This is a genomic window from Sphingomonas rustica (assembly GCF_039652585.1).
Classification (GTDB): domain Bacteria; phylum Pseudomonadota; class Alphaproteobacteria; order Sphingomonadales; family Sphingomonadaceae; genus Sphingomonas; species Sphingomonas rustica.
The window spans coordinates 1-55,164 of sequence record NZ_JBDIZK010000009.1; the positions used below are offsets into that span (position 1 = coordinate 1).

Sequence of the window (55,164 nt, forward strand, 5' to 3'; positions counted from 1 at the left end):
CAAAATCACAATTTCAAAGAGCGACAAAAACCGACGCACCGTCCTACCCCTTTTCTCGGGGTGTCCCGTGCGCCTTGCTTTTGGTGACCGCTGCAAAGCTCCGTGTGGCGCCCCGCTGCGGTGGAGTGGCATCTATGCGGCGAATCGGACCCCGTCAACGCCTGATTTCACTTTTTTCGCGTCGCTGTGCATTTTTCTCGAAATGGCCGGAACAAATGCGCGGCGACGCAGATATCCGGATCGACCCGGCCATTCGCGATTCCACAAAAGGCTTCGCGATCATGAGGATAGCGGTTTTGCCCTCGGGGCCTGACGGTGCGACAAGTCGTCATGCCTGATCCCCTGCCCTCCGCCCGCCTTCCCCTGATCGAGGCGCTGGCCGCGATCGTCGGCCACCGGCACGTCCTGACCTCCGCGGTCCAGATCGAACCCTATAGCAGCGGCTTTCGCTATGGCGCCGGTCGGGCGGATGCCGTGGTGCTGCCGGGATCGCTCGTCGAATATTGGCGCGTCGCCCGCGCGGTGCTGCGCGACGGTGCGGTGCTGATCTCCCAGGCGGCCAACACCGGACTGACCGGGGGCTCCACGCCTTATGGCGACGATTATGGCCGCACGGTCGTGATCGTGAGCACGCGGCGCCTGAAGGGCGTCGCCCTCCTCGGCGACGGGTGCCAGGTGCTCTGCCTCCCCGGATCGACCCTGTTCGAACTCGAGGCGCAGCTGGGCGCGATCGGGCGCGAGCCGCACTCGGTGATCGGCTCCTCCTGCATCGGGGCGTCGGTCGTCGGCGGGGTCTGCAACAATTCGGGTGGGGCCCTGGTGAAGCGCGGTCCCGCCTATACCGAGCTCGCGCTCTATGGCGCGCTGGGCTCGGATGGCGAGCTGAGGCTGGTCAACGAACTCGGCATCGCGCTCGACTCCGATCCCGAATCGGCGCTGGCGCGACTCGACCGCGGCGAGATCGCGCCCGAGGCGGTCGCCTGGCCGGCGGATCGGCGCGCGTCAGACCGCGACTATGAGGCCCATGTCCGCGATATCGACTCGCCCGGCGCCGCACGCTTCAACGCCGACCCGCGCTGCCTGCACGGCGCATCGGGCAGCGCCGGCCGGCTGGTGGTGTTCGCGGTCCGCCTCGACAGCTTCCCGCAGGAGCGCGATAGCCGCGTCTTCTATGCCGGCGCCGGCGATCCCGCCGCCTTCACGCGGCTGCGGCGCGCGATCCTGGCGAGCGGTGCCGAACTGCCGATCGCCGCGGAGTATCTCCACCGCTCGGCGTTCGACGTCGCCGCCCGCTACGGCAAGGACATGTACCTCGCGCTCGACCTGCTCGGGACGGCGCGGCTGCCGCGCCTGTTCGCCGCCAAGCGCCGGATCGACCGGATCGGCGCCAGGCTGGGCCTGCGCGGCGGCCTGAGCGACCGGATCGCGCAACGCGTGGCCGGGTGGTTTCCCGGCCATCTGCCCCGCCGGCTGCGCGAGTGGCGCGACCGGTTCGAGCATCATCTGATGATCAAGGTGTCGGGCAGCGGCGCCGCAGCACTGCGGGAGCGGCTGAATGCCCTCACCGCCGAGGGCGGCGACTGGTTCGAATGCACCGCCAGGGAAGGCGCCGCCGCGTTCCAGCATCGCTTCGCCGCGGCAGGCGCCGCGGTCCGCTACCGCGATATCCACGCGGCCGAGGTCGAGGACATCGTCGCGCTCGACATCGCCCTGCCCCGCAATGCCGAGGACTGGTTCGAGACGCTCCCGCCGGAGATCGCGACCGACATCCTCCAGCCGCTCTATTACGGCCATTTCCTCTGCCACGTGTTCCACCAGGATTATCTGGTGCGAAAGGGCGCCGATCCCGAAGCGGTGAAGACCCGGATGCTCGCCCTGCTCGATGCGCGCGGCGCGCAATATCCGGCCGAGCATAATTTCGGCCATCTCTATGCCGCGCCCGACAGCCTGGCGGCGCATTATCGCCGGCTCGATCCCGCCAACCAGCTCAATCCCGGCATCGGCAAGACGTCGAAACGCGCCGGCTGGGCCTGAAGCGACCGTCGCGGGGGTGGTTTGCCCGCGTCCGTCCCCATATTGAGCGGCGCATCTGCCCCGGCGGGCGGCATGATTTCAACCGACCTGGAGAACGACATGACGGCATATCCGGAGCTGGGGCTCTATATCGACGGCGAATGGATCGGCACGGCGGGCCGCGAGAAGATGGCGGTGCTCGACCCTGCCACCGGCGAGTCGCTGGGCGACCTGCCGCTGGCCGGGGCCGCCGATCTCGACCGCGCGCTCGAGGTTGCCGATCGCGGGTTCCGTCGCTGGCGCGACACGGCGCCCGAGGCGCGCGCGACCATCCTGCTGCGCACCGCCGCGCTGATCCGCGAACGGATCGACGCACTGGCGGAGATCGCGACTCGCGAACAGGGCAAGATCCTCGCCGAGGCCAAGGGCGAAGGCCTGGCGGCCGCGGCGATGCTCGAATTCCAGGCGGGCGAGACCGTGCGCATCTATGGCCGCATCCTGCCGCGCCCTGCGGGCATGCGCTCGCTGGTGCTGCACCAGCCGGTCGGCCCGGTCGCCGCCTTCTGCGCGTGGAACTTCCCGCTGCTGAACGTGGTGCGCAAGATCTCTCCGGCGATCGCCGCAGGCTGTTCGATCATCCTCAAGCCGAGCGAGGAAACGCCGGGCAGCGCGGTCGCGATCCTGAAATGCTTCCAGGATGCCGGCCTGCCGGGCGACGTCGCCCAGATCTTGTTCGGCGTGCCCGACATGGTGTCGCGGCACCTGCTCGCCTCGCCGGTGACCCGCAAGCTGAGCTTCACCGGATCGGTCCCGGTCGGCAAGCATCTCGCCCGCCTTGCCGCCGATTCGATGATGAAGACGACGATGGAGCTGGGCGGACACGGCCCGGTGCTGGTATTCGACGATTGCGACCTGGAGCGCACGCTCGACACGCTGGTCACGCACAAGTTCCGCAATGCCGGCCAGGTCTGCGTCGCCCCCACCCGCTTCTATGTTCAGGACGGGATCTACGAAGCCTTCGCCCAGGGCTTTGCCGAACGCACGCGCAAGGTGAAGCTGGGCAGCGGCCTCGACTCGGGCGTGCAGATGGGCCCGCTGGCCAATCCGCGCCGGCCCGAGGCGATCGGTGAGCTGATCGAGGATGCCCGCTCGGCCGGCGCCCGCGTTCTGGCGGGCGGCAGCGTGATCGAGGGCAAGGGCTTTTTCTTCGAACCCACCGTGATCGCCGACGTCCCGCTGGAGGCGCGGGCGATGAACGAGGAGCCGTTCGGCCCGCTGGCGCTGATGCGTCCCTTCGGCACGATCGAGGAAGCGATCGGCCAGGCCAACCGCCTGCCCTTCGGCCTTGCCGCCTATTGCTTCACCGAGAATGCCCGGCGCCAGAACCTGCTCGCCGACGCGATCGAGGCGGGCATGGTGTCGATCAACGCCACGCGCTTGACCTGGCCCGACGCGCCGTTCGGGGGAATGAAGGACAGCGGCTTCGGGTCGGAGGACGGTCCCGAAGGGATCGCCGCTCATCTGACGACCAAGGCGGTGCACATCGCCTGATCGCCGTCCGCTTCAGCCTGTCCTGCGCTGCCGCAGCTTGCGGTCGCACAGCGCATGACAGGCGTCGGGGCATGGGCTGCGCCGGTTCGGCGGGTCCTGCCCCGGCAGCGGAATGCGCTGGCCCAGGCAGGTGGTCATCATCAGCCCCGGCGCGTCGGCGGCGAGGGACGGCCCGGCCTGACCCAGCGTCAGCGCCGCCGCCACGACCGGGAGCAGCGCCAGCCGCATCTCAGATCGCGCTGCTGAAACGCGTCGGCGACGGCGCGCGATAAGGATCGATCGTCGCCGCAATGCTGCGCGCATAGGGCAGCGCCTCGTCGGGGATCCGCACGCGGCTGCCTTCCCAGATCACCAGTCCGCGATCCTCGAACCGCAGCATCCGGCTGCGGATGTCGAGCAGCTCGGGAAGACCCGACAGGTCGGCACTGCCGGCACACAGCAAAGCTTCGATCGCCCTGCCGCGGCGCTGATCCAGCGTCGACCGGATGATGCCGCGCGCCGTTGCGAACCGGCCATTGCCGATCTGCAGGTGATAGCGGCCGCTATTCTTCTCGTTCTGCAGCAGCGCCCCGGGAAAGGCGCTGATCGACGAGGCGCCGAGACCGATCAGGATTTCGGCCGGGTCCTCGGTAAAGCCCTGGAAATTGCGGCGCAGCCGTCCGGTCCGCGCCGCCTCGGCGATCGCGTCATGCGGCAGGGCGAAATGATCGAAGCCGATCGGCCGGTAGCCCGCGGTCTTCAGTCGGGCGTGACCCAGCCCCGCCTGGAGGAAGCGCGCCTCCGCATCGGGCAGCGCGCTGGCATCGATCTGGCGCTGGCGCGGGATCAGATGCGGCACATGGGCATAGCCGAACACCGCCAGCCGCTCGGGCCGCAGCCCGATCGCCTGAGTCAGCGTTTCGTCCAGGTCACCCGGCTGCTGCCCGGGAAGCCCGTACATCAGGTCGAAATTGAGCGAGTCGATTCCCGCCTCGCGCAACAGGCCGACGGTGGCGACGACGTCCTCCAGCGGCTGGACCCGGCCGATCGCCGCCTGGATCCGCGGCACGAAGGTCTGCACGCCCAGGCTGGCGCGGCGTACGCCCTGCCAGTTCAGCGCCTCGGCCCATTCGCGGTCGAAGCCGCGCGGGTCGAGCTCGATCGAGACGATCGGATCGGTCACCGCGAACGCCTCGCGCACTCGGCGCATCAGCGCATCGAACTGCTGCGGCGAGATCGCATTGGGGCTGCCCCCGCCCAGCGCGATCCGCTCGACCCTGGCCCGGCCATCCAGCGCGCGGGCGACCTGATCGATCTCCTCGCCGAGGCGCTGGAGATAGGCAGCAAGCCGCGCGCCGCGATTGGCGGCGCCGGTGTTGCACCCGCAATACCAGCACAGCTCGCGGCAATAGGGGATGTGGAGATAGAGCGAGATCCGCTCGCCCTCGCGCACCCCGGCCAGCGCCGCCTCGAAATCAGCCGGGCCGACCGACTCGGTGAATTCGGCCGCGGTCGGGAAGCTCGTATAGCGGGGGACCGGGGTTGCGAGCAGGTCTGGATGATAGCGCCACATGCGCATTCCATGCCGCGCGCGCGATCCGCGCCCCTTGATCGCGGTCAAATCGCGGCTTGAGCGCGCGCAAGGCAGGCGCCTTGCGACGGGCCTAGCCCGGCCTCGTCAACAAGGAGGCAGAAGCCATGAACAGATCGATCCTCTTCCTCGCGCTGGCCGCGTCCGCGGCGGGGATTACCCCGGCATGGGCGCAGGACAGCGAGGGCGTGTCCGCCGGCGACGTGCTGGTGCGCGTCCGCGCGATCGCGGTCGTGCCAAACGAGCGGTCGAGCGGCATCGCCCCGACCTTTCCGGGCGAGAAGCTGGCGATCGACGCGGCGGTCATGCCCGAGGTCGACGTGACCTGGATGGCGACCGACCATATCGGGTTCGAGCTGATCGCGGCGACGACCAGGCACACCGCGTCGGGCCGGACCGGCACGACCGGCGCGATCGGCGACCTCGCCTCGACCTGGGTGCTGCCGCCGACGCTGACGGTGCAATATCACTTCAATCCGAAGGGTAAGGTCCGCCCCTATGTCGGTGCCGGGCTGAACTACACCATCTTCCATAGCGAGAAGGCATCGAAGGGGCTGACCGATGCGGTCGGCGCGACCCGCGTTTCGATGTCGGACAGCTTCGGCTGGGCGGCGCAGGCCGGCGTCGATGTGGCGATCGGGCCGCGGACCTTCCTGAACCTCGACATCAAATATATCGACATGGACAGCGACGTGACGCTGCGCACCGCCGCGATCGGGACGCAGAAGGTGCGCGCCCATATCGACCCGCTGGTGATCGGCGCGGGCATCGGCTTCCGCTTCTGAATCAGGTTCCGCAATGAAAAGGGGGCCGGTCGCGACACCGGCCCCCTTTTTTATGCGCGGCCTCGCAGCTCAGTCCCAGCTCTCGGGCTCCTCGTCGATCAGGATGCGCAGCGCGGCGCCGTCGAGATCCTCGAACTGGCCCGACCGCGCCGCCCAGAAGAAGCTGGCGAGGCCAAGCAGCCCCAGCGCCAGCGCGATCGGGATCAGTAGCGCGACTCCATTCATCGGGCGGCGCCTCTCAGGCGCAGCGCGTTCGCGACCACGATCAGCGACGATCCCGACATCGCCAGCGCGGCGATCAGCGGGGTGACCAGCCCGGCGATCGCCAACGGCACCGCCAGGACATTATAGCCGATCGCGATCGCGAAATTCTGTCGCACCACCCGCATCGTCCGGCGGGCCGCCGACACCGCGATTGGCACGGGGGCGAGGCGGTCGCCGAAGAAGAGCAGATCCGCGGCGAGCTGGCCGACGTCGCTGGCCGAGGCCGGCGCCATCGACACATGCGCCGCCTTCAGCGCGGGGCCATCGTTCAGCCCGTCGCCGACCATCAGCACCCGGTGTCCGCCACGCTGCAACCGGTCGATCGTCTCATGCTTGGCGGCCGGCGAGGTGCGCGGCAGGCCGAGAATGCCCAGCCGCCGGCTCGCCTCGGCGACGACCACCGCGCTGTCCCCGGAAACCAGCATCGCCGGCAATCCCTGCGCCCTCAACCGGGCGACCGCTTCCACCGCATCGGGCCGCAGCCGGTCGGCGAAACCGATGCGATGGACCGCGCCGCCCTCGATCGCCAGCGTGCATCCGGCAAGCGTAGCCGCCGTGGAAACGGGTGTCGCAGATGCGATCCCCCGCGCCCAGTCGTCGCGGCCCAGCCTTACCTCTCGCCCGTCCCACCGTGCGCGGATGCCCAGCCCCGGCGTCTCCTCGACCTCATCGATCAGCGCGGGCGTCACGTTGCGCTCGCCCACGCTTCGGGCCAGCGCAACGCTCAGCGGATGACGGCTGGCCTGGGCAAGCGCGATCAGCAGCGCCGGTTCGCCAGGCAACTCCGGCATGCCCTCGACGGGGATCAGGCTGCCCAGGGTCACCGTGCCGGTCTTGTCGAGCAGCACCTCGTCGACCTCGGCGAGCCGCTCGAGCGCCGACCCGTCCTTGATCAGGATGCCCGCGCGCATCAGCGCGCGCGAGGCGACGACCTGGGCGATCGGCACCGCCAGACCCAGGGCACAGGGACAGGTGATGATCAGCACCGCGATGGCGATCATCGCCGACTGATGCACCCCGGCGCCCGCCACAAGCCAGCCGAGAAAGCTCAGCGCCGCCAGGCTGTGCACCGCGGGGGCGTACAGCCGCGAGGCGCGGTCGGCGATCCGGACATAGCGCGACCGCGACTGGCCGGCGCTTTCCATCAGCCGCGCGATATCGGCGATGACCGTGTCGGGACCCGCCGCGGTCGCGCGCAGCGTCAGCGGCGCGGTCAGGTTGATCGTTCCCGCCAGCACCCGCCCACCCGGTTCGACCGGTTCGGGCGCGCTCTCGCCGGTGACCAATGCTCGGTCGACGCTGCTGCACCCCGACTGGACGATGCCATCGACCCCGATCCGCTCGCCCGCCGCGACCAGCACGCGCATTCCGGGCTCGACCAGCGCGGCGGCATGGCTGCGCACGCTGCCGTCGGGGCCGATCAGCATCACGTCCTTCGGCACCAGCCGCAGCAATTGGGCAACCCCGTCCTGCGCCCGCGCCCGCATCACGCTGTCGAGGAAGCGCCCGGCCAACAGGAAGAACAGCAGCATGATTGCGCCGTCGAAATAGGCGTGCGGCCCGCCGGTCGCGGTCTCGTACAGGCTCATCGCGGTGGTCAGCACGACGCCGATCGCGATCGGCACGTCCATGTTCGTCCGCCCGTACTGCAGCGCGCGCCACGCACTGATGAAGAAGCTGCGGCCGGCATAGGCGATCGCGGGGATCGCGATCAACGCCGACAGCCAGTGGAACAGATCGCGGGTCGGCCCCTCCGCCCCCGACCAGACCGACACCGACAACAGCATCACGTTCATCGAGGCGAAGCCGGCCACCGCCAGTGCCAGCATCAGCGCGCGGCTTTCGCGCTTGTCCTGCGTCGCTTCGGTCCCGGCGAACAGGTGCGCCTCGAACCCGATCCGGCGCATCGCCTCGCACAAATCGGCGGCCTCCAGCTCCGCGCCGTGGCGGACCGCGACCCGCCGGGTGGTGAAGTTCACCCGCGCCCCGCGGACGCCCGGCACCGACGCCAGGCCATGTTCCAGCCTGGCGATGCAATTGGCGCAGCGCAGCCCCTCGACCGCGAATTCGGACCGCAGCGTGTCGGCGGGATCGAGCGTGGCTGCGGTCATCGCCGCACCTCCTCTTCGAATCGCGCGGTCTCGCCATGCGCTCGAACTTCGAACCGGATCTGCCAGCGGCCCGCCGGCAGGGCCGCCGCACTGCGATAGCGGCCCGGCCCCTCGTCCACGAAGGTCAGCCGCTGCGCCGGCAACCGACCAAGCGGATGGCTGGCGACTGCACTCACCTTGGCGCCGGACACCGCGTCGCTGCCGCGCTCGATCCGCGCCTCGACCCGCCCGCTGCCGTCGAGCTGCGAGGCGATGCGCCACCCCGCCGCATCCTGCGCCCGGGCTGCGGCCAGCCAGTCGTTGAACTGGCGGCTGGCGACATAGCCATTATCCGCGACCAGCCCGCCAAAGGTCCGCGACGCCTGGGTCGCCATATAGAGGTTCACCGCGATCACGACGGCGAAGAAGGCGACCATGATGCCGGCCATGTGCCAGCCGGTGAAGCGACGCGTCATTGCCGGACCTCCGGGCGTTCGAAATAGGAATCGTCGCTGTCGCCGCCGCCGTCCCGGTCCAGCCCTCGGACGGTGAAGCGCAGCGGGGATCGCGCATCGCCTGCAGCGGGCGCCGCAACGAACAGCGGGACCTTGGCCACCTGGTCGGCGCCGACCTCGACCTGCACCGACGTCGCGCCGGCCTCGCGGCTGCCGGTCTCGGTCCACACCACGCCGTCGAAGTCGGCGATGCCGATCTCGACGCGGCGCGGCCGGGCTTCCATGTTGCGGATCTTCACCGTGTAGCTGTTGCGGATCGCGCCGTCGGACAGGCGGACCCAGACCGGATTGCGCGCCTGCTGCACGCTCAGGTCCAGCCGGGTGCGCGCGCCGAGCGCGAACAGCATCGCCAGCCCGATCGCGATCCAGGCGGCGGAATAGAGCAAGGTGCGCGGCCGCATCAGCCTGCGCAGCGGCGAGATCGTCGGCCGGGCTTCGCGCGCCAACGCCTCGTCAGCGGCGGTGGTATAGCCGATCAGCCGCGGCGGGCGGTCGAGCTTGGCCATCACCTGGTCGCAGGCGTCGATGCACAGCGCGCAGGTGATGCAGCCGACCTGCGGCCCCTCGCGGATGTCGATGCCGGTCGGGCACACCGCCACGCAGGCATTGCAGTCGATGCAATCGCCAGTCGCGATCGGCGCGACCTCGCCGTCCCGGGCCAATGCGCGCTTCAATCCGCGGCTGCGAGGCTCGCCGCGCCACGCCTTGTAGGTGACGACCAGTGACTTCTCGTCGAGCATCGCCCCCTGGATGCGCGGCCAAGGGCACATATAGATGCATACCTGTTCGCGCAGGAAGCCACCGAGCACGAAGGTGGTGCAGGTGAGGACGCCGATGGTGGCATAGGCGACGAACGGCGCCTGCCCGGCCACCACGTCGCGCATCAGCGTCGGCGCATCTGCGAAGTAGAAGATCCAGGCCCCGCCCGTGGCCACCGAGATCGCCAGCCAGATCGCCCATTTGCTGCCGCGCCTGGCGATCTTCTCGAGGCTGAGCGGCGCATTCTGCAGCCGGATCTGGGCGTTGCGATCCCCGTCAATCGCGCGTTCGACGTGGAGAAACAGGTCGGTCCACACCGTCTGTGGACAGGCATAGCCGCACCAGGCCCGCCCCACCGCCGAGGTGACGAGGAACAGGCCGATGCCCGCCATGATCAGGAGGCCGGCCACATAATAGAATTCGTGCGGCCAGATCTCGATCGAGAACATGTAGAAGCGGCGATGGGCGAGATCGACCAGCACCGCCTGGTCGGGCGCCCAGGGCCCGCGGTCCCAGCGGAGCCAGGGCGTGACGTAATAGATGGCGAGCGTCACCGCCATGATCGCCCATTTCAGGCGGCGAAACGTTCCGTCGACCCGGCGCGGGAAGATCTTCTGCCGCGCCTCGAACAGGCGGAGGGGAGCGGCGTTCGCCACGTCATTTCCTCGCTGTCGCCGGAACCGTGGCGGCCGGTGCCGATGTCGGAGCGATTTCAGCGGCCGGCGTCGGATTGGCCTCACCCCCGCCCAGCGAATGGACATAGGCGGCCAGCATCTTGATCGTCACGCCGTCGAGACGGCCGGCCCAGGCGGGCATGATGCCGTAATGGGCGTTGCGTACGCTGTCGGCGATGCTGTCGCGGTCGCCGCCATACAGCCAGATCGCATCGTTCAGGCGCGGTGCGCCGACTGCGCGGCTGCCCTCGCCGCTCGCCCCGTGGCACACCGCGCAATTCGCCTCGAACAGCGCGGCGCCGCGCTGTGCCGATGCGCTCGGCTTTTCCTGGCCGGAGATGCGGCGGACATGCGACACGACATCGTCGATCTGGTTGCGGTCGAGGATGCCGTCGCGGCCGAAGGCCGGCATCTGCGACATGCGGGTGGCGTCGTCGCCGGGCTGGCGGATGCCGTGGCGGATCGTCTGTTCGATCGTGGCGATGTCGCCGCCCCACAGCCAGTCATCGTCGTTCAGATTGGGATAGCCCGGGCTGCCCGCGGCGCCCGATCCGTGGCACTGGACGCAATTCACCTTGAACGCGGCGCGCCCGCCCTCGACCGCGATTCCCATCAGCCGCGGATTGCCCGGAAGCTGGTCGATCGGGGTGCGCGCCAGCTCGGCTAGGACCGGCGCGCGGCGCGCGGCCTCGGCCGACATCTCGCGGTCGAGCTCGCCGGTGCTGCTCCAGCCGAGCACGCCCGCGGTCGCGCGGTCGATCAGCGGCCAGGCCGGATAGGCGATGCAATAGCCGATCGCGAAGACGATCGTGGCATAGAAGGTCCACAGCCACCAGCGCGGCATCGGCGTATCGAGTTCCTCAATGCCGTCCCATTCATGACCGACGAACCGGGTTCCGGTCGCGTCGTCGATCCGTTTGTCGTCAGCCATCGTGACGCTCCCCCTCTTCCAGGATGCTGTGGGCCGCACTGTGGTGGTCGCGGTGCGCGCCGGGCCGGAAGGTCCAGCCGACAAAGCCGACGAACATCGCGGTCATCGCGACCAGTCCCCAGCTGTCGGCGAAATGGCGGATCAGGTCGTAGGTCACTTCGCCTGCTCCCGTGCCCGCGTCTTGCCGAAATCGACCTGGGTGCCAAGCGACTGGAGATAGGCGACCATCGCGTCCATCTCGGTCAGGCGCGACGGATCCCCGTCGAAGTCGCGCGACTGGGCCTTGGGATAACGGCGCTCCAGATCGGCCTTGTCGCCGTCGCCCATGCCGGCCTGGGTCAGAAGGTCGGCCGACGCCTTTTCGACATCCTCGTCGCTATAGGGAACGCCGACGCCGCGCTGCGCCTTCAGATGGGCGGACATGTCGGTGGCGTTCAGGTCGCGCGCCGCCAGGAAGGCGTAGGGCGGCATGATCGATTCGGGCACCACCGCGCGCGGATCCTTCAGGTGCTGCGCATGCCATTCGTCCGAATAGCGCCCGCCCACCCGCGCCAGGTCCGGCCCGGTGCGCTTCGACCCCCATTGGAACGGGTGGTCGTACATGCTCTCTGCCGCCAGGCTGTAATGGCCATAGCGTTCGACCTCGTCGCGGAACGGGCGGATCATCTGGCTGTGGCAGCTGTAGCAGCCCTCGCGGATATAGATGTTGCGCCCGGCCAGCTCGAGCGGGGTGTAGGGCCGCACGCCCTCCACCGGCTTCACCGTCGAGTCGATCCAGAACAGCGGCGCGATCTCGACGATGCCGCCGATCATCACCGTCACCAGCGCAAGCGCGCCGAGCAGGGTGACGTTGCGCTCGATCTTCTTGTGGTTGCTGAGAAAACCCATGGCTGCCCCCTTATCGAGCGGTTGCCGGCACCAGCGGGCGGTCGCGCGCCGGGTCGAAGGTCGGGGAGGACATCGGCGCCTCGTCGCGCAGGCGGCCGCGGATGGTCATCCAGATGTTCCAGGCCATGAAGACCGCGCCGATGAAGTAGAGCAGCCCTCCCGCGGTGCGGATCAGGTAATAGGGGTGCATCGCCGCGACGACTTCGGAGAAGGCGTAGACCAGGTAGCCGTCGGCCCCGTATTCCCGCCACATCAGCCCCTGCATGATGCCGGCGACCCACATGGACGCGGCGTAGAGGACGATGCCCAGGGTCGCGCACCAGAAGTGCCAGTTGACCATGCGCAGCGAGTAGAGCCGGGTGCGGCCCCACAGCCGCGGCGCCAGGAAGTAGATCGCGCCGAAGGTGATCATCCCGTTCCAGCCCAGCGCGCCGGAATGGACATGGCCGATCGTCCAGTCGGTATAGTGGCTGAGCGAGTTGACGCTCTTGATCGACATCATCGGGCCTTCGAAGGTGCTCATCCCGTAGAAGGCGAGCGCGAAGACCATCATCCGGATGATCGGGTCGGTGCGGATCTTGTCCCAAGCCCCGTTCAGCGTCATCAGGCCGTTGATCATGCCGCCCCAGCTGGGCATCCACAGCATGACCGAGAACACCATGCCCAGCGTCTGCGCCCAGTCGGGCAGCGCGGTGTAGTGGAGGTGGTGCGGACCCGCCCAGATATAGAGGAAGATCAGCGACCAGAAGTGGATGATCGACAGCCGGTAGCTGTAGATCGGCCGCTCGGCCTGTTTCGGCACGAAGTAATACATCATGCCGAGGAAGCCGGCGGTCAGGAAGAAACCGACCGCGTTATGGCCGTACCACCACTGGGTCAGCGCATCCTGCACGCCGGCAAAGGCGGAATAGGATTTGGACCCGACCCAGGACACCGGCAGCGACAGGTTGTTCACCAGGTGCAGCATCGCCACGGTAATGATGAAGCCGAGGTAGAACCAGTTGGCGACATAGATATGCGGTTCGGACCGCTTCACGATCGTCCCGCCGAAGACGATCAGATAGGCGACCCAGACGATGGTCAGCCAGATGTCGACATACCATTCGGGCTCGGCATATTCGCGGCCCGCGGTGATCCCCATCAGATAGCCGCTGGCGGCCAGTATGATGAACAGCTGATATCCCCAGAACACGAACCGCGCGAGGCCGGGCGCGAACAGCCGGGCGCGGCAGGTGCGCTGCACGACATAGAAGCTCGTCGCGATCAGCGCGTTGCCGCCAAAGGCGAAGATCACGCCCGAGGTGTGCAGCGGCCGCAGCCGGCCGAAGGTGGTGAAGTCGAAATTCAGGTTGAGCAGCGGGAAGGCAAGCTGCGAGGCGATCACGATCCCGACCAGGAAGCCGACCAGCCCCCAAAACACGGTCGCGATCACGCCCCAGCGGATGACGTCGTCATAATATTCCGACGCCTGGACCGTGGCCGTGGGCTCGGCGCGGCCGATCTTGCCCATCACGGCGAAGGCGGCGAGCGCAGTCGCCGCCGCGCAGATCAGCATGTGCACGCTGAAGCCCCAGTCGGCCGCAGCCGCCGCCGCAAACAGGCAGGCGACCGCGATCACCGCCAGCCCCACCCCTCTTGTCCCGATGTCGTCCATCTTCCCGCCTCGTCCAGATCAGGCTCGCGGGGTGGACGCTGGCAACTCGCCTTTCTTTGATCGCGGTCAAATCGCGCAATCGGACCGGCCCGTAGGTCGGGTCTCGAGGCGGGGCCGGGGATGGCGCTCCGCAGGCGGGAGTTGATCCGATGGGATGCGAGACAGGCGGAACGATGGCAAGCGCGGCCGAGGCGATGCCCGATCGCTGCGCCGACTGCGAGATCCGGCGCGTCGCACTGTGCGGGCAGATCGATGTGAGCGCGCTGCGCAGGCTCAACACCCTGTCGCACACCGAGCGGCTACGCGCCGGCAGCACCCTGTTGTGGGAAAGCGAGTCGGCCGATGTCGTGGGCATCGTCCGCACCGGCCTGCTCAAGCTGACCGCCTCGCTCGAGGACGGGCGCGAGCAGACGCTGGGGCTGGCCTTTCCCGGCGATTTCATTGGCCGCCCCTTCGCTGCCGACATGGAGCATAGCGTCACCGCGATCGCCGACAGCACCATCTGCACCTTCAGCCGCACCCGGTTCGAGGCGCTGGCCGGCGAGGTGCCCGATCTCCAGCAGGCGCTGCTGGTGCGCACCTTCAAGGATCTCGACCGCGCACGGCGCTGGATGCTGCTGCTCGGCCGCAAGTCGGCGGGCGAACGCGTCGCCAGCCTGTTGCTGGAGACGGCCGAGGCAAATGGCGCCGATCCGGGCGAGCCGGTGCCGCTGCCGCTGTCGCGACAGCAGATCGCCGATGTGCTGGGCCTGACGATCGAGACCGTCAGCCGCAAGATGCACCTGTTCGCGCGCAGCGGCGTCATCGCCCTGCCCAGCCTGCGCAGCTTCACCGTCGAACGCCCGGGCGAACTCGCCCGACTGGCGGCCTGAGCTTGATGGCAATCAAGGCGCCCGAAGCTGCTCGCGGCAAGCTGGGCAGGAGGCGCGCTGTACGATCGTACAACAAGCCCGCGCCGCGGAGGTCGAGATGAAGAATATCCTGGTGCTGATCCATGACGATGCCGGTCAGGAGGCGCGGCTGCAGGCGGCGCTCGACCTGACGCGGGCGCTCGACGGGCATCTGCGCTGCATCGACGTCACCCCATTGCCGGTGCCGGCCGACGACCTGGTGTTTGCCGGCGGCACGGTCGCGCTGCTGGCGGACGCGCAGGCGCGCGAGGCGGACAATCGGCGACGGACCGAAGCGCGGCTGGTGGCGCAGGAAATTTCCTACGACTGGATCGACATCACCTCGACCCTCGAGTCGGCGCTGCGCGACGCCAGCGCGGTGGCGGACGTGATCGTGCTGAACTCGCGGATCGACGCGGATCCGGAGCTGCCCATGCGCGGCCTGGTTCGCGACATGATCGTCCAGACCGGCAAGCCGGTGCTGGCCGTCCCGCCCGCCTGTCGCGAGTTGGCACTGTATGGCCATGCGCTGATCGCCTGGGACGGCTCGGCCGGCGCCGAGGCGGCATTGCGCTGCGCGGTGCCGCTGCTGATCCACGCGACCCAGGTCACGCTGGTCGAGATCGGCGAGCATGGCGGAGGCGTGCCGGCGCAGGAAGCGGCCGTCTATCTGCATCGCCACGGCATCCGAGCCACGGTGCTGCCGCTGCCCGCGCCGCGCGAGCAGGTGACCGAGACGCTGCTGGCGGAAGTCGATGCGGCGCGCGCCGACTATCTGGTCATGGGCGGGTTTGGCGGCAACCGGCTGGTGGAGGCGCTGTTCGGCGGGGTGACCCGCACCATGCTCGCCGACAGCCGCGTGCCGCTGTTCCTGGCGCATTGAGGGACCCGGCGTGACCCTTGCGCGCAGGATCCTGATCGTCGACGCGCATCCCGATCCCGATCCGGCGCGGTTCGTCCATGCGCTGGCCGACGCCTATCAATCCGGCACCGCCGAAGCAGGGCGAGAGGTTCGGCGGATCGACCTCGCGCGCCTGCCCTTCGACCTGCTGTCGAGCCGCGCGGCATGGGAGGGCGAAACGCCGCCCGCGCCGATCGCGGCAGCTCAGGCCGATATCGGCTGGGCCGAGCATATCCTGTTCTTCTATCCGCTGTGGCTGGGCGACATGCCGGCGCTGTTGAAGGGATTCCTCGAGCAGGTCGCCCGCCCGGGCTTCGCCATGGGCACCGGCCCCAGCCCCAAGCCGCTGCTGAAGGGCAAGTCGGCAAGGATCGTCGTGACGATGGGCATGCCCGCGCTGTTCTACCGCTTCTTCTACCGCGCCCACAGCCTCAAGAGCTTCGAGCGCAACATCCTCAAGTTCGTGGGGATCAAGCCGGTAACCCATTCGATCGTCGGGAATGTCGAGGGCGACGCGGCGCATCGCCTTCGCTGGCTGGAGCGGATGCGGGCGCTGGGCCGCGACGAGACGCCGGACTGACCGGCCCCGACAGCGGCAGGTCGATCCTGACCCGCAGACCGCCCAGCGGCGCCTCGCCCAGCGTCAGCGTCCCGCCGAGCCCCGCGGCGGTACGCAGCGCCGATGCAAGCCCGAGCCCGGCACCGCCACCCAGCCCGTTGCCGCGCGCCGGATCGAGCCGATGGAACGGCAGCAGCGCCTCCGCGCGGTGATCGGGCGGGATGCCCGGGCCGTCGTCATCGACAAGGATCGTCGCCCGGTCCTTGTCCGCGATCAGCGACACGACGATGCGGGCGGCATGGCGTCGGGCATTGCCGATGAGGTTGTCGATCATCCGTCGCAGCGCCACCGGACGCCCCGGCAGGCCGAGCTCGTCGGGTCCGTCGAACCGGATCTGCGCGCCGGCGTCGCCGGCATCGTCCACCGCGGTGGCCAGCAGCGCCGAAAGATCGACCAGCCGGACCGCTTCCTCGTCGCCGCTCCGGACATAGGCAAGGGTCGACTCGATGAACCGCTCCATCTCGGACAGGTCCCCGGCGATGCCTGATTGAGCCTCGTCATCGTCGAGCAGCGACGCGCGCAGCTTCAGCCGCTGGATCGGCGTGCGCAGGTCGTGCGACACCGCGACCAGCGCCTGGGCATGATCCTCCATCATCCGCAACAGCCGGGTCTGCATCGCGTCGAACGCGATCGCCACCCGTCGAACCTCGTCCGGGCCTTCGGGCTCGATCCGGCCGAGCCGCCCCCTTCCGGTCGCGTCGGCGGCCTCGGCCAGCGTGCGCAGCGGACGGACCAGCGCGCGAACCATCGCCAGCGCGACGCCGAGCACCATCGCCATCAGCAGCAGATGGAAGGCCACGATCATGGCGAGCGGCAGCGGCGCGCCGAGGAACGGGGTGACGCGAAAGGTGACGAAGCTGCCGTCGGAAAGCTCGAGAGCTCCGACCAGGTCGCGCCGCCCCGGTGCTTGCGACGGCAGGAGGCTGAGCCGCAACCGGTCCCCGTCAAGCCGCGGCGCCGCGCCGGCCAACCGCGCGCGCATCGCCGCCAATGGCTCGAGCGACGGGCTGAAATCGGTGATGACCGTCGCCGGGACCCAGTTGAGCGCCAGCCCGGGCGCGGAGATCGCCCGCATCCTGGCCGCCCGCCCGGCCTGCGGAACGCTCGCCGCAACCTGCTCGGCGTGGATCAGCCGTGCGGCGATCTGCCTGCTGTCGTCACGCGACACCAGCAGGCGCATCTCGATCCGGTGCAGCACCAGGTTGCCGGCCAGTTCGAGCCCCAGCGCGCACAGCAGCACCAGGGCGATGCGCGCAACCATGCCCCGGGACCGGCGCAGGCTCACGCGCCGGCGATCGTCACGTCGGCCGCGAACATATAGCCCACACCGCGCACCGTGCGGATGATCGGCACTGCCCGCCTGCCATCGCCGATCTTGCGGCGCAGCCGGCTGATCAGGACGTCGATGCTGCGATCGCTGGGCGGGCCGACGCGCGACCGGGTGAGTTCGAGCAGCCGCTCGCGCCCGATCATCCGCTGGGGCTGGCGCAGCAGGGTGAGGAGCAGTTCGTGCTCGGCTCCGGTCAGCGACACATCCGCCCCGGCGGGGGAGATCAGTTCGCGCATCCGCGGACGATATTGCCAGCCGGCGAATTCGAGCCGCTGGTCGGGCGGCGGGACATCGAGCGGAACATGCGCCTCGCCCGTCCGGCGCAACACCGCGCGGACGCGGGCGAGCAGTTCCGACCGCCCGAACGGCTTGGCGATATAATCGTCGGCGCCCAGATCGAGCCCGGCGACGCGGTCGGCTTCCTGCCCGCGCGCACTGACCATGATTACCGGCACCCGGCTGCGCTCGCGGATGCGGCGGCACAGTTCCAGCCCGGACGGTCCCGGCAGCATGATGTCGAGCAGGACCAGGTCGACTGCACGATCGGTCATCGCCTGTTCCAGCTCGGTGCCGTCGCCGACGCCGGTGGTCTCGTAGCCCGCCTCACGCAGCAGCCGCGTCAGCAGCGTGCGCAGCGCCGCATCGTCCTCGACCACCACGACGTGGCTGGGCGCGCCGGGGCGCTGTACCGGTGCATCGGCCGGGGCCGGCCGGGCGGCGGGAGCGGGTGGTCCCCCGGCCTGAGCAAATTGTAACAAAGCATGTCTCCTGCCTCGAAAAGCCTGTCCGCCGATTGACCCGCACCCGGCCAATCGTCACTGCGCCGCCCGAGATTGCTAATGGTTCTCAATATCGGGGGAATGATGCAGGCCTATACACTAATGCGCAACCGGCCGGTGGCAACCGGCACGGCGTCGATCGCACTCGCCATGGCGCTGGCTCTGCCCGCCGCCGCCCAGACCGCGCAGACCGGCACCCCCGAAGGCGAGGCGCAGGACACGATCGTCGTGACCGCCGCCGGGTTCGAGCAGAAGATCGAGAATGCGCCGGCCAGCGTGACCGTGATCCGCCGCCAGGACCTGCAGGAAAAGCGCTTCGGCAGCCTCGCCGAGGCGCTGGGCGATGTCGAGGGAGTCGATGTCGGGCAGAGCGTCGGCAAGACTGGCGGGATGACCATCTCCATCCGCGGCATGCCGGCCGACTATACGCTGGTGCTGGTCGACGGCCGCCGCCAGAATGCCCCGGGCAACGTCACGCCGAACGGTTTCAACGAGACGTCGAGCGGCTTCCTGCCGCCCTTTTCCGCGATCGAGCGGATCGAGGTGGTGCGCGGGCCGATGTCGACGCTCTACGGTTCGGACGCGATGGGCGGCGTGGTCAACCTGATCACGCGCAAGGTCGGCGACCGCTGGATCGGCACCGGCACCGCCGAGGCGACGATCCAGAGCGACGGCGATTTCGGCAATCAATATTCGGGCAACGCCGATCTCCAGGGACCGCTGGTTCGCGACCTGGTCGGGCTGACGCTGCGCGGCAGCTATTTCAAGCGCGAGGCGTCGGACCTGAGCTACGACGATGCGGCAGGCGATCCCGTCGAGGTCAGCAAGCGCGGGCCCAGCCCGGTAGAGGCCGATATCTACACGCTGGGCGGCCGCATCTCGGCGACGCCGCACGCCGATCACGACCTGTGGGTCGAGGTCGACATCGCGCGCCAGTGGTACGACAATTCCGCCTCGCAGCTCGGCACCGGTACGGTCCAGGGCGGCTATGGCCCCGAGATGAGGTTCAACCGCGACAATTACGTGCTGGCGCACAGCTGGCGCGCGGGCTTCGCCAACATCGACACGACGCTGACGCGCAACATCACCGAGACGTTCGGCCGGACCATCCCGCCCGGCACGCCCGGCAAGACCGCGGGCGATGCGCGCCCGCTGAAGGCGACCAACACGATCCTCGACAGCCGCGCGGTGGTGCCGCTCGATCCGGTCATGCTGACGCTGGGCGGGCAATATTGGAAGGCCGAGATGATCGACGGCGTCGCGGTCGCGCCCTATGAATTCGTCCAATGGGCGCTGTTCGGCGAAGGCGAGATCCGGCTGGCCGACTCGTTCCGCCTGACACTGGGCGCGCGCTATGACGATCACGAGACGTTCGGGGGCAAGCTGTCGCCGCGCGCCTATGCGGTGTGGAACGTCACCGACGCGCTGACCGTGAAGGGCGGCGTGAGCCGCGGCTTCAAGACGCCGCGCCTCGACCAGATCACGCCGGGCATCACCGGTTTCACCGGCCAGGGCACCCGCCCGTCGATCGGCACGCCGGACCTGAAGCCCGAGATCAGCACCAGCTACGAGCTGGGCGTGTATTTCGACGCCGGCCCGGTGTCGGGCAACGTCACGCTATTCAACAACGACTTCACCAACAAGATCGCCGCCGGCGTCGGCATCGCCAATTGCAGCTTCGCCGCCGCGCCCGACCGGCCGGGCTGCGTCGATGTCGGCAACTTCCCGCTGGTCGACCTCTATGCCCAGTCGATCAACGTCGACGAGGCGGTGACCCGCGGCCTGGAGGCGTCGGCGCGGATCGAATTCGCCACCAACCTGTCGCTGGGCGTGAACTACACCTATACCGAGAGCGAGCAGAAGAGCGGCGCGCAGGCGGGCCAGCCGCTGGTCAACACGCCGAAGCACATGATCAACGGCAATCTGCGCTGGCGGCCCGTTCAGGGTCTCAGCACGTGGCTGCGAACCGAGATCCGGTCGAGCCGGTCCCGCGGGGTCGGCGTCGAGCAGACCGCGCTGGGCGACTATAAGGGCTATGCGCTGTTCCAACTCGGCGGCAGCTACGACATCACCCCGAACGTGAAGCTGAGCGCGGCGGTGTACAATCTGCTCGACACCGACTTCGTCGGCTATCTGCCCTATCAGAACGGCGCGACGACCGCCTATGCGTCCGAATATGCCAATCTGCAGGAGCCCCGCCGCCTCTGGCTGAGCGCGACGTTCGACTTCTGATCGATCGCACCTCCCGTCCGGGCGCCCTTCGCGTCAGAGCGCCCGGAAGGTGAAGTTGCGGAAGCGTGCCTGGCCTTTGCCCGCCGAATACAGGCCGGGCCGCAGCATCAGGAAGCCGCCGCGCACATTATGGTGATAACCCGACACCTCCATCCCGCGATCGAACCGCCGCCAGGTCCGGCCGCCGTCGCCGCTGGTGTCGTAGGTGACGATGTGGCGCTCGTTGGTGACGCGCATCCGCATCTGCCGGCCGTGCGGATTGGCGGGCCGGCCGCGCTCGATGCCATATTGGTGGGTGACGAAGCGCTGCGCATCGAAGCCCAGCCCGCAATAGAGCTGGCGATCGTAGAACAGCACCAGCCCGGCGACGCCGCCATCCTCGATCTCGATATCGCATTCGAAGCGATAGGCCTGGTCGCCCGCGATCAGCAGCAGCGGGGATGAATCGACCGGCGCCTTGCCCGCCGCGTCGAGGATCAGCGTGTTGCGATCGACGCGAACCCGCTTCGCCTCCTCGGGGCGCGGCTGGAAGAAATTCCATTTGCGGCCCAGCTCCAGCGTCGAGAAATCGTCGGACAGCGCCATGCCGTGGGTCACCGCGCTGCCGCCGCGCGGCTTGCGGATCGGCCGGGACAGATCGCCGCCGGTCATCCGGAACCAGCCGTCCCGGGTCCATTCGACCGGATCGAGCAACGCCTGACGCCCGAGCGTCCAATAGCCATTCTCATAGCCATGATAGACCGACCACCAGCTGCCGTCGGGGCCTTCGACCAAGGTCGCATGGCCACGCGACCACCATTTCTCGCGCAGGTCGGTCGTCCGCACGACCGGGTTGGCGGGGCAATCCTCCCACGGCCCGTGGATCGATTTCGATCGCGCGGCGATGACCATATGGCCGGTGGGCGGTCCCGCCGTGCCGCCCACCGCGGTGATCAGGTAGAAATAGTCGCCCCGGCGCAGGATTTTCGGCCCCTCGGGCGAGAATCCCTCGACGACCCAGTCGGAGGGGTAGCGCCATGGGTCATAGACATGCTCCACCTTGCCGACGGTGCTCAGCCCGTCCTCGGCCAGGCGGATGCGGTCGCCGCCCGACAGAAACAGCCAGCGTGATCCGTCCTCGCCGACGGCATGGCCGGGATCGATATGGGCGGGCAGGTGCAGGTCGATCGGCTCGCTCCACGGTCCCTCGATCCGGTCCGCCCACAGCACATAGCTGGTGTTGGGCGACGCCTTGACCGGAACGTAGAGGAAATAGCGCCCCTTGTGCTTGCACAGTTCGGGCGCCCAGACCGACCCGATATTCTTCTGCAGCGCGGCGGTGACCGGCTGCCAGTTCACCAGGTCGCGCGAGTGCCAGATGACCAGCCCAGGATAGGAATCGAAGGTCGAGAAGGTCATGTAATAGTCGGCACCATCCTTCAGGATGGTTGGATCGGGATGGTCGCCCGCCATCAGCGGGTTGAGGAAGCTGCCATTGCCGAGATCGGCGATCCGCTGATTGTCGAAACCGCGCTTCCAGTCGGGGATGGTCGCCGATGCCGCCTGCGCGTATCCGGCCTGCCCGATCCCCGGAACGCTCAGGGCGGGCGCCGCGAGTCCCGCCGCCAATGCCTCGCGTCGCGTCAGCCGTCCCACATGCCTCTCCTTTGATCGGCCATCGTTATGACACCGGTTTCTGCGATGTCAAAAGCAGGTGCGGGCGGCGGTACCGGGCGCTATGGTGGCGCCAACCGCGTGACTGGCGATCGGATGGAGTACCATCGGGGAGCGCGGGGCCGATGCCGCATCGCCTGGGCACCCCTGAACGAGGAGGACCCGCATGGCCGATTCCGCACCGCTTCACATCGCCTTCCTGCTGTTTCCCGGCGTCACCCAGCTGGACCTGACCGGTCCCGCGCAGGTGCTGTCGCGGCTGGGCGACGTGAAGATCGACCTGGTGGCGAAGACGCGCGATCCGGTCGAGACCGATGCGCAGTTCCAGCTGCTGCCGACCGCGACCTTCGCGGACGTGCCGCGCACCGACATCGTGTGCGTGCCCGGCGGGTTCGGCGTGGTGCCCGCGATGGACGATGCGGCGACGCTCGCCTGGCTGCGCCAGGTCGGCGCCGGCGCGCAGTGGGTGACCAGCGTGTGCACGGGATCGCTGCTGCTCGCCGCGGCCGGGTTGCTGACAGGGTATCGCGCGGCATGCCACTGGGCATCGCGCGAGCATCTCGCCTTCTTCGACGTCGAGCCGGTGGCGGAGCGCGTGGTGTTCGATCGCAACCGGGTGTCGGGCGGCGGGGTGACCGCGGGGATCGACTTCGCGCTGGCGCTGACCGCGGCGATCCGCGGCGAGGCACATGCGAAATTCGTCCAGCTCAGCCTGGAATATGATCCCGCCCCGCCCTTCGACTCGGGATCGCCCGAGCGGGCCGATGCCGAAACGCTGGCCCGCTACCGCGCGATGGTCGAACGCCTCGCGCCCGACCGCGCCGAGCAGGTGCGTGCGATCGCCAGGAGGTCGCGCCCGTGACCGCGTCCTTCGTCCCCGCCTATCCCGACCGACCGGCGGCGATCGCACCGGTCTGGCGCAGCCTGTTCAACGAGCATTCGCGCAACGCCATCGCCGGCTGGTCGCAGGCGGCATTCAGCGAATGGCATACCCGCCGGGTGGTCCTCGGGACGGTCGTCCATATCCCGCGCCATCCCGATGCGGTGGAGCGAGTGCTGCTGACCAACGCCGCCCATTACGAGAAGCCGCGGCTGGTGAAGCGGGTGGTCGCGCCGCTGCTGGGGCGCGGGCTGGTCAGTTCGGACGGCGAGCTGTGGCGGACGCAGCGCAAGCTGGTCGCGCCCAGTTTCGCGCCTGGCGCAATCATTCGCCTGACCGGACTGATCGCCGAGGCGGCCGAACGCAGTGGCGCGACGCTTCCACTTGCGGGTGCGGTCAACGTCGCAGCCCTGGCCACCGCGACGACGATGCGGATCATCGCCGAAGCGCTGTTCTCCGGCGATCCCCGGCTGATGACCGACGAGGCGTCTCGCCAGATCGAGGCGGCGCTGCTCGCGGCAGGCAAGGTGCGCGTCATGGCGCTGCTCGGCATGCCCCATGTTCGGCTGACCCCCTCGGCACGGGCGGGCGGGCGGGCCCAGCGATGGCTCCGCGACACGCTCGGCGCGATCGTGCGGGAGCGCGGACCCGAGGGAGGCGACGATTTTATCGGCGGGATGATCCGCGCCCTGCACGAACGCTTCCCGGCGGACGAGGCCGTCGAGCTGGCGATCGACAATGCCGCGACCTTCTATGTCGCCGGGCATGAGACCACGGCGAATGCGCTGGCGTGGAGCGCCTATCTGCTGGCCGGCGATCCGGCCGTGCAGGATCGCGCCCGCGCCGAGGCCGTCGCCGCGCTGGACGGGCCGGTGGAAAATCTGGCCGATCGCCTGCCCTATCTGCGGCAGGTCCTCGACGAGGCGATGCGGCTCTATCCGCCCGCGCCGCGGTTCGAGCGCGAGGCCATGGCGGACGACGCGTTGAACGGCGTGGCGATCCGCAGGGGCGACATCGTCTCGATCTGGCCGTGGCTGATCCATCGCCACCAGCGCCTGTGGGACAATGCCGATGCGTTCGACCCGGACCGTTTCGCCCCGGGCGCCGACGCGCAGCGACACCGGTTCCAGTACCTTCCCTTTGGCGGCGGCCCCCGCGTCTGCGTCGGCGCGCGGTTCGCCACGGTCGAGGCGCTGATCATCCTCGCCCACTGGCTGGCGGCGCGGCGGTTCGCGCTGGTCGAGGGCGCGGTCGTCGATCCGCTGGGCAGCGTGACCCTGCGCCCGCGCGGCGGACTGATGCTGGCAGTGACGCCCGCCTAGCCGGCGGCCAGCCTCGCCGCGCCTTTCAGGTCCTCGACGAACATCGCATATTCCTCCTCGGCCCGGTCGCGGTCTGGCAGGCGCAGCAGGAAGCTGGGGTGGATGGTGATCCAGCCCGTCCCGCCATCGGCCAGTTCGATCGGCCGGCCGCGCTCCCGGCCGATCGTCACCGTCTTGCCGAGCAGCGAGCGCGCTGCGGTGGCGCCCAGCGCGACGGTCACCTTCGGCTTCACCAGCAGGCTTTCCTGCTCGACCCACCAGCGGCAGGCAGTGATCTCGCCGGCGTCGGGCTTCTGGTGGATGCGGCGCTTGCCGCGCTGCTCGAACTTGAAATGCTTCACCGCGTTGGTGACGTAGACGGTCGAGCGGTCGATCCCCGCCTCGCCGATCGCCTTGTCGAAGACCTGGCCGGCGGGACCGACGAACGGCTTGCCCGCCAGATCCTCCTGGTCGCCGGGCTGCTCACCGACGAACATCATCCGCGCGTCGAGAGGGCCTTCGCCGAACACCGTCTGCGTCGCGGGGCGGAACAGATCGCAGCGCGTACAGGCCATCGCCTCGTCGCGCAGTGCCGCCCAGGCGGCCTCGATATTGCCGCCGGTCGCGGCACGTGACGTATTCACCATCGCCACCTCACGCTCGCGGGCGCCCGCGATCAGCTCGGAGACCAGCGTGGTCTCGGGCATGTTCTTCCAGTATTTGCGCGGCATTTCGCGCAGCATCATGCCGACCTTCAGCCGGGCCGGATTGAAGATCGAGCTGTAATAGGTCTTCCACACCGCCTCGACCGGATCGTCCGCCGGCGCATCCTCGCGGGTGGCGCCCGGTCCCTCGCACAGCGTCTCGCCATCCCAGTGGATCGACGTTTCGGGCGTGAGGATCGACCAGCGCATCGATGCGAAGCGGTTCACGAAGAACTGGGCATTGGCACGCACGATATGATGATCGGGCTCGAACCAGGCGACGAAGCGGCTGCCCTCCGGCTCTGCCAGTTCGCGGAAGCGCACGAAGGCGCGCATCTTGTGGATGTCGCGGCGAACCGAGCGGGCGAGATCCTCGAGCCGGCGTACGAGCGGATCGGCGCGATCGTCGATCCGGCGCGGTTCGGTGGCCAGCCCGGCGAGCAGGGCATAGAGCAGCGCGAACCGCTCGGGCTCGCTGTGCAGCACCACGGTCTTCGCCAGGTCCAGAAAGGCGCGCGGGACTCGCAGGCCGGCGGACGCAGCCGGCGCCAGGACCGCTTCGTCGCCGAACAGGTCCACCGGCTGGTCGCCGACCTGCCACACCACTTCCGACGGCGCAACGCGCGCGGCGACGAGCGCGCGTGCTGCGTCGCGCCATCCGTCGAAATCATCTTCCGCTTCCAAACTGACGACGCGCATCCGACCTCTTCATGCCCTGTCCGCCGCCGGCGCATGTCCGGCGGGCCCGCGTCAACGCGTCGCGGGCGATTTCGTCCCGTCGGCGCGGACAGGCGGTCCATCGGGCGGCATCGCATCGATCCACTGCCGCAGCAGTGCCGCACCCTCGGCATGGACCGACGAGCGGCCGAGTTCGGGCATCGCGATGCCGGGATCGGTGCTTTCGAGGCGATAGATCAGGAACGACCGGTCCGCATCGCCCGGCTGGATCGCGAATTCGCGCCCGCCGCTGCCGCGACCCGCCGCGACCGGCCGTTTCAGGATCCCGATCGCATTGGGATCGTCGCGCGACAGTTCGAGGAACAGGCCCGAGTTCGACGCGGCCCCCTTCGGATTATGGCAATGCGCGCAGTTGATCTCGAGATAGGCACGCGCGCGCGCATCGAGCGGCGCCTTCGCATCGTTCCAGCGTGCGACGCGCGGCGCATCGGCGGGTGCGCGGTCGAGCAGTCCGCCCGCCACCAGCGCCTGAAGCTGTCCGTCGTGATTGAGATAGCGCGCCTTGACCCCGATCGGCCGGATCTGCCCGGCAAGCGCGTGGCAGTCCTTGCACTGGTTCTGGTTGGGCACGGCATAGCTGATGCTGCGCGCCTGCCCCGCGGGATCTGTGAAGGTCACGGGGATGCGCATGCCCGCGCGCTTCAGATCGGCATCGCTGCCATCGGCGTTCCAGACATAGGGGATGGCGACCCAGCCGCTCGCCCGGCGCAGCAGCAGCCGGGTCTCGATCGGGCGAAATGCGCCGGCATGGCGATAGCCGAAGGTCTTGATCAGCGCCGATCCGACCGGGAAGTCGAATGCCGCCGCATCGTCATAGCGCGCCTTCGCCCCCGCCGGCACATAGATGAACCGCTGTTTCTCGGCATAGTCGGAGAAGAGCGCGGTCTCGAGGTCGTAACCGATCACGCGGGGTGCGGGCGCCCGCGTCTTCAGGTCGGCGAAGAAACCATAGTCCGACAGATGGGCGGGATAGCCGTCGCCGGTGATCGCCGCATCGTCGACCTGCCACGCCGGTCGGCCAAGCAGCGCGCCCGCGAACAACAGCGTCGCGAGGACGAGCGACTTCATCGCCCCGGCCTCACCGCGCCGCGGCTTCCATCGCCGGCGGCAAGGTGACCGCGGCGCGCTGCGGTACGTCGGGACCGTCGAGCGTGACGGGGGCCGGTTTCGCCGTCTCGGGCGCAGCGCCCAGCGCCATGTTCATGCTGAGCACCGGCACCGCGTCGGTCACACGCAGGCCAAGGTCCTTGCCCGTGCCGTCCCACAGGATCGGCGGGATGCTGCCGCCGAATGCCGCCTTCAACTGCTCGCCCCCCGGCAGCTGCGGCGCGAAGCCGGCGCGGCCGTGGCGATTGCCGGAGATGACGATCCTGCGCGGATAGGGGTCGTAGTTCGCGTCGGTGAAGGCGTCGCGATAGGCGATGACCATCACGTTGCTCGTCGCGTTGCCGGACAGATCGTTGTCGAACACATGGACGGTGTCGTTCGCCATGATCAGGACCCCCGTGCCGGTGCGCACGGTCGCGACGATATTGCCCGGCGGGGCGAAATTCGGCGTGTCATTATCGATGACCCGGTTGCGATAGACGCGCACGTCGCCGCCATTGCCCCGGGGCAGGCTGGGCAGGTCGAACACCAGGATGCCGCCGGTATTGTGGGTGGCGAGGTTGCCGTACACATCGGCGTTTCGGCTGTTCTCGATCTCGATGCCCGCGACATTGTGCGTCGCAGTCGAATTGCGGACGATGATCATGTCCGACTGGCCGACATAGATGCCCGCGTCGGACGCCCCCTTGACCGTGACGCCGTCGATGAGGATCTGGCTGCTCTCGACCGGATAGACGCCATAGGCGCCGTTGGTCGCCTTGGGCCCGCCGGTCCATTCGACGCGCAGATCCTTGTAGACGATCCGGTTCGCGCCCTTCGACTTGATGCCGTCGCCCTTGGTATCCTCGACCGCGAAGCCGCGCAGCACCACGTCGTCCGAGGAGACGAGCAGCCCCTCGCCCGCGCCAAGCTGGCCCTTGAAGCTCAGAACGGTCCGGTCGGGACCGGCGCCGAGCACGGTCACGCGATCGACATCGAGGCTGAGACCGTCGGTGAGTTCGAACCGGCCGGCGCCGATCCGCACGACATCGCCCGGGGCCGCTTCGATCAGCGCCGCCTGGAGCCGCTCCTGAGCGTTTGCACCGGCATCGACGACAATATCGCGCGCCAGTGCCGGCATGCCCGCCAGTATCGCGACAGCAACTACGGCCTGTCTCAGCATCCCTCTCTCCCGACTCTGTTTTGCCTGAGCTTAACGAGTCGGGAATGAATTGACAGTGGCGCAAGCACCCGTTTCGAGCGGGTCTCTCGACGATCAGTCGCGATCGTCGCCGGGATCTTCCTCTTCGGCGCGTACCAGCTCCTTGGGCTTGCGCTTCTCGAAGATGTCGGCAAGCTTCTCTTCGGTTTCGGCCGACAGTTCCTTCGCCGCGGCGGGGAACATCTCTTCCTCTTCCTCGTCGATATGATGCTCGTAGCGATGCCGCATCTTGCCGAAGGTCTCTTCCCATTCGGCGCTACCGAAGGTCATCTCGGCCAGGTCGCCGAAGAAATCATCGACTTCCTTGTGCTCGGACACCGAATGGCGCGCCTCGTCGCGCAGGTCCGGATTGGCGAGCATGGTCGCGTAGAGCGACTCCTCCTCCGCCGCGGCATGCGCGGTGATCTCGATGCGCAGTTTCTCGAACAGCGCCTCGCGGTCGTCGGTGGTCCTGTCGGCAAGCCGGGCGAGCATCTCGCGATGCTGGTCGTGATCGGCTTTCAGATCCTCGAAAATGCGTGCATCGGCCATGAGTATCTCCTCTTGCCCGCACAACTTGCCGGACCCCGCGAGGTTGCCGATGCGAACGACTCTCACTGCGTTCGGAGTGACGCCTCCAATGTTTCGACGATCTCCGCCACCGATATGGTGAAGACGCCACCCTTGGCCTCGCGCCACGTCGCAATGCCCTCGCTACCGTCAGGGAATGTCGCGGTCCGTGTCGCCAATCGAATGACGCTGGCATCCAATGTCTTTCGCGACACCGGAAGGTGCGGCAGCTCCTCGATCGCCCGATCGTCAGCGTGCACCTTCAATCCGATGATCGCGATGTGATAGATTGGCTCGCCGCGCGGATCCTTCTCCGCATGCCGGATCGAAAGCAACGAGCCTTCCTCACCGGGACGCGTGCGATATTCCCAAACCTGCCCGACGGCGTAGTCGGCACGCTCCGGTGCTGATTGAAACGGCGCCAGGAGGAGGGCGAGCAGAACCATCAGTTTCATGCCGCTGACCCTAACGCCCGCTTCAGGCGGCGAACAGCTCCAGTTGCTCGCGCTTCGGTGCGACCAGCGGGCGAAGATCGGCGCGGTCGGCCAGCGCGACCGGGCGCCAGTCCTCGGCGACCAGGAAGGGCCGGACCTTGGCGATCGATGCGGTCAGCCGTGCGACGTCGGCGAGGCGGAGCCGGCGCCAGCGGCGGGTTGCCAAGATCGCATCGACCGCCTTGATCCCCAGCCCCGGCACCCGCAACAGCGCCTCACGCGGGGCGCGGTTGACGTCCACCGGAAACCGGTCGCGAAAACGCAGCGCCCAGGCGAGCTTGGGATCGATGTCGAGCGGCAGCATCCCGGTGGCGGGATCGGCGGCGTCGGCGACTTCGCTTGCCCGATAGTCGTAGAAGCGCATCAGCCAGTCCGACTGGTACAGGCGGTGTTCGCGCATCAGCGGCGGGCGACGCAGCGGCAGCACCGCGCTTGCGTCGGGGATCGGGCTGAACGCCGAATAATAGACGCGGCGCAGGTTGAATCGTCCGTACAGGCCCGACGCCCGCTGGATGATGTCACCGTCGGTGGCCGCATCGGCCCCCACGATCATCTGGGTCGACTGTCCGGCCGGCGCGAATTTGGGCGCCGCCTTGTAGCGTTTGCGTGCGTCGCCGAGATCCTCGATCGCGGTGCGGACATCGCGCATCGCCCCCTCGATCCGCGGCACCGACTTTTCCGGCGCGAGCCGGGTCAGGCCTGCGACGGTGGGAAGCTCGACATTGATCGACACGCGATCGGCGAACAGCCCCGCCTGATGGACCAGTTCCGGATCGGCGTCGGGGATCGTCTTGAGATGGATATAGCCGCGGAAATCATGCTCCTCGCGCAGGCTCTGCGCGACGCGGACGATCTGTTCCATGGTGTAGTTCGGCGAGCGGATAATGCCGGACGAGAGAAACAGGCCCTCGATATAATTGCGGCGATAGAAATCGAGCGTCAGCGTGACGACCTCGTCCGGCGTGAACCGCGCGCGACGCACGTTCGAGCTCTTGCGGTTGATGCAGTAATGGCAATCGAACACGCAGCTGTTGGTCAGCAGGATCTTGAGCAGGCTGATGCAGCGCCCGTCGGGTGCATAGGCATGGCAGATGCCCATGCCCTCGGTCGATCCGATCCCCTTGCCGCCGGCGGAATTCCGCCTGGTCGTGCCCGACGACGAGCATGACGCGTCATATTTCGCCGCATCGGCGAGAATCGCTAGCTTCTGCCGGAGATCGAGTTGCGCCATATGTTCCTTCTATGTTCTTGAAATCGCGATGTCCAGTCGCGGTGGACGCGGCGGGCCGCAGCGGCTAACCGGACGCCATGGGGTGGGATCGAACGATGAAGCGGCTGATGCTGGGACTGGCGCTCACCTGCGCGGCGGGCTGGCTGTTCAAGAGCCATTGCACACCGGGCGGCTGGTCGATGTCCGAACAATATTCGACCGGCTGCTACAGCGATGCAGTTCCCTTCTGGGACGGGCGCGGCGTGTCGGCGGGGGCGCTGCCCTATTTTGATGCGCGGATGGAATATCCGGTGCTGACCGGAGGGCTGATCTGGGTCGAGGGCAGCATCACCCGGCTCCTGTTCGGCGCGCGCGCCAATGCCGCGCATTTCCTGTTCGTCGTCACGCTGGTTAATGCGCTGATTGCGGCGCTTCTGCTGTTCTGGTTCCGGCGCGAGGGCATGGACGGCCGGCGCCTCTGGGCCTGGGCGCTGGCGCCGCCGCTGTTCCTGTATGTTGGGCATAACTGGGACCTGCTGGCGATCGGGTTCGCCGTCGGCGCGATGCTGCTCGCCCGGCGCAAGGCGATGCCCGAGGCAGCGGCCGTCGCGGGGCTGGGACTGGCGGCGAAGCTGTATCCGGTCCTGATGCTGCCGCTGATCGGACTGGGCGCCTTGTTCCGGTCGAATACGGGCTGGGCCCGCCGGCTGCGCGATGCGGTGCTGGTGACGATCGCCGCGGTCGGTGCCTGGGCTGCGGTCAACCTGCCGGTGATCGCGGGCGCGTTCGACAACTGGACCGAATTCTACCTCTTTTCGCAGCAGCGCTCGGGCACCGCCGCCTCGATCTGGGAGATCATGGGCGTCCAGGGATGGTGGGCGACGACGATTCCCGAACGCAACCTCTATGCCGCGCTGGCATTCCTGATCGGTGCGGCGGCGATCATCGGCTTCGGCTGGCAGCGGCACCGCGACCGGCTCTGGATCCTGTTCACGCCGCTGCTCGCCTGGTTCATGCTGACCAACAAGGTCTATTCGCCGCAGTTCGACCTGTGGCTCTATCCGATGCTGCTGATGACCGCGCCGCGCCTGCGGGCAGTATGGCTCTTCGTTGCGGCGGGGATCGCAGCCTATTTCGCCGAATTCTGGTGGTTCGCCTCGACCGAGCAGGCCTGGCCCTATGTCGTGGTGCCCGGCCATATCGCGATCGCCGCGGGTGTCCGGGCGGTGGCGATGATCTGGTTGATCGTCGAGATGGTCAGGCTGCCGCCGCCGGCCTGGATCGTCCTGAAGCCCTCGGCCGAAGCCGCGCGCTGATCAGGGCAACGGCAGGACGTTTGCCGCTTCCTCGCGCTGGCGCGCCTCGCGTCGGGCCTGGGTCGCCTGGCGCACGAAGCATCCGGTCGCGCCGCTGGCGCCCACCGAACTGCAGCTGCCGGTCCCGGTGTCGCCCGCGGTCAGCGCATCCTGCTGGCGCACCGCCCAGCTTTCTCGCGCCTGGGGACGCACCTCGGCATCGCGCAGGTTGGACGGGATGCGAAACCGCTCCGCCTCGTCCAGCCGCTGGCACACGACGATTTCCTCGCCGCTGCTGTTGGTCGGGCATTTGTCGTTGCCGTAGATCACCAGCACGCCGTTGGTCGATGCGTTCTGCGCCAGCGCCGGCGCTGCCCACAGCAGCGGCGCCCCGATCAGGGCGGCAAGGGTGATCTTCTTCAGCATCGCTCTTCCTCTCTGTCGCTCCATCGGGACGATCTTATGTCTCCCTAGCTGAACGACTGCAGATCAAATTCGTTTCGACAGCCCGATCGCGACGCGGCAGCCGAGCCGGATCGCCCCGGTGAGCAGTGCATAGGCGGGTGCCTGTTCGGCGCCGCCGGCGATCGCTGCGTCGAGATGCTCGAGTTCCTCGTCGCGAAACTCGGCGACTGCGCCGCGAAGCTCGGGGTCGCTGTCGCCCATCGTGTCGAGCTGCTGCTGATAATGCCGGTCGATCTCGGTCTCGACCGCGGCGGTGCAGGCCATCGCCGCCTCCGGTCCGATCGCGGCCGTCACCGCCCCCAGCGCGAACCCGGCGACGTTCCAGAAGGGCTGGAGCGCGGTCGGACGGACGCCGCGCTGCGCGATCATCGCATCGAAGAACGCACGATGCCGCTCCTCCTGCGCCGCCATGCCCGCGATCGCTCTTGCGGACGGGGTGCGGTCTCCCATGATCGCAAGCTGGCCGCCATAGATGCGGGTCGCACCGAACTCGCCCGCCTGATCGACGCGGATCATCGTGTCGATGCTCTCGCGCCGGTCGCCGGGCTTCCAGCCGCTCATGCCGCGATCCTGGGCCGGCGCACCGCAAGCAGGAAGATCGCGACGGCGCCGCCGATCGAGAGGATGGCGTTATACCCCGCCATCGAGATGCCGAACAACGTCCACTGGGCGGCGTCGCAGCGGACCATCGGGCCCTTGCGGATCTGGTCGATGATCGATTCGGCGCTCATGCCCCTGGTCAACGACGAGGTGCAGCCGGTGATCCCCTCCCACCAATGATATTCGACGCCGGCGTGGAAGACGCCGATGCCGCCGCTGACCGCGATCAGCACTGCGGCGAAGAGCACCAGCGTCATCAGCAGCGGGCGATTGCGCGTCACCAGGAACGAGGCGGCCGCGACGATCACCGCCGCATAATGCGGCCAGCGCTGCCAGTGGCACATCTCGCACGGGTGCAGCCCGCCGATATATTGCGAGCCCAGCGCCCCGCCGAGCAGCGCCAGCGGGAGAAGCAGCGCGACGCCGCGCGCGAGGATGAGTCCGTCCCGGCGCATCGCTTACTTCTTCGCCATGCGGCCGGCGCCGCCGGTGCGGGCGATCGTGTCGATCGCGTAGTTCAGCTGGAAGTCCTCGATCCCCTTCTTCTTCAGCTCCTCGGCGGTGGCGGTGAAGCGCGGATCATCCTTGCTGTCCTCTTCCAGCAACTTGTCGTCGGCCTTGGCGGTGTTGATGAGGTGACGCCGCAGATCGGCCTCGCGCAGCACCGGGCGGCTCTTGTAATCCGGGTCGGACAGCTGCGGCACGGCCAGGTCGGGCTTGATCCCGCCTTCCTGAACCGAATGACCCGACGGGGTGTAATAGCGCGCGGTGGTCAGGCGCAGCGCGCTGCGCGGCCCCATCTGCAGGATCGACTGGACCGATCCCTTGCCGAAGCTGCGCTCGCCCATCACGACCGCGCGGTGGTGATCCTGCAGCGCGCCGGCGACGATTTCGGAGGCCGACGCGGTACCGGCATCGACCAGCACGATCACGGGCAAGCCCTTGGCCAGGTCGCCCGGCACCATCGATTCGGCATAATAGCGCTCGATATCGCTCTTCTCGCGGCCGCGCTGCGACACGATCTCGCCGCGATCGAGGAAGATGTCGGACACGCCGATCGCCTCGCTCAGCAGGCCGCCGCCATTGGCGCGCAGATCGACGACATAGCCGAGCGGCTTGTGGCCCAGCTTCTTCTCGATCTCGGCGATCGCATTGCGCGTGTCGGTCGTCGTGGTCGCGGTGAAGGTATTGATGTTGATATAGCCGACGCCCTGACGGACTTCCCACTTCACCGGCTTGGTGACGATCACCTCGCGCACCAGTCCGAAGGTCAGCGGCTTGTCCGCGCCGGGGCGCACGACCGTCAGCGTGATCTTGGTCCCCGGCTTGCCGCGCATCTGCTGGATCGCCTCGTCCAGCGTACCGCCCACGATGAACTTGCCGTCGATATGGGTGATGAAGTCGCCCGACTTGATCCCGGCGCGCGCCGCCGGCGTATCCTCGGTCGGGGCGATGACCTTCACCGCGCCGTCCTGTTCGGTCACGACGAGGCCCAGGCCGCCATATTCGCCCTCGGTCTGGATCTTGAGATTGTCGAAATCCAGCCCGTCGGCGAACGAGCTGTGCGGATCGAGCGCGGACAACATGCCCTGGATCGCACCGTCGACCAGCTTCTTGTCGTCGACCTTGTCGACATATTCGGCCTTCACCCGATTGAAGACCTCCATGAAGATATCGAGCTCACGGTAGGTCGAGGAATCGACGCCGGCCATCGCGCTCGTCGCGATCGGAGCGAGGGCCAGGGCGCTGACGGCGGCGGTGACCTGAAGAAACGAACGGATCATGTACGCACTTTCGGTGAAAACGCTGAACGGTGTCTTAGCCGGATATAGTGGCTTTTGGTGGGCGCGGCAAAGGCGGGAATGTCCCGACTCGCACGGCGGGGGCGTGGTCAGTCCAGCATGCGGGCAATGTCCATCGGGCGCCCGCGCCGACGCAGCTCGACGGTCAGCCTGGGCGAGTCCGCGCCGACCCGGCCGATCGGCGCGCCGGCGGCGATCACCTGGCCCGGCTTCACCGCGATCTGCGCCAGCCCGGTGACCAGTGACGTCCATCCCTGGCCATGATCGATGATGACGATCCCGCCATAACCGCGGAACCCCTGCGCATAGGCCACCCGTCCCCCGGCGGGGGCGACGGCCCGGGCATTCGCCGCCGGGAGCAGCGTCAACCCGCGTGCGCGAACGCCGGTGGGTGCCAGTTCGCCGAAGCCGGTCTCGATCCGGCCGGCGATCGGCAGGCGGTAAGGCGCGGCCCCTGCCAGCACCGAAGGGGCTGCGCCCTCCCCCACGCGCGCCGGCCGCGGCAGCGGCCCGGGCAGCACCGCCAGTTCCTGTTCGAGCGCCTGGGCATCGGTGCCGGTCTCGATCTGGTCGACCAGGTCGCGCGCCTGTTCGCCCAGCGCGATCGCGCGGTCGGATTCGACCAGCGCGGTCCTACCGAGCTGTCCGGCACGCAGCCGATGATCGGCCTCCAGCCGGACCAGCGCGATCCGCTCCTTCTCCACCCGCACCCGCCCCTCGCGCAGGCCGGCGATCGCGGCAACGGCCTCGCCACGCAGCGTTCGGGCGCGGGCAAGATCGGCCCGGGCGTCCGCGGTCCGCCGCTCGACCACCGGCATCACCGTGCCGAGCACGGCGCGGACATGGACCATGTCCTCGGTCGATCCGGGCTGGACCAGCGCGAGCACCGCCGGCCGGCGCGCCATCGACTGGAGCGCGGCGATCAGGCGCACGACGCTGCCCTGGCGCTCGCCCAGCCGCACCCGCTGCGCCGCCAGTTCGCGGTCGACGATCGCGAGTCGCGCCTGCGCGGCCGCGATATCCGCCTGGGCTGCCCTGATCCGCTCGGCCGCCGCCGCCTCGCGCGAGCGCGCCTGCGCCGCGGCGTCGCGTTCGCCCGCCGCCTGTCGCTCGAGTCGGTCGGATCGCTGCTGGGCGGCGCGCGATTCGGCGTCGGCCGCGGCCAGCCGCTGCTTCTGTTCCGCCAGCGTCGGGACCTGGGCACTGACTGCCGCGCCCAGCGCAAGCATCGCCACCAGCGAAACCGTCAGCACGACGCTGCGCAGCGGACCCATGGATCAGCCCTCGCGATGATAGGGGTGGTTGGCGAGGATCGAGACCGATCGCCACAATTGCTCGGCCAGCATCGCCCGCGCCATCATGTGCGGCCAGGTCGCCCGGCCAAAGGACAGCAGCAACTGCGCCTGGCTGCGCTCCTCGTCCCCGAAGCCGTCCGCCGCGCCGATCATGAATCGCGTCTCGCGAATCCCGTCGTCGCGCCAGCCGCCGATCCGGGCCGCAAGCGCCCTGGACGGCAGATTTTCCCCCAGCTCGTCGAGCAGCACCAGGCGCGCCGCGCCGTCGAGCGGCGGGACCTTGCCGCCGGTATCGGGCAACTCGGTCACGCGCGTCGGCCAGTTGATCCGCTTGAGATAACGGTCGACGAGCTCGGCCTCAGGGCTGCGTCCGATCCGGCCGCGCGCGACGATATGCAACAGCATCGGCGGACCCGCCCCTTTTCGGGATCAGGCCTGGCCCGCGTCGCCGAACGCCCACATGCGCTCGAGATTGTAGAAGCTGCGCACTTCGGGACGGAACAGATGGACGATGACGTCTCCGGCGTCGATCAATACCCAGTCCGCCGTCGGCAGCCCTTCGACCCGCGCGGAGCGGCCGAACTCGGCCTTGATCTTCTCGGCGAGCTTGGCGGCCATCGACGCGACCTGCCGCGTCGAGCGACCGCTGGCGATCACCATGTAATCGGCGATGCTGCTCTTTCCCGCGAGCGGGATCGAGACCGTTTCGACGGCCTGATCGTCGTCGAGCGACGAGAGCACGAGCTGATGCAGCGCCTCGACGCTGCCATCGGCATCGGGACCGTTCGTCGCATGGGGGTGTGTGGCCAAGAGGACTCCTAGGGGTTCGACGGGTATGTGCCTGATGATGGTGGAGACGGCGAAACGAAACGCCGATGCCAGGCGGGATCGGCAGCCCGAAGGCCTGTTGCCGAAGTCGGATCAGGGCGGAAGCGCAACAGCACGAGTGCCGGCAATCTCCAACGCGTCCAGCTCTTTGCCTGGCCTGCGGGCCGCACAGCGCGCCGCAGCCAACTCATCGCAACACTTGCGTGAGCGTCGCTATCATAACCCGGGCGGGCGATTACCGCAATCGGAACCTGCCGGGCGATATCGCGCCAGTCCCGCCACTTGTGGAACTGTGCCAGATTGTCCGCGCCCATCAGCCAGATGAAGCGATGCTTGGGATAGACGCGCGGCAATTTGCGCAGGGTATCGGCAGTGTATCGCGTCTTCAGCCGCTTCTCGACCGCAGTCGCGCGAATCGGCGCGTGCCGCGCCATGCGCCTCGCCGATGCCATGCGCGCCTCGAACGGTGCCATGCCCGATTCGGACTTCAGAGGATTGCCGGGCGACACCATCCACCACACCTCGTCCAGGCCCAGCGCGCGCAGGGCGTGGATCGAGATCGCGCGGTGCCCCTTGTGCGCGGGATTGAACGACCCGCCGAGCAGACCGATGCGCTTCAAGGGCGGGTCTGGCCCGTTCCCCGCACCACCCATTTATAGGTGGTGAGCCCCTCCAGCGCGACCGGGCCGCGGGCGTGCAGGCGCCCCGTCGAGATTCCGATCTCCGCACCCAGGCCGAATTCGCCCCCATCGGCGAACTGGGTCGATGCGTTCCACATCACGATCGCGCTATCGACGCCTGCCAGGAATCGCTCGGCCCGGGCAGCGTCTTCGGTGACGATCGCGTCGGTATGATGCGAGCCATGCGCGGCGATATGCGCCATCGCCTCGTCCAGCCCGTCGACCAGCTTCACCGCCAGGATCGAATCGAGATATTCGGTGTCCCAGTCCGCCTCGTCCGCTGCGACCGCACGCGGTTCGATCGCGCGGATTTCCGCACTGCCGCGCAGCTCGCAACCGGCGTCGGCAAGCGCTGCGAGCACCGGCGCCGGATCGGCGAAGGCGCGATCGATCAGCAGCGTCTCAGTCGCGCCGCAGATGCCGGTGCGGCGCATCTTGGCGTTCAGTGCGATGTCGCGCGCCATCGCGGGGTCCGCCGCGCCGTCGATATAGCTGTGGTTGATGCCGTCGAGATGCGCGAGCACGGGCACGCGCGCCTCCGCCTGGACCCGCGCCACCAGGCTCTTGCCGCCGCGCGGGACGACCAGGTCGATCAGCCCCTCCGACTGGAGCATCGCGCCGACTGCGGCGCGGTCGGTAATGCCGACAAGCTGGATCGCATGCGCGGGCGCACCGGCCTCGTCCAGTCCGCGGGCCAGCGCGGCGTGGATCGCGCGATTGCTGTGGATCGCCTCCGATCCGCCGCGAAGGATCGCGGCATTGCCCGACATGAAGGCAAGCGCCCCGGCATCCGCGGTCACGTTCGGGCGGCTTTCATAGATGATGCCGATCACGCCGATCGGTACCCGGACGCGCGTCAGCACCATCCCGTTGGGACGCTCGGCACGATCGATCACCTGTCCGACCGGATCCGCGAGAGCGGCCACCGACTCGATGCCCGACGCCATCGCCTCGACGCGTCCGGCGTCCAGGCGCAGGCGATCGAGCAACGCGGCCGTCAGGCCGTTCTCCCGACCGGACGCCATGTCGGTCGCATTGGCCTCGAGGATTGCGGCGCTGTCGGCGCGGATGGCGGCTGCGGCGGCACGCAGCGCTTCCGCCTTCTTCGCGCTGGCCATGCCGGCGAGGCGGATTGCGGCGAGACGCGCGCGCGACGCGAGCTCGTTCATCAACGACTGCGGATCGATCCCGGACATGGGCTGGCCGCTAGCACGTCGCCGTCGAAGCTGGTAGCAAAAGCGCATGGGGGACTTCGAAGCTGCTGGCGAACTCGTCACCGGAGCCATGGCTGGCCGTGCGGTGGAACCGCACGCCGGCGAAGGTCATGGCCATGATCCGCTCTGCCTGAATTGCGGCACCGCGCTGATCGGCAATCACTGCCATCGCTGCGGCCAGCCGGGGCATGTCCACCGATCGCTCGGCGCGATCGGGCACGAGATCCTGCACGGTGTCGCCCATTTCGAAGGCAAGCTGTGGCGTACCCTGCCGCTGCTCGCCTGGCGACCGGGCGAGCTGACGCGGCGCTATGTCGCCGGCGAACGGGCGCGATTCGTGTCGCCGATGGCGCTGTTCCTCTTCTCGATCTTCACGATGTTCGCGGTATTCCAGATCGCCGGTATCCAGGCGCCGACCGATCTCAACACCGTCACTGCGGGTACGATGATCTCGGAGCTGCGCGCCGACGCGGTCGAGAACCGAGCGAAGGCGATCGCAGCCCGCGACAAGCGCGCGGCCGACGACCCCAGGCGTGCCAGATACGACACGCGAATCGCCGAGGCCGAGGCGACGATCCGCCAGCTCGACGCGATCCCGCGCGGCGCCCGACCGGAGCCGCCCGAGGTCCACACCAATATCAAGACCTTCGACAAGGGTATCAGCAAGTGGCAGCAGAACCCGTCACTGATGCTCTACAAGCTTCAGACCAACGTCTATAAATTCTCCTGGTTGCTGATCCCGCTGTCGCTGCCGTTCGTGTGGATCCTGTTCTTCTGGAAACGCGAATACCGGCTGTACGACCATACGGTGTTCATCACCTATTCGATCGCATTCATGTCGCTGCTGTTCATCGTGCTGACGATCGCCAACGCGGTCGGGGTGACCGGCCCCTGGCTCATGGCGGCCGGGATCCTCGTACCGCCGCTCCACATCCTCCGTCAGATGAAGCAGGCCTATCGGCTCGGCTGGGTGTCCGCCGTGATCCGCACCGTCGTCCTGTGCTTCGGCATCACGCTGATCGTCGGCATTTTCCTGACGATCCTGGTGACATTGGGTCTGTTCGGCTGAACGATCGCCACCGGAAGACAAGGCCCTGAAATGAAAAGCCCCTCCGCGACACATGTCGCGGAGGGGCTTTTCATTTCAGCACGGATTACGCTTCGATCAGGCGCCCTGCGGCGCCGGATTGCCGAACGGACCCGGACCCTTGGGCCGGCGGATCTTCGGCACCGAAGTGCCGCCCGCAGCCACCGGGGCGGCGGTCGCGCCCGGATCGTTGCGGCCGATTTCCTCGCCCGCGACCAGCCGCTTGATCTCGTCGCCGGTCAGCGTCTCATATTCGAGCAGCGCATTGGCGAGCGTGTGGAGCTGGTCGATATGGTCGGTCAGCACCGTCTTGGCGCGGTCCAGACCACCCTCGACCAGGCGCTTGATCTCGGCATCGATCAGTTGCGCCGTCTCGTTCGACATATTGGCCGGACGCGACATCTGGTACCCCAGATAGCTCTCGTCCGAACCGCCATATTCGAGCGGGCCGACCGCGTCGGACATGCCCCAGCGCGTCACCATCGAACGCGCGAGGCGGGTCGCCGACTGGATGTCGCCCGATGCGCCCGAACTGACCCGGTCATAGCCGAAGATCAGTTCCTCGGCGACGCGGCCGCCCATCGCGATCGACAGGTGCGCATACATCTGGTCGCGGTGGAGCGAGTGGCTGTCGCGTTCGGGCAGGCGCATCACCATGCCCAGCGCGCGGCCGCGCGGGATGATCGTCGCCTTGTGGATCGGATCCGATGCCGGCTCGTGGATCGCGACGATCGCGTGGCCCGCCTCGTGATAGGCGGTCATGCGCTTCTCGTCCTCGGTCATGAGCATCGACTTGCGCTCGGCGCCCATCATGACCTTGTCCTTGGCCTCCTCGAACTCGCTCATCGCGACGAGCCGCTTGCCCCGGCGCGCGGCGAGCAGCGCGGCCTCGTTGACGAGGTTGGCCAGATCGGCGCCCGAGAAGCCCGGCGTACCGCGGGCGATGACCCGGGGATCGACGTCGGGCGCCAGCGGCACCTTCTTCATATGGACCTGAAGAATCTTCACCCGGCCCTCGATGTCCGGCGTCGGCACCACGACCTGGCGGTCGAAGCGGCCCGGACGCAGCAGCGCGGGGTCGAGCACGTCGGGACGGTTGGTCGCGGCGATGATGATGATGCCTTCGTTCGCCTCGAAGCCGTCCATCTCGACCAGCAGCTGGTTCAGCGTCTGTTCGCGCTCGTCATTCTGGTTGCCGATACCGCCGCCGCGGGACCGGCCGACCGCATCGATCTCGTCGATGAAGACGATACAGGGCGCCGACTTCTTGGCCTGTTCGAACATGTCGCGCACGCGGCTGGCGCCGACGCCGACGAACATCTCGACAAAGTCCGAGCCGGAGATGGTGAAGAAAGGCACGCCCGCCTCGCCCGCGATCGCACGGGCGAGCAGCGTCTTGCCGGTACCGGGCGAGCCGACCAGCAGCGCACCCTTCGGGATCTTGCCGCCCAGCCGGGCGAACTTGGTCGGGTCCTTCAGGAACTCGACGATCTCCTGCAGTTCCTCGCGCGCCTCGTCGATGCCGGCGACGTCGTCGAAGGTGACCTTGCCTTCCTTCTGCGTCAGCAGGCGGGCACGCGACTTGCCGAAGCCCATCGCGCCGGAGCCCGAATTCTTCTGCATCTGGCGCAGCACGAAGAAGGCGATGCCCAGGAACAGCAGGAACGGCAGCGACTGATAGAGCAGGATCATCCAGAAGCTGGGCGTCTCTTCGGGACGCGCCGTGATCTGGACATTCTTCTTCAGCAGGCGGTCGACCAGTTGCGGGTCACCGGGGTTGATCGTCCGGAACTTGGTGTCGTCGCTCAGCGTGCCGCTGATCGACCGCTCCGCGATACTGACATCCTTGACCTGGCCGCCATCGACCTTCTGGACGAAGGCTGAATAGCTGATGCCGGTGCCGGCGGGCTGCGCCGCACGGTCGCCGAACAGGTTCACGAACAGCGCGAGCGCCGCGAGGATGCCCACCCAGATCAGCAGGCTCTTCATCCACGGGCTGCCGCCCGGGGTCTCGCCGCCGCCGCCGCCATTCTGCTTGTCGTTGTCGTTCATTCGGGTCTGATACCTTCTGCGTCGACTTCAAGATAGGCACGAGGCGGTCAATGGCAATGCAACAACGTCGATCAGTGTGATCGATGCGGCGGGGCCGGCCGGAAATGCCAGAGTCCGCGCAGCGCACGCGCCTGTACGCCCGCAATCGTCGCGACGCCGCCTGAACCTAGCATGGCGATCAGCCGATCCAGTCCCTGATCGCGCCACGGCGCATCGGCACCGCGCGCACAGCGGACATGATCGATCGCACGGTGCGCCAGTCGTCGGCGCAGCTCGCGCGGAAGGTCGGCGGGGTCGAGCCACGCCTCGCCCCCCTCCAACCGCAGCCGCAGCGCCGCCTCGCGGTCGGTTGCCCAGCCAAGCGCCTCCTCCGCGTCGCGCAGTGTCGTCGCCGAATGGGCCAGGCGCTGCGCCAGCAGATCGGGTGTCGCCGCGATCAGCGCGCGCATCCGGCTGCGGTCGAACCGGGGATCGCCGTTCGACGGGTCATGGGCCGCGGTCAGACCGGCCTCGCGGACCAGCCGTTCCAGCTCGCAGCGCGCCCAGCCGAGCAGTGGCCGGATCAGGCTCACCCCTTCGCCCAGCGACCGGACGGGCCGCATGGCGGCCAGGCCTGCGACGCCGGCGCCGCGGCGCGCGCGCATGAGGAAGGTCTCGGCGACGTCATCGCGCTGATGCGCGACCGCAACCCAGCGCGCACCGATGCCGTTCGCCCAGCTCGCGAGCGCGCCATAGCGCGCCTCGCGCGCCTGTTCCTGGAGATTGCCCTGGGTGTTCCAGCCGGGCGGAAGCGACAGGGTCGCATGCGGCACGCCCAGCGCGGCACTCATCCTGGCGACCGAGCGTGCCTCCCCGGCGCTTTCGGCCCGGAGCCCGTGATCGACCGTCGCGACGCGCACGGCGTCGGGAAAGGCAGCGGCAGCGAGCAGCAGCATCGCGACGCTGTCGGCACCGCCAGACACCGCGACGGCCAGCGGGACTGCGGAGGTCGGTGTCTGGCCGGTCAGCGATTCGACGTCGGTGCGGAACCGCGCGACCAGCCCGGGATCGGGCCGGCTCACGTCAGCCGCACCGGGTCACTTGCACTTGTGCCGCGTGCGGCCAGCGGCGACGCCCGACTTGATCTCGGCCGAAATCGAATCGCCATAGCTCTTTTCGAGCTCGCCATAGACGCGGCAGATCTCGCTCGACGGCTTGTTGAGCTTCTCCAGCGCCTGGGCAAGGAAGTACAGGCTGTCGGGCGCGCGCTCGCCCTTGGGGTTCTTCGAATAATTGTCGAAAAAGGTCTTGGCCGCGAGGCTGGGTGCGCCGGCGTCGAGATAGGCGCGGCCCAGCAGGTTCTGGGCATAGCTGGCCCGGCGGTGATTCGGATAGGCAGTGACGACCGCCTCTAGCTCCTTGCGCGCCTCGGGATAGAATTTGGCCTCCCACAGGCGATAGCCATAAAGATAGCCATTCTCGGCCGGATCGGCGCCATTGGGCTTCTGGATCGCGGCAAGCTGTTCCGCGCGGGCTCCGGTCGGACGTGCCGGCGCCGGCACGGGCGGGGCAGCCGCGGTGCCGCCATTGCTCCCGCTGCCGCCGGTTGCGGGACCGTCGGCGCCGCCGCGCACCGGCACGGCCGAGAGCGAATCTTCCAGCGCACGGATCCGGGCATCGGTGCTGCGCTTATAGGCTGCGAACGCATCCTCGAGCTGGTTGACGCGGTTCTGGGTCTGCTCGGTCTGGCCGGTCAGCGACTGGAGCTGACTTTCCAGCGACGCGATCCGCTGCGTCAGGTCGGCGACCGGGCTGCTGGCGGGAACGCCAGGAATCTCGACCGGGGACTGTTCGGGCCGGATCTGCGGCTCGACCGTCGCGCCCGCGCCGCCCGGGAACACCTTGCGCTGCACCGCCCGCATCTCGCGTTCGAGCCGGTCGACCCGACCCTCGACGGACGACTGGGCATGGGCGGTTCCGGTGAATCCAAGCACGGAAGCCAGCGCGGCGGCAGCAATCAGAAAACGCATTATCACATCCCCGGGGGAGAATTCTGGAACAAGGTCATTGGCACGGACAGCCTGTCACGGCGATTTACGGGGCGGGTGTCTCGGCCGGGTTCGGCGCCGCCGGCACCGGCGCCAGGACGGCGGCCGGTGTGGAGGCAACCGGCGGACGCGGCGTCGGGCGGGCGGAAGCCGGGGTCGTGGTTGCGGCGGGCGTGCCGCCCTGACCGCGTGCCGACAACGCCGCCGCACTCACTTCGACATCGACCGTCTGCGCGGTCGCGCTCAGCGGCGGGACGTTCGACCCGTTCAGCGTCACCTGGATACGATCCGGGCGCGCGGTCCGCGCCCGCGGCTGCTGCGCGTCGGCGGGCACGTCGTAGCGCTCGCCCTTGGTCATTTCCTTTTCGAACAGCACCTTGCCGCTGCCGTCGGAAACGCGCAGCCACACCGGATCGGTCGCGATCAGCGATACCTGGCCGACACCGGGCTGAACCGGCGCCGTCTCGTTCGCGATCTCGGGCGCGGGATCGACCAGATTGTCGATCGTCTCGGGCGCCGGCGCGGTCGCGCGGAACAGGTCGGTGCCATAATAGAGGCCGGCGGCGACGGCGATCAGCACCGCCACGATCACCGTGACCCAGACGAGCCCGTTGGGCGCGCTGCGCGTGGGATCGCGCATCTCGTAGGACGGGACGGTCGAGATGCGATCATAGCTGGTGTGCGTCAGTTCGCCGCGCAGGTCGCGCGCGATCGCCACCTCGTCGGCGCCGACGGCGCGCGCATAGGCCTTGGCAAAGCCCAGCGCATAGGTCGACGAGGGAAGGGAACCGTAATTCGAATTCTCGATCGCCTCGAGATGGCGTTGCGGAATGCGCGTCGCCGCGGCGACGTCGGCAAGGCCCATGCCCTTCGCTTCGCGCGCGGCGCGCAGCTTCTCTCCCACCGTGGTGGGAAACAGCTGGGCCTGGGATTCGGGCTGCTCGCCTTCCATTCATCTCTCCGGCGGAAGGGGTTTCTGCTGCTCCGCCCTGGGGGGCGGTGTCACCCACGAGCACGCGACTGTCAACGACGCGTTCATCGGATCCGCCTTCGGTTCAGGCCAGTTCGACCGAATGCTCCGCGGCCCACCCCTCGAGCGACTCGCGCAGCGAGCCCTGCGGGCGCACCAGCGCATTTTCCATATGTTCGAGCAACTTGGCCCGGTCGAGCGAGCGAACCATCGCCTTGACCGGCCCCACCGCGGCAGGGCTGATCGACAACCGGTCGATACCGAGCCCGAGCAGCGCCATCGCCTCCAGCGGTCGCCCCCCCATCTCGCCGCATACCGCGACCTGCACGCCCGCCGCCTGGGCCTCCATCGTCACCCGCTTCATGAAGCGCAGGATCGAGGGGCTCAGCCAGTCGTAGCGCAGCGCAAGCCGGGGATGCGCACGGTCCGCCGCGAACAGGAACTGGGTCAGGTCATTTGTCCCGATCGACAGGAAATCGATCTTGGGCAGGAGGATGTCGAGCACCTCGGCAAGCGCCGGCACCTCCAGCATCGCGCCATAGCGGATCTCGGCGGGCATCTTGCGCCCCCGCGACGCCAGCCAGGTGCGCTGCGCCTCGAACAGGGCGTGCGCCTCCTCGAATTCCCAGGGTTCGGACACCATTGGGAACATGATGTTCAGCGTCCGCCCCGCCCCCGCCTCGATCAGCGCGCGCGCCTGCGCCTTCATCAGGCCGTCGCGCGACAGGGCGAGGCGCAGCGCGCGCCAGCCCATGGCGGGATTCTCCTCCTCGCCATTCTCGTCATGGTTCAGATAGGGCAGCGCCTTGTCGCCGCCGATATCGACGGTGCGGAAGGTCACTGGGCGATCGCCCGCGGCATCGAGCACCGAACGGTACAGCTTCTGCTGGTCCTGCTGGCGCGGCAGCGTCGCCGACACCAGGAACTGGAATTCGGTACGGAACAGCCCGATCCCGTCGGCGCCGGTCAGATCGAGCGCGGCGACATCGTCGCGCAGGCCGGCATTGACCATCAGCGTGACGCGGTGGCCATCGGCCGTCACCGGCGCCTCGCCGCGCAACTGGGCGAAGGCGGCGCGGCGCTTCTGGCTGAGTTCCAGCTTCGCCTCGAACGCTTCCTCGGTCGCGGTGGTCGGGCGGATGAACAGGCTTTCCTCGCCGACGTCGAGCAGCAGCATGTCGCCCTCGGCGATCAGCTTCTTGACGTCGCGCACCCGTCCCAGGACGGGGATCCCCATCGCCCGCGCGACGATCGTGACATGCGCGGTGAGTGAGCCCTCCTCCAGCACCACGCCCTTCAGCCGGCGCCGGTCATATTCGAGCAGTTCGGCAGGGCCCAGGTTGCGCGCGATCAGGATCGAATCCTGGCGCAGCCCCATCTGCGCGGCGGTGCCAAGCTGGCCCGACACGATCCGGATCAGCCGGTTCGACAGGTCCTCCAGGTCGTGCATCCGGTCGCGCAGCAGCGGATCGTCGATCTCGCGCATCCGCATCCGTGTCCGCTGCTGGACCCGCTCGATCGCCGCCTCTGCGGTCAGGCCGGAATCGATCGCCTCGTTGATGCGGCGGCTCCAGCCCTCGTCATAGGCGAACATCTTGTACATCGCGAGCACCTCGTCATGCTCGCCGCCCACGCCGAACTCGGCCTGGCTCGCCATCCGGTCGATCTGCTCGCGCATCTTGTCGAACGCGGCATAGACCCGGTGACGCTCGGCCTCGGTATCCTCGGCGACGGTATGTTCGATGACGATGCGCGGCTGGTGATAGACCGCGACGCCGCTCGCCATGCCTTCGACGATGCGGAAGCCCGAGACACGAACGGCTGCGGTCGACTGCATCCGCGTCGTCCCGCCGCTTCCCGCAGCCGCCACGTCGATCAGGTCGGCATTGGCGATCAGCTCGGACAGCACCATCGCGACGGTCTGCAGCGCCTCGATCTCGACATCGTCATATTTGCGCGCGGCGGCATGCTGGACCGCCAGCACGCCCACTGCCCGCTCGCGCCGGATGATCGGGACGCCGGCGAAGCTGTGATATTTCTCCTCGCCCGTCTCCGGGCGATAGGCGAAGTCGGGATGCGATGCCGCCTCGTCGAGGTTCAGCGTCTCGACATTGCCGGCGATCGTGCCGACCAGGCCCTCGCCCAGCGCCAGCTTGGTGACGTGCACCGCCTCCTGCGCCAGCCCGCGCGTCGCGAACAGTTCGAGCACGCCTTCGCGCAGCAGATAGATCGAGCAGACCTCGCTATCGAGCGCCTCGCCGATGATGTTGACGACGGCATTGAGCTTGGCCTGGGCGGGAAGACGCTTCGCCATCACGTCGTGAAGACGCGTGAGGATCTCGCGTGCGGAAGCGACTGCGCTCAGGGCCATGCGGAAGCGCTAACAGATCATGTCGCCCGCTGCCAATGCACCTGTTCGTTTCATGCGGATATGGCGCAAATCGCGCACGCTCCGGTCGGGCTTGCGCCCTTATACTATTTGTCATACAGTATATGTCACACAGGATGCGAGACATAGCATGCCGATCGAGGACGACCTTTTCGAAAAACTGCGCATCGAGTTGCGCCGCGGATCGCTGGTGATCGCCGTGCTCGGCGCACTGCGCGAGGAGCGCTACGGCTACACCCTGCGCCAGAGCCTGGAGGATGCCGGGCTGCCGATCGAGGAAAGCGCCCTCTACCCGCTGCTGCGGCGGCTGGAGGCGCAGGGCCTCCTGAACAGCGAGTGGCGCGAGGAGGGCAAGCGCAACAAGCGCTTCTACCGCCTGAACGCGGACGGCACCGAGGTGCTCGCCCAGCTTCTCGCCGAATGGAATGCGATCTCCACCTCGATCCTGCGCCTTACGGAGAAGGACCAATGACCGATCTAGTCGACCGCTACCTGTCGTCCGTCCGTCGTAGCCTGCCCGCGGGCAAGGCGGACGATATCGTCGCCGAACTGCGCGACGTGCTTTCCAGCCGGATCGAGGATCGGGAGGAGGCGCTAGATCGACCGCTGCGCAGGGACGAGGTCGCCGCGATCCTGAAGGACTTCGGCCACCCGCTGGTCGTGGCAGCCGGCTACAAGCCGCATCAAGTTCTGATCGGGCCCCAGATCTTCCCCTTCTACCTGTTCACGATGAAGGTCGTCGGGGCGGTCGTCATCGTGCTGATGGTCGCGATCGGCGCGGCGGACCTGATGCTGGGACATGCACCGGTGGTTCGCGCCCTGGTCCGGGCCGCGGCCGGTGTCTGGGACGGCGCCCTGTCGGCGGCGGCGATCATCACACTCGTCTTCGCCGTGCTGGAACGCACCGGCTTCGCAGCCGAGCATGTCCGCAACTGGCGCCCCGAACAACTGCCGCCCGCCGACCGCCCCGCGCCCGGCCGCTGGGAATCGGCGATCGAGATCGGCATCGGCATCGCCTTCATCCTGTGGTGGACGGACAGTTTCACGCTGCCGATCCCCGCCCACCGTGGGCTGGTCCTGGAGGCGGCGCCGGTCTGGGCCGACTATTACTGGCCGATCCTGGCGCTCGCGGTGATCCAGCTGGCGATCGCGCTGGTCAAATGTATCAGGCCCGGCTGGCGGATCGCGCGTCTCGTGATGGGCACGGTCAATGCGATCGCGACGCTGCTGCTGATCGCCGGCCTGCACCGCGCCGGCACATGGGTTGTCGTGCGCGCGACGACGATGGATCCGGCCGACGCCGCGCGAGTGGCCGACAGCGTCGATCTCGCGCTCGGCATCGGCATGGTCGCGGTGGCGGTGGTGATGATCGTCACCACGCTGGTCGATTTCCGGAAGGCGGCGCGCGGCCGCTGACCGCCCTGAAGACCGACGGCCCGCTCCGGAACTGGCGCGGGCCGTTCGCCTCGGTTCAAGCCGCCCGCTTCTCCAGCGCCTGCGCGGCTTCGGCCATCAGCGTGGCGAGGATATCGACCAGCGGCTCCTCCTTCGTCACCATCCCAACCGACTGGCCGGCCATCAGCGAGCCGTTCTCGACATCGCCGTCGATCACCGCCCGGCGCAGCGCGCCCGCCCAATAATGTTCGATCTGGAGCTGGGCTTCCATCATCGCCAGCTTGCCCTCGTCCAGCGCCTGGGCGACTTCGCGCTGCTTGGCGGTGAACAATTCGGTTGAGGCATTCTTCAGCGCGCGCACCGGAATGACCGGCAGGCGCGGATCGATCTGCACGCTGGCGACCGCATCGCGCGCCGATCCCCGGATGAAGGCCTTCTTGAAATTGGGGTGCGCGATGCTCTCGGTCGCGCACACGAAGCGCGTGCCGAGCTGGACGCCGGCCGCGCCCATGTCGAGATAGCCGGCGATCGCCTCGCCGCGGCCGATCCCGCCGGCGACGAACACCGGGACCTGCGACGCGATATCAGGCAGGATCTCCTGCGCCAGCACGCTGGTCGACACCGGGCCGATATGGCCGCCGGCTTCCATGCCCTCGGCCACCAGCGCATCGACGCCGGAGCGGACCAGCTTCTTCGCCAGGCTGAGCGCCGGTGCGAAGCAGATCAGTTTGGCGCCATTCGCCTTGATCGCATCGAGCGACCCCGCGGGCGGCAGTCCGCCGGCGAGCACGATATGGCTGACCTGATGGCGATTGCAGACCTCGATCAGGTCGAACAATTGCGGATGCATCGTGATCAGGTTCACGCCGAACGGCTTGTCGGTCAGCGCCTTGGTGCCGGCGATCTCCGCATCGAGCAGTTCCGGCGTCATCGCACCGCAGGCGATCAGGCCGAAGCCGCCCGCATTGGACATCGCCGCCACCAGGTTCCGTTCGGAAACCCACGACATCGCACCGCACATGATGGCAACCTGGCTTCCCAGGAACTCGACGCCGCGCGCCATCCGGCGCGTCAGTCTCTCTTGGCCGACAGTCATCTGATCATTCTATCCCGTCATTGATTCCCGGCTTTCGCCGGGATGACGGGAGCGCGTCAAGCCGCCGTGTCCTCGACGTCCAGCCCATAGGCGGTGTGCAGCACGCGGACGGCCAGCTCGGTCTCGTCCTCGTGGATCAGCACCGACACCTTGATTTCCGAGGTCGTGATCGCCTGGACGTTGATGCCGCGGTCGCCCAGCGTCTTGAACATCGTCGCCGCGACGCCGGCATGGCTGCGCATGCCGACGCCGACGACCGATACCTTGGACACGCGCGTGTCGTGCAGCAGCTGTTCGAAACCGATCGCCTCGCGCTGCTTCTCGAACACGTCGAGCACGCGGGCCAGTTCGGCCTGGGGCGCGGTGAAGGTCACGTCGGTCGACCCGGTCGAATGGGCGATGTTCTGGACGATCATGTCGACGTTGATGTTCGCCTCGGCAAGCGGGGTGAAGATCGACGCCACCGCACCGGGCCGGTCGGGCACCGCGGTCAACGTGATCTTCGCCTCGTTCTTGTCATAGGCGACGCCGGTGATGAGCTGGCGTTCCATGTCGTCGATCTCCTCTTCGCCGACGATCAGCGTGCCGGGTTCGCTGGCGCCATCGGCGTCGACGAACGAGGACAGCACCTGGACGCGGACTTTTTCCTTCATCGCCAGTCCCACCGAGCGGGTCTGGAGCACCTTGGCCCCGACGCTGGCGAGTTCGAGCATTTCTTCATAGGTAACGCGCTTCAGCTTGCGCGCGCGCGGCACGATGCGCGGGTCGGTCGTATAGACCCCGTCGACATCGGTATAGATATCGCAGCGATCGGCCTTCATCGCCGCCGCCATCGCCACCGCCGAGGTATCCGATCCGCCGCGGCCCAGCGTGGTCACGCGCTCGCCGGCGGCGAGGCCCTGGAAGCCGGGGATCACCGCGACTTCGCCCGCCGCCAGGCTGGCATCGAGCGCGACCGTGTCGATGTCGGCGATGCGGGCCGAGGCATGGCCGTCCGAGGTGCGGATCGGCAGCTGCCAGCCGAGCCAGCTGCGCGCCTTGACCCCGATCGACTGCAGCGCGATCGCCAGCAGGCCCGCGGTGATCTGCTCGCCCGACGAGACGACGACATCATATTCGCGCGGATCGTAGAGAGACGAGGCTTCGCGGCAGAAATTGACGAGCCGGTCGGTCTCGCCGGCCATCGCCGAGACGACGACGGCGACCTGGTTGCCCGCCTCGGCCTCGCGCTTGACGCGCATCGCGACGTTGCGAATCCGCTCGATCCCCGCCATCGAGGTGCCGCCGAACTTCATCACGATACGTGCCATGGTCTGGTCTTGCTTCCGGCCCTTGGGATCAGAGAGCCGGGCTGATAGGAGCGGGCCATGGCAAACGCAACCATAGCAACCGTTGACCCGCGTGAAGCTGAGCATTTCGGCCGACTCGCCGCCGACTGGTGGAATCCCAAGGGCTCGTCGGCGATGCTCCACCGGCTCAATCCGGCGCGGCTCGCCTATCTGCGCGACGCGATCGACGACCATTGGGGCGGCGACACCGGCGGCTTCTCGCCGCTGGCCGGGCGCACCGCGCTCGACGTCGGCTGCGGCGCCGGCCTGCTGACCGAACCGCTGGCGCGAATGGGCGCACGCGCGACCGGACTGGATGCCGCACCGGAGAATATCGGCGCCGCCCGCGCCCATGCCGAGGCGGCCGGGCTGGACATCGACTATATCGCCGGCGGGATCGAGGCGCTGGCCGGGCGCAGCTTCGACCTGGTCGTGTCGATGGAAGTGATCGAGCATGTCGCCGACGTGCCTGCCTTCATCGCCGGCCTGGCGGGCGCGCTGGCCGAGAGCGGGCTGATGGTGCTGTCGACACCCAACCGGACCTGGCTGTCCCGGGTGGCGATGATCACGATCGGCGAGGGCGTCGGTGCGGTGCCCAAGGGGACGCACGACTGGGACCAGTTTCTCACCCCGGACGAACTGACTGCTCAGTTGGCCGATGCCGGGCTGAAGGTCATCGAAACGCGCGGGCTGCGCTTCTCGCCTGCCCGCGGCTTCGTCCTCAGCGAGGATACGAGCCTCGACTATCTGGTCACCGTCGTCCGGGCCTGAGGCCCGGACGCGCGGCGCCGCTTATTTCTGACCGTAGTCGAGGACTGCAATCGCACCGATATCGAGCGTCTGCTTCGCGGTGTTGACGTGCAGTGCGGCCGACAATTCGCCCGCGGCATAGTCGCGGTCAGCGCGGCCGACGACCTGGTAGAGCTTCCATTCGGTCGTGATGTCGAACGCCTTGCCGTACAACTGGGTATAGGGGGCGTTACTGAGCTGTAGCTGGCCGTTCACCCTGGCGGTCGTGGCGCCACCGGCACCTTTCTCCAGCCGCGCGTAAAAGGCGACCAGAATCTTGTCGCCTTTTTTTACCGCTCCTGTCAGCGGCGAGTTCACGCCTACCGTCCAGGCTTCCCCGCCGCCCGGCGTGTCGAGCCTCAGCGCTTTGCCGAACTGGACCTTGTCATCCTTCACCAGCTTGGGTTTGCCACCACCGGGCAAACCGTAAACGATCAGTTCCTCAGGATGGGGACCATTGAGGACGACCGGCTCGGCCGCCGGAGCCGGGGCGGCCGGCGCCGTCTGGGCGCGCAGCGGCGCCGGTATCAGGGCGATCGACGCGGCCAGCGTCGACACCGCAAGAGCGATGCGAATGGTCATCAAATATCCTCCCCACAGGTTATTATGCGAGGAGGCTATTCCTGGTTCGCGCCGGTTTCAAGCGGCAAAATGTCAGCGTTGTCGCACGCCCATCTCGGTCAGGCGCCCGCCCCGTCATAATGCTGGATCTGCAGGGCATCGAGATCGATGCCGTCGGTACAGCGCAGGTTGATCACGATCACCTCCTTGCCATCCGGTCCGGTGCCGCCGCCGACGGGTGCGCAGCCGCACGTCCGACAGAATTGATGCCGAATGACACCCCTGCCAAAGCTATAGTCCGTCATCGCATCGTCGGCCGCCTCGATGATCACGGCCTCGGGCGTGGTGAAGTGAAGCAGATACCCGCGGCGCTGGCAGATCGAGCAATTGCACGCCATGGCGCCGGTCGGCATCTCCTCGTCCAGCGTGTAGGCGACGGCACCGCAATGGCAGCTTCCGGTCACAGGCATTGTCGAATCCCCTCTTTTGTTGTTCTTCTAATGTTCTACATCATGCATGGTCATGCAGCAATCGGATTCACATCCACAATTGACCTGTCGCGTCCTCCTGCCCCACCTTCGCGACGATGGCCGACTTAAAACTGCATCCCAGCTGGCTCGAACCGCTGCGCGAGGAATTCGCCAGTCCTTATATGGCGGCGCTGCGCGACTTCCTGAAAGCCGAGAAGGCGGCGGGAAAACGCATTTTCCCTGCCGGCAGCGAGTGGTTCCGGGCGCTCGACCTGACGCCGCTGGAGAATGTTCGCGTCGTGATTCTCGGTCAGGACCCCTATCACGGTCCCGGCCAGGCGCACGGCCTGTGCTTCTCCGTGCGCCCCAATGTCCGCGTACCGCCGAGCCTGGTCAACATCTACAAGGAGCTGGAGAGCGATCTCGGCATCCCCCGCGCCCGCCACGGCTTTCTCGAACACTGGGCGCGGCAGGGCGTGTTGCTGCTCAATGCCGTTCTTACCGTCGAGATGAGCATGGCGGCATCACACCAGGGAAGGGGCTGGGAGAAATTCACCGACGCGGTGATCCGACTCGTCAACGCCCGGGCCGAGCCGACCGTGTTCCTGCTCTGGGGCAGCCATGCCCAGAAGAAGGCGGCTTTCGTCGACTCGGTCGATCGCGGCGGGCGGCATCTGGTGTTGAAGTCGCCCCACCCCTCGCCGCTGTCCGCGCATTCGGGCTTTTTCGGCAACAACCATTTCTCGAAGGCCAATGCCTTTCTCGAGTCGCACGGCCGCGCGCCGATTGACTGGGCGCTGCCCGCGCTATGATGCTGCTCGCCCTGATCTCTCCCGCCCTGCTGGGCGCCGCCGCGCCGCAGGATGCGTTCTTCACCCGCCTGCACGCCTTGTGCGGCAAGGCGTTCGCCGGGCGGGTCGTCAGCACCGATCCGGCCGACGCCGATTTCACCGACAAATCTCTGGTCATGCACGTCCGCGACTGCAGCGCTTCCGAGCTGCGCATCCCCTTCCATGTCGGCGAGGACCGCTCGCGGACCTGGGTGGTCACGCGCACCGCGACCGGACTGCGCCTGAAGCATGACCATCGGCACGAGGACGGCGCTCCGGACGCGACGACGCTTTATGGCGGCGACACGACCGCCGACGGGACCGCGCAGCGCCAGGAGTTTCCCGTCGACGCCGAGTCGATCGCGATGTTCCGAAGCGCGGGCAATAGTCGCTCGACCACCAATGTCTGGGCGATCGAGGTGGACGCGACCCGCTTCGCCTATGAGCTGCGCCGGCCGGGACGCCGATTTCGCGTCGAGTTCGACCTGACCCGGCCGGTCACCCCGCCACCCCCGCCCTGGGGAAGCGGATGATTCGCCTTGCCGCACTCCTGCTTGCCCTGGCGCCGGCCCCCGCAGCGGCGCAGCTGATCGACGACATCGATTCTGCCTGGCTGGCGAAGGTTCGCCCGGGCCCCAGACAGCATTTCAGCGGCACCGCCGAAGAAGGGCCGGGCAAGCGCCGCACGGAGTCGGTCGCCGCCGGCGATCTCCTCGTCGCCATCCGCACTAGGGATCGCTTCACCTTGGTCCTCCATGTCGGGAAGTCCCGTCGGGTCACGAGCGGCTGGATCGACAGCAGATCGCTCGCGCGGGTCGAACCCCCGTCGCCCGCGCCTTCGGCCTGGCTCGGAGGCTGGACCGCATGGGAGGGCAGGATCGACATCACGCGCACCACCGATCCGGCCGCACTGCACGCTGTCGGCTATGCAACCTGGGGTGCCCACCGCAAGGAAGCGGTCAAGCTCGGCGTCAACTATGGCGAGTTCGATGTCGCCATCCGACCCGCCGACGGCAAGGTCGCGTTCAGCCCGATGGCGGGCTGCGACATCACGCTGCGGCTGCTCGGCCCCTATCTGATCGGCCGCGACAATTATGGCTGCGGCGGCCACAACGTCACCTTCGGCGGCGTGTATCGCCGCTGACGGCTATTGCAGCGTGGCGGTTTCCTCATCGCCGTAGCGACCATAGAAATGCATCAGCTGGACGATCAGCGAGGCGCGATCCGCCAGGGAATCGGCCTGCAGCAACGCCTGTTTCGAAGCTGCGTCGAACGGCGCGACCTGGGCGATTCCGTTGACCAGCGATTCGTCGTCTAGCCGGGTGACGGCTTCCCAATCGACCGCATATCCCTGGGCATCGGCGAAACGGCGCGATTCGAGTTCGAGCGAGGCCCGTTCGGCCAGCGCCAGCGTCTCGGGCTCGGCGACCGGTTCCAGCTCGGCCTCGATCTGGCGGAAGGGGGTGGAAACCTCCAGCTCGCGCACCACCGTGAAGCGCGCCAGCCCCTCCAGCACCAGATTGAAGCGGCCGTCGTCCAGCGCCTCGACATCGGCGATCCGGCCGACGCAACCGATGTCGAACAGCGGCACCGGGTCGCCCTCCCCGCGCGGCTGGATCATGCCGATCCGCCGGTCGCGCGCGAGCGAATCGGTCACCATCGCACGATAGCGCGGTTCGAAGATATGCAGCGGCAGGTGCATCCGGGGG

55 protein-coding genes and 1 riboswitch (1 of these 56 only partly in view) are annotated in these 55,164 nt (G+C 68.1%); of the genes, 17 read left to right on the forward strand and 38 right to left on the reverse strand.

All coding sequences use genetic code 11. The annotated features are described in order from the left end of the window. Window positions 1-330: 330 nt before the first annotated feature. Together dld and TPR58_RS14825 are read left to right on the forward strand one after the other, a co-directional pair. The gene (gene dld / locus TPR58_RS14820; protein ID WP_346247483.1) at window positions 331-2,034 is read left to right on the forward strand and encodes a D-lactate dehydrogenase; all 1,704 of its coding nucleotides are present in this window, start codon (window positions 331-333) and stop codon (window positions 2,032-2,034) included. A 99-nt stretch (window positions 2,035-2,133) separates the two neighbouring features. After that, window positions 2,134-3,564 carry an NAD-dependent succinate-semialdehyde dehydrogenase gene (locus TPR58_RS14825; protein WP_346247484.1) on the forward strand — a complete coding sequence of 477 codons (1,431 nt, stop codon included), beginning with the start codon at window positions 2,134-2,136 and terminating at the stop codon, window positions 3,562-3,564. A 12-nt stretch (window positions 3,565-3,576) separates the two neighbouring features. Here TPR58_RS14825 and TPR58_RS14830 read toward each other — a convergent pair whose 3' ends face one another. Further along, window positions 3,577-3,792 carry a hypothetical protein gene (locus TPR58_RS14830; protein WP_346247485.1) on the reverse strand — a complete coding sequence of 72 codons (216 nt, stop codon included), beginning with the start codon at window positions 3,790-3,792 and terminating at the stop codon, window positions 3,577-3,579. A gap of 1 nt (window position 3,793) precedes the next feature. Beyond that, a complete protein-coding gene (gene hemN / locus TPR58_RS14835) occupies window positions 3,794-5,116 on the reverse strand; it encodes an oxygen-independent coproporphyrinogen III oxidase (protein WP_346247486.1) in 1,323 nt (440 codons plus the stop codon). A 125-nt stretch (window positions 5,117-5,241) separates the two neighbouring features. On the opposite strand from hemN, the gene TPR58_RS14840 reads away from it, so the two are divergent. Next, a complete protein-coding gene (locus TPR58_RS14840; RefSeq protein WP_346247487.1) occupies window positions 5,242-5,919 on the forward strand; it encodes an OmpW/AlkL family protein in 678 nt (225 codons plus the stop codon). Window positions 5,920-5,988: 69 nt separating this feature from the next. On the opposite strand, the gene ccoS is transcribed toward TPR58_RS14840, so the two are convergent. The 8 genes from ccoS to ccoN are packed head-to-tail and all read right to left on the reverse strand — an operon-like array spanning window position 5,989 to window position 13,694. Beyond that, window positions 5,989-6,144 carry a cbb3-type cytochrome oxidase assembly protein CcoS gene (gene ccoS / locus TPR58_RS14845; RefSeq protein WP_346247488.1) on the reverse strand — a complete coding sequence of 52 codons (156 nt, stop codon included), beginning with the start codon at window positions 6,142-6,144 and terminating at the stop codon, window positions 5,989-5,991. Next, on the reverse strand, window positions 6,141-8,294 hold the full coding sequence (locus TPR58_RS14850; protein ID WP_346247489.1) for a heavy metal translocating P-type ATPase: 2,154 nt from the start codon (window positions 8,292-8,294) through the stop codon (window positions 6,141-6,143). Before TPR58_RS14850 ends, ccoS begins: the two co-directional genes overlap by 4 nt. Further along, complete coding sequence (locus tag TPR58_RS14855) at window positions 8,291-8,749, reverse strand: FixH family protein (protein WP_346247490.1); 459 nt, start codon at window positions 8,747-8,749, stop codon at window positions 8,291-8,293. The genes TPR58_RS14850 and TPR58_RS14855 overlap by 4 nt, the downstream gene beginning before the upstream one ends. Then, window positions 8,746-10,308, reverse strand: coding sequence for a cytochrome c oxidase accessory protein CcoG (gene ccoG, locus TPR58_RS14860; RefSeq protein ID WP_428835720.1), 1,563 nt, complete (start codon window positions 10,306-10,308; stop codon window positions 8,746-8,748). The genes TPR58_RS14855 and ccoG overlap by 4 nt, the downstream gene beginning before the upstream one ends. Then, a complete protein-coding gene (gene ccoP / locus TPR58_RS14865) occupies window positions 10,205-11,152 on the reverse strand; it encodes a cytochrome-c oxidase, cbb3-type subunit III (protein ID WP_346247492.1) in 948 nt (315 codons plus the stop codon). The genes ccoG and ccoP overlap by 104 nt, the downstream gene beginning before the upstream one ends. Beyond that, a complete protein-coding gene (locus tag TPR58_RS14870; RefSeq protein WP_346247493.1) occupies window positions 11,145-11,309 on the reverse strand; it encodes a cbb3-type cytochrome c oxidase subunit 3 in 165 nt (54 codons plus the stop codon). The genes ccoP and TPR58_RS14870 overlap by 8 nt, the downstream gene beginning before the upstream one ends. After that, the gene (ccoO, locus tag TPR58_RS14875) at window positions 11,306-12,040 is read right to left on the reverse strand and encodes a cytochrome-c oxidase, cbb3-type subunit II (protein WP_346247495.1); all 735 of its coding nucleotides are present in this window, start codon (window positions 12,038-12,040) and stop codon (window positions 11,306-11,308) included. The genes TPR58_RS14870 and ccoO overlap by 4 nt, the downstream gene beginning before the upstream one ends. Window positions 12,041-12,050: 10 nt before the next feature. Then, window positions 12,051-13,694: a cytochrome-c oxidase, cbb3-type subunit I gene (gene ccoN, locus TPR58_RS14880; RefSeq protein ID WP_346247496.1), complete on the reverse strand. Its 1,644-nt coding sequence runs from the start codon at window positions 13,692-13,694 to the stop codon at window positions 12,051-12,053. Window positions 13,695-13,867: 173 nt separating this feature from the next. On the opposite strand from ccoN, the gene TPR58_RS14885 reads away from it, so the two are divergent. From TPR58_RS14885 to TPR58_RS14895, 3 genes are all read left to right on the forward strand, one after another. After that, complete coding sequence (locus tag TPR58_RS14885; protein ID WP_346247497.1) at window positions 13,868-14,566, forward strand: Crp/Fnr family transcriptional regulator; 699 nt, start codon at window positions 13,868-13,870, stop codon at window positions 14,564-14,566. A gap of 97 nt (window positions 14,567-14,663) precedes the next feature. Further along, a complete protein-coding gene (locus tag TPR58_RS14890) occupies window positions 14,664-15,467 on the forward strand; it encodes a universal stress protein (protein ID WP_346247498.1) in 804 nt (267 codons plus the stop codon). 10 nt (window positions 15,468-15,477) lie between these two features. Continuing rightward, the gene (locus TPR58_RS14895) at window positions 15,478-16,065 is read left to right on the forward strand and encodes an NAD(P)H-dependent oxidoreductase (protein WP_346247499.1); all 588 of its coding nucleotides are present in this window, start codon (window positions 15,478-15,480) and stop codon (window positions 16,063-16,065) included. Here the strand turns inward: TPR58_RS14895 and TPR58_RS14900 are convergent. Continuing rightward, a complete protein-coding gene (locus TPR58_RS14900) occupies window positions 15,956-17,365 on the reverse strand; it encodes an ATP-binding protein (protein ID WP_346247500.1) in 1,410 nt (469 codons plus the stop codon). The two genes, TPR58_RS14895 and TPR58_RS14900, sit on opposite strands and share 110 nt — an antisense overlap. Before the next feature lie 20 nt (window positions 17,366-17,385). Further along, complete coding sequence (locus tag TPR58_RS14905) at window positions 17,386-18,093, reverse strand: response regulator transcription factor (RefSeq protein ID WP_346247705.1); 708 nt, start codon at window positions 18,091-18,093, stop codon at window positions 17,386-17,388. Between the two features lie 180 nt (window positions 18,094-18,273). Here TPR58_RS14905 and TPR58_RS14910 point away from each other — a divergent pair, with 180 nt between their 5' ends. Continuing rightward, window positions 18,274-20,445, forward strand: coding sequence for a TonB-dependent receptor domain-containing protein (locus tag TPR58_RS14910; protein WP_346247501.1), 2,172 nt, complete (start codon window positions 18,274-18,276; stop codon window positions 20,443-20,445). Between the two features lie 33 nt (window positions 20,446-20,478). Here the strand turns inward: TPR58_RS14910 and TPR58_RS14915 are convergent, their stop codons facing one another. Beyond that, window positions 20,479-22,071 carry a family 43 glycosylhydrolase gene (locus TPR58_RS14915; protein ID WP_428835727.1) on the reverse strand — a complete coding sequence of 531 codons (1,593 nt, stop codon included), beginning with the start codon at window positions 22,069-22,071 and terminating at the stop codon, window positions 20,479-20,481. A gap of 98 nt (window positions 22,072-22,169) precedes the next feature. Continuing rightward, window positions 22,170-22,248, forward strand: a riboswitch (ZMP/ZTP riboswitch). Window positions 22,249-22,264: 16 nt separating this feature from the next. Here TPR58_RS14915 and TPR58_RS14920 point away from each other — a divergent pair. After that, on the forward strand, window positions 22,265-22,960 hold the full coding sequence (locus tag TPR58_RS14920; protein ID WP_346247502.1) for a DJ-1/PfpI family protein: 696 nt from the start codon (window positions 22,265-22,267) through the stop codon (window positions 22,958-22,960). Further along, entirely contained in the window at window positions 22,957-24,300 is a 1,344-nt protein-coding gene (locus TPR58_RS14925; RefSeq protein ID WP_346247503.1) for a cytochrome P450, read from the forward strand. Before TPR58_RS14920 ends, TPR58_RS14925 begins: the two co-directional genes overlap by 4 nt. Here TPR58_RS14925 and TPR58_RS14930 read toward each other — a convergent pair. From TPR58_RS14930 to TPR58_RS14955, 6 genes are all read right to left on the reverse strand, one after another. Beyond that, a complete protein-coding gene (locus TPR58_RS14930; protein WP_346247504.1) occupies window positions 24,297-25,682 on the reverse strand; it encodes a UdgX family uracil-DNA binding protein in 1,386 nt (461 codons plus the stop codon). The genes TPR58_RS14925 and TPR58_RS14930 overlap by 4 nt on opposite strands. A 51-nt stretch (window positions 25,683-25,733) precedes the next feature. Next, the gene (locus tag TPR58_RS14935) at window positions 25,734-26,789 is read right to left on the reverse strand and encodes an SO2930 family diheme c-type cytochrome (RefSeq protein WP_346247505.1); all 1,056 of its coding nucleotides are present in this window, start codon (window positions 26,787-26,789) and stop codon (window positions 25,734-25,736) included. 10 nt (window positions 26,790-26,799) lie between these two features. Further along, a complete protein-coding gene (locus TPR58_RS14940; RefSeq protein WP_346247506.1) occupies window positions 26,800-27,990 on the reverse strand; it encodes a parallel beta-helix domain-containing protein in 1,191 nt (396 codons plus the stop codon). Window positions 27,991-28,083: 93 nt separating this feature from the next. Beyond that, entirely contained in the window at window positions 28,084-28,560 is a 477-nt protein-coding gene (locus TPR58_RS14945; RefSeq protein WP_346247507.1) for a hemerythrin domain-containing protein, read from the reverse strand. Window positions 28,561-28,622: 62 nt separating this feature from the next. After that, window positions 28,623-29,033: a hypothetical protein gene (locus tag TPR58_RS14950; protein ID WP_346247508.1), complete on the reverse strand. Its 411-nt coding sequence runs from the start codon at window positions 29,031-29,033 to the stop codon at window positions 28,623-28,625. A 22-nt stretch (window positions 29,034-29,055) separates the two neighbouring features. Continuing rightward, a complete protein-coding gene (locus TPR58_RS14955) occupies window positions 29,056-30,303 on the reverse strand; it encodes a putative DNA modification/repair radical SAM protein (protein ID WP_346247509.1) in 1,248 nt (415 codons plus the stop codon). Window positions 30,304-30,398: 95 nt separating this feature from the next. On the opposite strand from TPR58_RS14955, the gene TPR58_RS14960 reads away from it, so the two are divergent. Then, a complete protein-coding gene (locus TPR58_RS14960) occupies window positions 30,399-31,598 on the forward strand; it encodes a hypothetical protein (RefSeq protein WP_346247510.1) in 1,200 nt (399 codons plus the stop codon). On the opposite strand, the gene TPR58_RS14965 is transcribed toward TPR58_RS14960, so the two are convergent. From TPR58_RS14965 to TPR58_RS15005, 9 genes are all read right to left on the reverse strand, one after another. Continuing rightward, entirely contained in the window at window positions 31,599-32,003 is a 405-nt protein-coding gene (locus TPR58_RS14965; protein ID WP_346247511.1) for a hypothetical protein, read from the reverse strand. Between the two features lie 63 nt (window positions 32,004-32,066). Further along, window positions 32,067-32,603 (reverse strand): demethoxyubiquinone hydroxylase family protein, encoded by a 537-nt coding sequence (locus TPR58_RS14970; protein ID WP_346247512.1) that lies wholly within the window; start codon window positions 32,601-32,603, stop codon window positions 32,067-32,069. Continuing rightward, window positions 32,600-33,097, reverse strand: coding sequence for a disulfide bond formation protein B (locus TPR58_RS14975; RefSeq protein ID WP_346247513.1), 498 nt, complete (start codon window positions 33,095-33,097; stop codon window positions 32,600-32,602). The genes TPR58_RS14970 and TPR58_RS14975 overlap by 4 nt, the downstream gene beginning before the upstream one ends. Before the next feature lie 3 nt (window positions 33,098-33,100). Continuing rightward, on the reverse strand, window positions 33,101-34,426 hold the full coding sequence (locus tag TPR58_RS14980; RefSeq protein WP_346247514.1) for a S41 family peptidase: 1,326 nt from the start codon (window positions 34,424-34,426) through the stop codon (window positions 33,101-33,103). Between the two features lie 107 nt (window positions 34,427-34,533). After that, the gene (locus TPR58_RS14985; protein ID WP_346247515.1) at window positions 34,534-35,718 is read right to left on the reverse strand and encodes a murein hydrolase activator EnvC family protein; all 1,185 of its coding nucleotides are present in this window, start codon (window positions 35,716-35,718) and stop codon (window positions 34,534-34,536) included. A gap of 3 nt (window positions 35,719-35,721) precedes the next feature. Beyond that, window positions 35,722-36,144, reverse strand: a complete 423-nt coding sequence (locus tag TPR58_RS14990; RefSeq protein WP_346247516.1) for a 23S rRNA (pseudouridine(1915)-N(3))-methyltransferase RlmH — start codon at window positions 36,142-36,144, stop codon at window positions 35,722-35,724. 24 nt (window positions 36,145-36,168) lie between these two features. Further along, window positions 36,169-36,549, reverse strand: coding sequence for a ribosome silencing factor (gene rsfS, locus TPR58_RS14995; protein ID WP_346247517.1), 381 nt, complete (start codon window positions 36,547-36,549; stop codon window positions 36,169-36,171). An 8-nt stretch (window positions 36,550-36,557) separates the two neighbouring features. Further along, window positions 36,558-37,187: a nicotinate-nucleotide adenylyltransferase gene (locus TPR58_RS15000; protein WP_346247518.1), complete on the reverse strand. Its 630-nt coding sequence runs from the start codon at window positions 37,185-37,187 to the stop codon at window positions 36,558-36,560. Next, complete coding sequence (locus tag TPR58_RS15005; protein ID WP_346247519.1) at window positions 37,184-38,443, reverse strand: glutamate-5-semialdehyde dehydrogenase; 1,260 nt, start codon at window positions 38,441-38,443, stop codon at window positions 37,184-37,186. Before TPR58_RS15005 ends, TPR58_RS15000 begins: the two co-directional genes overlap by 4 nt. Before the next feature lie 46 nt (window positions 38,444-38,489). Here TPR58_RS15005 and TPR58_RS15010 point away from each other — a divergent pair, with 46 nt between their 5' ends. Beyond that, complete coding sequence (locus tag TPR58_RS15010; protein WP_346247520.1) at window positions 38,490-39,530, forward strand: DUF3667 domain-containing protein; 1,041 nt, start codon at window positions 38,490-38,492, stop codon at window positions 39,528-39,530. A gap of 96 nt (window positions 39,531-39,626) precedes the next feature. On the opposite strand, the gene ftsH is transcribed toward TPR58_RS15010, so the two are convergent. From ftsH to ptsP, 5 genes are all read right to left on the reverse strand, one after another. Beyond that, entirely contained in the window at window positions 39,627-41,600 is a 1,974-nt protein-coding gene (gene ftsH, locus TPR58_RS15015; protein ID WP_346247521.1) for an ATP-dependent zinc metalloprotease FtsH, read from the reverse strand. A gap of 71 nt (window positions 41,601-41,671) precedes the next feature. Beyond that, window positions 41,672-42,661 (reverse strand): tRNA lysidine(34) synthetase TilS, encoded by a 990-nt coding sequence (gene tilS / locus TPR58_RS15020; RefSeq protein ID WP_346247522.1) that lies wholly within the window; start codon window positions 42,659-42,661, stop codon window positions 41,672-41,674. Between the two features lie 15 nt (window positions 42,662-42,676). Further along, window positions 42,677-43,609 carry a tetratricopeptide repeat protein gene (locus tag TPR58_RS15025; protein ID WP_346247523.1) on the reverse strand — a complete coding sequence of 311 codons (933 nt, stop codon included), beginning with the start codon at window positions 43,607-43,609 and terminating at the stop codon, window positions 42,677-42,679. A 64-nt stretch (window positions 43,610-43,673) separates the two neighbouring features. Further along, window positions 43,674-44,579, reverse strand: coding sequence for a helix-turn-helix domain-containing protein (locus tag TPR58_RS15030; protein ID WP_346247524.1), 906 nt, complete (start codon window positions 44,577-44,579; stop codon window positions 43,674-43,676). A gap of 103 nt (window positions 44,580-44,682) precedes the next feature. Further along, window positions 44,683-46,968, reverse strand: a complete 2,286-nt coding sequence (gene ptsP, locus TPR58_RS15035; protein ID WP_346247525.1) for a phosphoenolpyruvate--protein phosphotransferase — start codon at window positions 46,966-46,968, stop codon at window positions 44,683-44,685. Between the two features lie 148 nt (window positions 46,969-47,116). Here ptsP and TPR58_RS15040 point away from each other — a divergent pair, with 148 nt between their 5' ends. Then, a complete protein-coding gene (locus tag TPR58_RS15040; protein ID WP_346247526.1) occupies window positions 47,117-47,458 on the forward strand; it encodes a PadR family transcriptional regulator in 342 nt (113 codons plus the stop codon). Next, window positions 47,455-48,402: an HAAS signaling domain-containing protein gene (locus TPR58_RS15045; RefSeq protein WP_346247527.1), complete on the forward strand. Its 948-nt coding sequence runs from the start codon at window positions 47,455-47,457 to the stop codon at window positions 48,400-48,402. Before TPR58_RS15040 ends, TPR58_RS15045 begins: the two co-directional genes overlap by 4 nt. A gap of 55 nt (window positions 48,403-48,457) precedes the next feature. Here TPR58_RS15045 and TPR58_RS15050 read toward each other — a convergent pair whose 3' ends face one another. After that, entirely contained in the window at window positions 48,458-49,477 is a 1,020-nt protein-coding gene (locus TPR58_RS15050) for an NAD(P)H-dependent flavin oxidoreductase (RefSeq protein WP_346247528.1), read from the reverse strand. Window positions 49,478-49,533: 56 nt separating this feature from the next. Further along, window positions 49,534-50,787, reverse strand: coding sequence for an aspartate kinase (locus TPR58_RS15055; RefSeq protein ID WP_346247529.1), 1,254 nt, complete (start codon window positions 50,785-50,787; stop codon window positions 49,534-49,536). Window positions 50,788-50,844: 57 nt separating this feature from the next. Here TPR58_RS15055 and ubiG point away from each other — a divergent pair, with 57 nt between their 5' ends. Further along, on the forward strand, window positions 50,845-51,576 hold the full coding sequence (gene ubiG, locus TPR58_RS15060; protein ID WP_346247530.1) for a bifunctional 2-polyprenyl-6-hydroxyphenol methylase/3-demethylubiquinol 3-O-methyltransferase UbiG: 732 nt from the start codon (window positions 50,845-50,847) through the stop codon (window positions 51,574-51,576). A 21-nt stretch (window positions 51,577-51,597) separates the two neighbouring features. Here the strand turns inward: ubiG and TPR58_RS15065 are convergent, their stop codons facing one another. Together TPR58_RS15065 and TPR58_RS15070 are read right to left on the reverse strand one after the other, a co-directional pair. After that, window positions 51,598-52,176 (reverse strand): carbohydrate binding domain-containing protein, encoded by a 579-nt coding sequence (locus TPR58_RS15065; protein ID WP_346247531.1) that lies wholly within the window; start codon window positions 52,174-52,176, stop codon window positions 51,598-51,600. A 98-nt stretch (window positions 52,177-52,274) separates the two neighbouring features. Continuing rightward, entirely contained in the window at window positions 52,275-52,625 is a 351-nt protein-coding gene (locus TPR58_RS15070; RefSeq protein ID WP_346247532.1) for a GFA family protein, read from the reverse strand. A 116-nt stretch (window positions 52,626-52,741) separates the two neighbouring features. Between TPR58_RS15070 and ung the strand changes: the two genes are divergently transcribed. Genes ung through TPR58_RS15085 form a run of 3 tightly spaced genes read left to right on the forward strand, consistent with a single transcriptional unit; the run spans window position 52,742 to window position 54,599 of the window. Continuing rightward, window positions 52,742-53,437: a uracil-DNA glycosylase gene (ung, locus tag TPR58_RS15075; RefSeq protein ID WP_346247533.1), complete on the forward strand. Its 696-nt coding sequence runs from the start codon at window positions 52,742-52,744 to the stop codon at window positions 53,435-53,437. Beyond that, window positions 53,434-53,988: a hypothetical protein gene (locus tag TPR58_RS15080; protein WP_346247534.1), complete on the forward strand. Its 555-nt coding sequence runs from the start codon at window positions 53,434-53,436 to the stop codon at window positions 53,986-53,988. Before ung ends, TPR58_RS15080 begins: the two co-directional genes overlap by 4 nt. Beyond that, entirely contained in the window at window positions 53,985-54,599 is a 615-nt protein-coding gene (locus tag TPR58_RS15085) for a hypothetical protein (RefSeq protein WP_346247535.1), read from the forward strand. The genes TPR58_RS15080 and TPR58_RS15085 overlap by 4 nt, the downstream gene beginning before the upstream one ends. A gap of 3 nt (window positions 54,600-54,602) precedes the next feature. Here the strand turns inward: TPR58_RS15085 and TPR58_RS15090 are convergent, their stop codons facing one another. Beyond that, window positions 54,603-55,164, reverse strand: the 3' portion of a protein-coding gene (locus TPR58_RS15090; protein ID WP_346247536.1) for an LON peptidase substrate-binding domain-containing protein. It continues 50 nt past the right edge of the window; the window shows 562 of its 612 coding nt (coding positions 51-612); its start codon lies beyond the right edge, outside the window; the stop codon is at window positions 54,603-54,605.

Bases quoted from the DNA above. Each gene is read 5' to 3' on its own strand.
- dld (WP_346247483.1), top strand. From the start codon at position 331: ATGCCTGATCCCCTGCCCTCCGCCCGCCTTCCCCTGATCGAGGCGCTG.
- TPR58_RS14825 (WP_346247484.1), top strand. From the start codon at position 2,134: ATGACGGCATATCCGGAGCTGGGGCTCTATATCGACGGCGAATGGATC.
- TPR58_RS14830 (WP_346247485.1), bottom strand. From the start codon at position 3,792: ATGCGGCTGGCGCTGCTCCCGGTCGTGGCGGCGGCGCTGACGCTGGGT.
- hemN (WP_346247486.1), bottom strand. From the start codon at position 5,116: ATGTGGCGCTATCATCCAGACCTGCTCGCAACCCCGGTCCCCCGCTAT.
- TPR58_RS14840 (WP_346247487.1), top strand. From the start codon at position 5,242: ATGAACAGATCGATCCTCTTCCTCGCGCTGGCCGCGTCCGCGGCGGGG.
- ccoS (WP_346247488.1), bottom strand. From the start codon at position 6,144: ATGAATGGAGTCGCGCTACTGATCCCGATCGCGCTGGCGCTGGGGCTG.
- TPR58_RS14850 (WP_346247489.1), bottom strand. From the start codon at position 8,294: ATGACCGCAGCCACGCTCGATCCCGCCGACACGCTGCGGTCCGAATTC.
- TPR58_RS14855 (WP_346247490.1), bottom strand. From the start codon at position 8,749: ATGACGCGTCGCTTCACCGGCTGGCACATGGCCGGCATCATGGTCGCC.
- ccoG (WP_428835720.1), bottom strand. From the start codon at position 10,308: ATGTCCATTCGCTGGGCGGGGGTGAGGCCAATCCGACGCCGGCCGCTG.
- ccoP (WP_346247492.1), bottom strand. From the start codon at position 11,152: ATGGCTGACGACAAACGGATCGACGACGCGACCGGAACCCGGTTCGTC.
- ccoO (WP_346247495.1), bottom strand. From the start codon at position 12,040: ATGGGTTTTCTCAGCAACCACAAGAAGATCGAGCGCAACGTCACCCTG.
- ccoN (WP_346247496.1), bottom strand. From the start codon at position 13,694: ATGGACGACATCGGGACAAGAGGGGTGGGGCTGGCGGTGATCGCGGTC.
- TPR58_RS14885 (WP_346247497.1), top strand. From the start codon at position 13,868: ATGGCAAGCGCGGCCGAGGCGATGCCCGATCGCTGCGCCGACTGCGAG.
- TPR58_RS14890 (WP_346247498.1), top strand. From the start codon at position 14,664: ATGAAGAATATCCTGGTGCTGATCCATGACGATGCCGGTCAGGAGGCG.
- TPR58_RS14900 (WP_346247500.1), bottom strand. From the start codon at position 17,365: ATGGTTGCGCGCATCGCCCTGGTGCTGCTGTGCGCGCTGGGGCTCGAA.
- TPR58_RS14910 (WP_346247501.1), top strand. From the start codon at position 18,274: ATGGTTCTCAATATCGGGGGAATGATGCAGGCCTATACACTAATGCGC.
- TPR58_RS14920 (WP_346247502.1), top strand. From the start codon at position 22,265: ATGGCCGATTCCGCACCGCTTCACATCGCCTTCCTGCTGTTTCCCGGC.
- TPR58_RS14930 (WP_346247504.1), bottom strand. From the start codon at position 25,682: ATGCGCGTCGTCAGTTTGGAAGCGGAAGATGATTTCGACGGATGGCGC.
- TPR58_RS14935 (WP_346247505.1), bottom strand. From the start codon at position 26,789: ATGAAGTCGCTCGTCCTCGCGACGCTGTTGTTCGCGGGCGCGCTGCTT.
- TPR58_RS14940 (WP_346247506.1), bottom strand. From the start codon at position 27,990: ATGCTGAGACAGGCCGTAGTTGCTGTCGCGATACTGGCGGGCATGCCG.
- TPR58_RS14945 (WP_346247507.1), bottom strand. From the start codon at position 28,560: ATGGCCGATGCACGCATTTTCGAGGATCTGAAAGCCGATCACGACCAG.
- TPR58_RS14950 (WP_346247508.1), bottom strand. From the start codon at position 29,033: ATGAAACTGATGGTTCTGCTCGCCCTCCTCCTGGCGCCGTTTCAATCA.
- TPR58_RS14955 (WP_346247509.1), bottom strand. From the start codon at position 30,303: ATGGCGCAACTCGATCTCCGGCAGAAGCTAGCGATTCTCGCCGATGCG.
- TPR58_RS14960 (WP_346247510.1), top strand. From the start codon at position 30,399: ATGAAGCGGCTGATGCTGGGACTGGCGCTCACCTGCGCGGCGGGCTGG.
- TPR58_RS14965 (WP_346247511.1), bottom strand. From the start codon at position 32,003: ATGCTGAAGAAGATCACCCTTGCCGCCCTGATCGGGGCGCCGCTGCTG.
- TPR58_RS14970 (WP_346247512.1), bottom strand. From the start codon at position 32,603: ATGAGCGGCTGGAAGCCCGGCGACCGGCGCGAGAGCATCGACACGATG.
- TPR58_RS14975 (WP_346247513.1), bottom strand. From the start codon at position 33,097: ATGCGCCGGGACGGACTCATCCTCGCGCGCGGCGTCGCGCTGCTTCTC.
- TPR58_RS14980 (WP_346247514.1), bottom strand. From the start codon at position 34,426: ATGATCCGTTCGTTTCTTCAGGTCACCGCCGCCGTCAGCGCCCTGGCC.
- TPR58_RS14985 (WP_346247515.1), bottom strand. From the start codon at position 35,718: ATGGGTCCGCTGCGCAGCGTCGTGCTGACGGTTTCGCTGGTGGCGATG.
- TPR58_RS14990 (WP_346247516.1), bottom strand. From the start codon at position 36,144: ATGCTGTTGCATATCGTCGCGCGCGGCCGGATCGGACGCAGCCCTGAG.
- TPR58_RS15005 (WP_346247519.1), bottom strand. From the start codon at position 38,443: ATGTCCGGGATCGATCCGCAGTCGTTGATGAACGAGCTCGCGTCGCGC.
- TPR58_RS15010 (WP_346247520.1), top strand. From the start codon at position 38,490: ATGGGGGACTTCGAAGCTGCTGGCGAACTCGTCACCGGAGCCATGGCT.
- ftsH (WP_346247521.1), bottom strand. From the start codon at position 41,600: ATGAACGACAACGACAAGCAGAATGGCGGCGGCGGCGGCGAGACCCCG.
- TPR58_RS15025 (WP_346247523.1), bottom strand. From the start codon at position 43,609: ATGCGTTTTCTGATTGCTGCCGCCGCGCTGGCTTCCGTGCTTGGATTC.
- TPR58_RS15030 (WP_346247524.1), bottom strand. From the start codon at position 44,579: ATGGAAGGCGAGCAGCCCGAATCCCAGGCCCAGCTGTTTCCCACCACG.
- ptsP (WP_346247525.1), bottom strand. From the start codon at position 46,968: ATGGCCCTGAGCGCAGTCGCTTCCGCACGCGAGATCCTCACGCGTCTT.
- TPR58_RS15040 (WP_346247526.1), top strand. From the start codon at position 47,117: ATGCCGATCGAGGACGACCTTTTCGAAAAACTGCGCATCGAGTTGCGC.
- TPR58_RS15045 (WP_346247527.1), top strand. From the start codon at position 47,455: ATGACCGATCTAGTCGACCGCTACCTGTCGTCCGTCCGTCGTAGCCTG.
- TPR58_RS15050 (WP_346247528.1), bottom strand. From the start codon at position 49,477: ATGACTGTCGGCCAAGAGAGACTGACGCGCCGGATGGCGCGCGGCGTC.
- TPR58_RS15055 (WP_346247529.1), bottom strand. From the start codon at position 50,787: ATGGCACGTATCGTGATGAAGTTCGGCGGCACCTCGATGGCGGGGATC.
- ubiG (WP_346247530.1), top strand. From the start codon at position 50,845: ATGGCAAACGCAACCATAGCAACCGTTGACCCGCGTGAAGCTGAGCAT.
- TPR58_RS15065 (WP_346247531.1), bottom strand. From the start codon at position 52,176: ATGACCATTCGCATCGCTCTTGCGGTGTCGACGCTGGCCGCGTCGATC.
- TPR58_RS15070 (WP_346247532.1), bottom strand. From the start codon at position 52,625: ATGCCTGTGACCGGAAGCTGCCATTGCGGTGCCGTCGCCTACACGCTG.
- ung (WP_346247533.1), top strand. From the start codon at position 52,742: ATGGCCGACTTAAAACTGCATCCCAGCTGGCTCGAACCGCTGCGCGAG.
- TPR58_RS15080 (WP_346247534.1), top strand. From the start codon at position 53,434: ATGATGCTGCTCGCCCTGATCTCTCCCGCCCTGCTGGGCGCCGCCGCG.
- TPR58_RS15085 (WP_346247535.1), top strand. From the start codon at position 53,985: ATGATTCGCCTTGCCGCACTCCTGCTTGCCCTGGCGCCGGCCCCCGCA.